Source organism: Sinorhizobium medicae (assembly GCF_007827695.1).
Lineage (GTDB): Bacteria > Pseudomonadota > Alphaproteobacteria > Rhizobiales > Rhizobiaceae > Sinorhizobium > Sinorhizobium medicae.
On record NZ_VITA01000027.1, the window covers coordinates 1 to 52068 of the forward strand.

Consider the following 52068-nt stretch of genomic DNA (forward strand, 5'->3'; position numbering starts at 1 on the left):
GTCCCATAGTCGCCCCTGTTCATACCCCTCGGTAGGGAGCAAATTATGTGAGGCAACGGTTGAATATTCGGGAACAGTTTCGGCGAGGCAATGCGCGTCTCATCTTGGTTGTCGCGCTGCACGCCCCTTCGTCTATTGTCTCTAGCTCACTTAACCCTGAACGTTAAACTACTTCCAGAAACGCGACGTGACCTGGTGCTTGCCGGAGCGATCCTCTCGATCCTCATCAATCCGTTTTTTTTTGCCCGATTGGATCGGCTGATGCCACGGCAGAACTCAGAGCAACTTCAAGTACCAAAAAAGAGCAACCTCATCCTGCTTCTCTGGGTCAATCTCGCGATACAGGAACCTATCATATCCGCCAAGCGCGAAACCATAACTCTGATAGAACCTGCAGGCTGCGACGTTGTTAGACTGTGTCTCTAACCTGACCGCTCCCAAGCCTACTGCTCGGGTCCACATAACAGCATGATCCAGCAGTTCACCTGCAATCCCGTGCCTCCGGTACGGTCGCGCCACGGCGATGTCATCAATGATGGCGCAACCATTCCAGTCACGGCTCACACTGACGTAGCCAACCAGCTCAGACTTCGCCAAACAGGCAAACAGCACCCATAACCATCGTGGGTATCGAATAGCGTTTCGTCGAGACCATACTCTTTGGTCCGCGGCAGGCCGACAGGTTCAGACTGCAATGGGACCGCCTCGAAAGGCGGTACAACGACGCCCTCTATCTCGAAGGAGAAATCCGCATTCCGCGCGGCGGAGGGTAGTTTTTCGAGTCTTGTGATCTGCATGATGCGCTTGCCGGATTTCTTTATGACAACCTGCACCCACAGTTAGCTCAGACAAATTCCGAACTGAAGTGCGCATCACCGACGGCCTATTATGGGCCGGGCCGAACGCGTCATGACGCGGAAGCGCCAACGCCGGACATTGACCTTGAGGCCTTTCGCTTAGGCTATGTCAGGTCACCCGGCTGGAGCTTGAGTTGCTCAATGAGTGGAGGCCCGATCTCCGAGTGTGGAACGGAAGAACGCGGTAAACAGGGACATTAAATTGCTTCGCCGCCTGCTGCGCGCAAGAGACCCGATTGACGCCGAACCGCACCGAGGCTGGACGGTCACGCAACTTGCAAAGGTCAGCGGCGTCTCTGAAGCTTACTTCGCTCGATCTTTCCGTGACGCGTTCGGCGTTCCTCCGCACCGCTCCTTGCTCTCCTGGCGGGTCGAACGTGCCGCCGCCCTGCTGAGCGATACGGAGCTGCCCATTATTGACATCGCAACGACGACGCGGCGAAACCGAGATCGTGAAGCAGACACAGGCCGTTCCTGGGGTGTTTGCCGCCTCCCGGCCTTTGCAGGTCGTTCAGGTGGACGATACGAAGGCGGACATCTTTGTCGTCGACGAGGAGACCCGGCAGCCGATGGCGACTGGTCCTTTAGCAAGCTCGACTGAATCCCGCCCGCTCCAGCGCGTCCTGCATGTCAGGCGACAGCAAGGCGGCAAGGAATGCCTGAACTGCCACCCTCTCCTTCCGGTCCGCAACCAGCGCGAAATCAAAGTGCTCTTGCGTCAGCGGTATGAATCCCAGTCCAGCCGCGCGCGCGACCGGCCCGATCGTGACGCCCCAATCGGCGCGTTTCTGTACGACAGCGGCGGCGACTGCATTGTGTGAACGAGGCTGGTTCCAGTAGCCATCAGGGCGCTTCTGGCCGAGCAATTGGTCGATCAGAATGCGCGTACCGGCACCCTGGTTTCGATTGACCATCATGCATTCGGGATCAGCCAGAGCCGCTTCCACCGCCTCCGGCGCAGTATGATCTTCGAAGCGCGCGTCGCCGCGGCGAAACACGATGCCTTGTATGCGCCGCCAGCCCGGCACAAGCTCCATACCCTCGCCCAGGAACGGCGTGTTGTAGACCTGTGTCTGAGGATCGAAAAGATGGATCGGTGCAAGGTCGCACTCACAGCGTTTGGCGGCGGCAAGACCGCCCAGGCTTCCGACGGCCAACGATCGCACCGAAATCCCTTGGCGCGCGATTTTGCCCACGACGAGATCAAGGCCCGTGCAGTGACTGCCGATCACAACGAGGTCGGGCACCTTGACCTGCGGCGTGAACAGCGTCACCGGCACTTGTGCGCCCGCTGGCAGATGGTCGGCGAAGGCGTCAATGCGAATAAAACCGTCAGCCTGGGCGAAGGCGGTAATCGCTCCCGAGCCCTTGCCGGTCGCATAGGCCATCAGTCCATCCCGCCCTTGCACCAGCGAGACCATGACAAACTCGGTGCGCCCCAGTTCGGACGGAACACGGAACGGAAGCTGCGCACTCGTTTGCGCATCGACGCGCGGCGGCAGCCCCGCCATGCGCCGCAGGATGGGCACCACCATATCGTGGAAGGTGAACATGGCCGAGGTCGGGAACCCTGGCAAGATGATAACCGGCTTGCCGTCACATACCGCCAGACAGAGCGGCTTTCCGGGCTTGAGCGCAACACCGTGAGCGATGATGCCCGGTTGTCCGAGACGGCCGATAATACGGTAGCTGACATCTCCCGCACCCTTGGAAGTGCCTCCGGACAGAATCAGGACGTCATGTGAGTCGAGCGCCTCGCGCATCGCGGTCTCGAGCCTGGCTTCGTCGTCTGGAAACGCACCCAAAAAATAGGCCTCGCCCCCGTTTTCGGTGACCGCCGCACTAACGATCGGCCCATTGGCGTCATAAATGCCGGCCGGCTGCAGCGGTTCGCCCGGTTGCACGAGCTCATCACCGGTGGACAGAACTGCAACGTGCAGTTTGCGTGCCACCGTTACCTGCGCGGTTCCGCAGGCTGCGAGTATCCCGATCTCACGCGCACCGATCACCGACCCAGCCCGCAACACGACTTCTCCTCGCGCCATGTCCGAGCCGGCGCTGGAGACGAACTGCCCCGGCGAGACAGCACGCCACACTTCTATGGCCGCACCTTCTGCTGGCTGAGTATATTCCACCATGACGATCGCGTCCGCACCGCGCGGCAGAGGGCCACCCGTGGCGATGGCTGTGGCGGTCCCGGGCAATACCGCGAGTTGCGGGAGGCTGCCGCAGGCAATCGTCTCCATGTTCAGCGTCAATCGAACAGGCTGTAGGTCAGAGGCGGCAACCAGATCTGCTGCTCGCACCGCAAACCCGTCGACATTGGAACGGTCGAAGGGTGGAACGTCGACCTGCGCCACGACGTCTTCGGCAAGAGCCAGCCCGAGCGCCTCGGCTAACCTCAATGTTTCGGTCGGTACCGGCCAGGGAAACAGCGCTGCTTCGAAACGCGCCAGGGCCTCCTCACGTGACAATATCGTCAGAAATTGCTTCTGGTCGGTGTTTCGCGGGATTGAAGAAGGATTTTTCACCATGGTGGCTGCTCAGTTCGAATTGCGAAGAGGCATGGCTGTGACGGGCGTGCCGACGTCATATCCCTCGCTGTCACCCGGCACTGCCAGCCAGGCATCGGCAAGGCGCATCGCCTCCAGTGAAAAATTGCCAACGGCAAGCGGCGTCCAAGTGGCCTGCTCTCTGCCGAGCAGCACGATCTCACTGAACCCGACCATTGACGCGATCTTTCGCGAGAGCGGCAAGGTCGTACCGATCCGCTTAGAGCGGCCTGATAAGCGGTCCAGGACAGGCTGGACGAACGCAAGAAAGCCGGCAAAGACATGGTCAGGCGCCCCGGCCAAAGCGACCAGCGGCGTGCTGCCAAGCCGCCCGATCGCCGTGGTATCGCCAGGCCGCACGGCGATACCATGAGCAATCGACGCGCCGGATAGCGTCAAGGCCTCGGCAGTCGCGTCAAGTCGGCCCGCACCAGTGCCTCCGATCAGGAGAAGCAAATCACAAGCCTCCCCGGCAAGAGCGGCTGCGATCGAAGCTGCATCACGGTTCGCGGTCTCTATCGCGGCGATCGTCCCATTCGAGGTCATCACACATTCGGCAACGAGGCGCGTCGAGAACGTCTCATGATTCACGGAAGCGACATCGATTACACGTATGCGCGGGCTGCGCACGGGAATCTGGCTCAGCCCTGCTTTGCGAGCGATCAGCAGGTCCGCGGCGCCGATTATCCCGCCTTCAAGAACCGGGGGGCGATGTGCGGTCATGTCCTCCCCCACCCGGCGCACGCCCTGACCGGGAGCAGCCTCGCCGACGGCAAAAGCGATCGGGCTGCTGCAATCGATCAGATCGGCTTGCAGCACACAGTCCGATCCAGTCGGCATGACATCACCCACTTCCACCGGGACCGGTGGCGTCGAAAGCGCCAGAGGTGAGTAGGGGGACGCTCCCACGAGATCGAGTGAACGACACGCCCACCCATCGATCGTGGAAATGTCTCGCAACGGGAGTGCCGGCAAGGAAGCCGGCATGGCCGCGGCGACACGACCAAGCGCCCGGTCAAGCGGCTCCGAGCGGGGCGGGACAGGCACCACACCACTGAGAAGCGTCGCAAGCGCCGCTTCCAGGCTGATCAGCGCGCCCGTCGGTTGATGCATTGTCATCATGTCCCGATAATGGGACAGATGCGGGCGTCTTGGCAACAACACTCAGATGCGCTGCCCGCTCGCATTCGGGAAGAAGAGTTGCTGGCCATCGATCTCGTACTCACCGATCGCCGTCTGGCCCTCAGGCCCAATCAACCAGTCGATGAATATCTGACCCAGCTCCGCCTTGACATCGGGGTGTTTTTCCGGGTTCACCAGCATGACGCCATACTGGTTGAACAGCCGCTTGTCGCCCTCGACGGAAATAGCAAGATCACCGCGGTTCCTGAACGACAGCCAGGTGCCGCGGTCGGAAAGAACGTAGGCATTCATGGCAGATGCCGTGTTGAGCGCGGCTCCCATGCCCTGTCCGATATCCTTGTACCACGGGCCCTTTGCAGCCTCGATATCGACGCCAGCTTCCTTCCACAACGTGAGTTCCGTAGAATGGGTGCCCGACCGGTCACCGCGTGAGACAAACGGCGCTTCCTTTGCTTTGATCGAAACGAGGGCGGCCGCGATATCCGTCATTCCACTGACGCCGGCGGGATCACTTTTTGGGCCAATTAACACAAAATCATTGTACATCACGTCGGAACGCTTCACTCCGAAGCCCTCCTGAATGAACTTCTCTTCCTGTGCCTTGGCGTGAACGAAGACCACGTCGGCATCGCCACGGCGTACGGTGTCGAGTGCCTGGCCGGTGCCCTGCGCTACGACCTTCACATCGATGCCAGTCTCTTTCTCGAACAGCGGAAGAATATAATCGAACAGGCCCGAGTCCTGGGTAGAGGTCGTCGATGCGACGACGATCGACTGGGCTAGGGCCGGCGTCACGCCGGCCAGGATCAGAAGCATTCCCACACAGAACAATCGGCGGGTCAGCATTTTCAATCTCCGTTCTGTTGATCAAAGGACGAGATCGCCGCGTATAAAGGCTGCAGCCTGCGGCGTGGCTGGACGATCGAAGAAATCACTGGCATCGGCATGTTCGAAGAGACGGCCATGAACCAGAAACACGACATCTCCGGCAAGTCTGCGCACCTGGCCCAGATCGTGTGAAGCCATGATGATCTTGGTGCCCGAATGGGCCGTCGCAAGGATGATTTCCTCCACGAAGCGCGTTGCCGCCGGATCAAGGCTTGCGGTCGGTTCATCGAGCAGGAGAATTTCCGGCTGGCGCGCCAGAGCACGCGCAAGCGCAAGTCTTTGCTGTTCACCGCCCGACAAGCGGCGCGCAGGCCTCGAAGCCAGCGCACTCAGGCCAACACTGTCGAGCAATTCCTCGGTGCGCTGGGCACGCAGGCCGCGCGGGCAACCGGCGTGGGCAAGTCCATAGGCAATATTCGCGGCAACCGAGCGCCGCAACATCACGGGCTTCTGAAACAGGATCGCTCGGCGTTCGGGACCGCCATCGATCCGGCCACCCCAGCTCACGACACCCCGCGTCGGGCTGAGCAAACCCATGCACAGCCGCAACAGCGAGGTCTTGCCCGCCCCGTTCGGGCCAAGAACGAGCGTTGGCGCTCCCAGGCCGATCGTCAGGCAAATTCGGTCGAGGATGGTCGTCGCACCGGCGCTCAGTGACACGTCATCGAAGACAAGGGGAAGATTGCTTGCAGGGGCGCGCATCCCTTAACCGGCCCTTTCCACGGCCCATACCCGCACGCCCCAGGCAGTGGCATTTACCAGCAAAATGAGGAGAATGAGGATGATTCCGAGCCCGATCGCAAGGGCAAGATTACCCCTGGAGGTTTCCAGAGCGATCGTGGTGGTCATGGTCCGGGTGAAGCCATCGATATTTCCGCCGACGATCATCACCGTGCCGACTTCGGCCGCGGCCCTGCCAAAGCCCGCAAGCAAGACGGTGACGAGGCTGAAGCGGCTGTCCCACAAAAGCGTCGCGACCCTGCTGGCCCAGCCAACCCCCATGGCGCTCAACTCCTCGCGATATTCGAGCCAAAGATCCTCGACCGTGTGGCGCGTCAGCGCGGCAATGATGGGCAGCACTAGAAGCGCCTGTGCGGTGACCATGGCGGTCGGGGTAAAGAGGAGACCGAGTTCTCCCAGCGGCCCTGACCGCGATAGCAGCAGATAGACGCTCAAACCGACGACAACAGGCGGCAATCCCATGAAACCGTTCAGCACCACGACCATTGCCGCGCGGCCGGGAAAGCGGGTCAGCGCGAGAATGGCACCAAGCGGCAGACCGACAATCCCGGCAACAACGACAGCCGTCAGGCTGACGGCCAGCGAAAGGCCGACGATCGCAAATAGGGTCGCATCTCCGGATGCGATAAGCTGCCATGCAGTGAGTGTCTCCGACATGAAGCCACCTTCCCTTCCCTCAGTTTCCCGCATATTTTCCCTGGATGTCAAGTTATTGAACAGACGCGCAAATATGCATACAAATGCAGGATGATCCTGCTGACTACATCCGAGGCTGCTGACTATCTTCGCTTGGGAGAGCGTAAACTTTACGAGCTGATTGCGAAGGAGTGCGTCCCGTGCAGCAAGGTGGCAGGCAAATGGCTGTTCCCACAGCACGAACTCGACCGCTGGGTCCTTTCGGGACTCGTGCAGCCGGCGGGAATGACATCGCTCGAACCGCCACCTATCGTCGGGGGGAGTCAGGATGACATGCTGGAATGGAGCCTGCGCCAGTCAGGCTCGGGGCTTGCCACATTAGCGGAAGGCACTGAAAGCGGTGTCGCGCGGCTGCTGCGCGGAGAGGTCGCGGCGGCTGCGATCCATTTCCATGGCACCGTAGCCGATGCAAATGTCGACGCGGTGGCCGCCATGCCACGGCTTAACGATGCGGTGCTGGTCGGCTTCGTCCGCCGCGAGCAAGGCCTGTTGCTGGAGCCGGGCAATCCCAAGTCGCTGAATAGTCTCGATGACGTACTGACGAGTAGTGCGAGGATGGCCGTTCGTCAACGCGGTGCCGGAGCGGACATGCTGCTTGCTCAGCTGCTGGCAGGTATCGGCGCCAAACACAGCGACCTCAACAGACTGGAGCCGCCCTGCCTGACTGGTCCCGATCTTGCATCCGCCGTGCGGAGCGGCCAGGCGGATTGCGGTATTGCCACACGCGCCGCCGCTCGCGCCGCTGGCCTGGAATTCCTGCCGCTGCTGTGGGAGAATTTCGACCTGCTCATGCGGCAGCGAACCTATTTTCAGCCCTCCTTCCAGGCGCTGCTAGCTTTCTTGCCACACCAGGTTTTTGCCGAACGCGCCGCCGCGCTTACCGGGTATGATACAAGCCCCGCCGGGCGGATCCGGTTCTTCAGGTAGAGCGCTTATGCGTTCTTGCGAATGGACAAAGGATGCTCGAACACTTTGATTGAGCATGGGAACCGTCAAAAAAGCGAGCAACTTTCGGTCGATGGGTCAAAGCAGCATCTGCTGGCTCATCCCAGATCGATCTCGCCTTCCACGACATGACTAAGGCCGGCGGCCTCCGACGTGATGACGGCCTTGACGATCAGCTTCCCTCGTCCTTTCAGACCTTTTTGCTCCACTGCCTTCTCTATCGCCTGTTGCGAGGTCACCCCGACCTGCTTGAGGAACTTGCGCATGGAGACATTGAAGGGGTCGGTTTCCATATTCGTGACCATATGATTGCCTCGAACAGATTGAACAGTAAGGTCGATCCGGCACTTTCCGTTCCTGAAACGGAGACCATTGCCAATCAAGCATGAATCCATTCGAGGCGCAATGAAGGCAATGCTCGCGATACGCTGCCTGGCGGCAGCTGCTTCCTTCCTCTTCGGCGCGACCGCGCATGGGGCAGAACTGCGCGGCCATGGAGGCCCGGTGCGTTCAATCGCCATAGCCCCTGACGGACAGACAGCGATCACCGGCAGTTTCGACGCCAAGGCGATTATCTGGTCGCTTGAAACGGGCGAGGCGCAGCAGGTGCTGCTGTTTCACGAAAGCCAGGTCGATGCCGTCGCCGCTCTGCCGCAGGGGCGTTACGCCACCGCCGGGGCCGACGGCCGTATCGCAATCTGGGAGGCCGGACGCAGCACGCCGGTATCCGTGTTGCATGGCCATGACGGACCGGTTGTCGCACTGGCAGTCGCGCCCGACGGCTCTACGCTCGCTTCCGCCTCCTGGGATGCGAGCGTGCGTCTGTGGCCGCTTTCCGGCGCTCCGTCGCGCATCCTGAAAGGCCACCATGGCAATGTTAACGCGGTCACCTTCCTGTCCGACGGAACACTTGCAAGTGCGGGCTACGACGCAGCCATCATACTATGGCCGCCGGGACATGACGCTGCGCCGATGCGGATATCCATGCCGGGGCCGCTCAACGCCCTCGTGACGGTGCCGGGCGACCGCCTGCTTGCAGCAGGCGCAGACGGGACATTGCGCCAGATCGACCGAAGGGGCGCGATTGTGGCCGAGGTCAGGGTGTCCACCGGTCCCCTGATCGCGCTAGCGGCTACGGCTGATAAGAGATACATCGCCGCCTCGGCCATAAGGGAGGGCATCGTGTTGCTCGACTCCCGCACCCTGAAGCCGGTAAACACCCTCGGCGGTGCCGGCGTTGCGACGGTGTGGGCCCTTGCCTTTGCACGCGGTGAGCGGACGCTGTTGACCGGCGGTGCGGACGCCATCATAAGCGAATGGGATGTCGAAACCGGCAGGCGGCTTGGAACCTCAGCCGCGATCCAGGCCGATCTCATGAGCGAATATGCCGGCAATCCGGACGCCGAAATCTTCCGTGCCTGCATCGCCTGCCATACGCTCGGCCCGGAGGACGGCAATCGCGCCGGTCCGACGCTGCACGGCATCTTCGGCCGTAAGATCGCGGCGCTTGCCGACTATCCCTACTCCCCCGCTTTCCGGCGAATGGATATCGTCTGGACGCCGGAAACGGTGTCGAAGCTCTTTGAACTGGGGCCAAGCATATATACGCCAGGGACCAAGATGCCGAACCAGACGATCAACGATCCCGAGGATCGTGCAGCGCTGATCCGCTTTTTGCAGTCCGAGACCCGCCGCGACTGAACTAAACCGACTTGTCTGTCGATGCGTCGCGCTCCCGCAAGTAATCCTCCGTCGTCCGTGGAGCGGGACGGCCGGACGCTTCGTAAGGATCGAATCCTTCATTTATGACGGATTCGACACGACAGTTGTCGCACATCCGCACGACATCGAGCCGTCGGGCATTCTCGCCGGAAAACATCCAGTGCTTGCCCTCCAGCTTGGCAACGATGCGTTCGACGGTACTTTTTGTTCCGAATGGCGTGTCGCATCGAATGCAGTGGAACGGCTCTTCCTGTTTAATCACCCGGCGCGGCGCATTCCAGGCCTGAAAATCTAGTTGCGGTACCAGCGCGATTGCCTTTTCCGGACAAGTCGCGGCGCAGAGCCCGCACTGCACGCAGGCGCTCTCGGCAAAATACAGGGCTGGCCGCTCTTCACTGTCGGAGAGCGCGCCCGTCGGACAGGCCGATACGCATGACAGGCACAGCGTACAGGCATCGACATTGACGTCGAGCCCGCCAAATGGCGCGGCCGCTGGCAGGGCCGTGCGCTCTACCGGTGTCGGAGCGGCCTCGTACAAGCCGATCACCGAGCTTTTCAGCAAGCTGCGCTTGTCTCCGACCGGCAGGAATGTCACCGGCGTTCGCGCATCCGCTTGCGGCACCATCCGCCCGAGAACCGTCTGCAGATCATCGGGGTCGTCCGCTTCGATCACGCCGCAGAGATCGGCTCCATAACCCAGCGATTGCCCAAGAAGATTGGCGATGGTGACGTTTCTGGCCAGGCCGGTCAGGTCATGTTTCCCCCTCGCCGAAGAAAGGGCCCTGATCGCCACCGCTCCCCAGGCGGCCGGTGCAGTCCACGTCTCAACCCCCAGCTGCGTTATCTCGTTCACACCGACCGGCAGCACATTCGCGGGCAGTCCCTGCCCGAAACGCGCCAGCGCATCGATAAGCGGCTCTCCATGATCTTCATCGTGAAACAGCACGATCGGATCGCTGCCACCTACCCTTTGATAGGTGAGCAGGAGCGTGCGCAGCCGCCGAAGCAGGGCCGCCGCATCTGGGAAAGCATAGGCGGCGGCACCGGTCGGACAGGCGGCCGCGCAACTGCCACAGCCGGCGCAGACATGCGCGTCGATCACGACATGGTCGCCAGCGGGTACAATCGCACCCGTCGGACAAAGGTTGATGCAGCGCGTACATCCGGTGATGCGCGAGCGCGAATGGGCGCACAGATCGGCGGAGAAATTGATGTAGCGAGGCTTTTCGAATTCCCCCACGAGGCCCGCCGCCTTGGCGATCGCGACAGCAAGGCCCGCCCGGTCGGCTGGATCCGCTCTCAGATAACCTGCGCGCAATTCGTGGGCAGGAAACAGGGGAGCGCCGCCGGAAAGGTCAAGGATTATATCGGCATCCGATAGTGCGCCATCGCGCGGCGCGCCAAAACGCAGACGCATGCGCGACGATGGCGATGGCATCGCGAAATCGTCGATCGTCAGTTCAAACGCGCCGAGATGACCGCGCGCATTGCGGATCGTGCCCTGCACAACGGGAAAATCCCAGATGCGGTTGGGCGTGACATCGTCCGGCCGCGTCAAAAGAACCGTGACATTCATCTCGTCGGCAAGCTGCCGTCCGGCCTCGATCGCCGCTTCGTTCCGGCCATAGACGAGCGCCACGCCGTTGCTCGCAAGCGTAATGCTGGGCGGCGACGTGACCGGTTCCGCCGCCATCGCCACGAGTGCCGCGGCTTTCGGCCCGGCGGATGCCCCTTGGGCCGACCAGCCTGCCGTCTCGCGGATGTTGGCAAAAGCGAGTTCGCCCGCAAAGCCAAGATCCTGCGCGACTTCACGGAAAAGCGGTTCCTGCTGAGTGCAGGCTATCGTTATGTCGCCGCCTCCATTCAATGCGTTGCGGACGCGGTCGAGTTCGGCGCCGCAGAGTTGATTTCCAGATTGGATTTGGTCGCTTGCGCATCCATGGGCGACACTCTGGCCAAAGCCCGGCATACTCCGTTCACAGGAACAAACAAAGACGGTGCGTGGTCTGTCTGGGATCATGCTCTATTTCCCCACATCACGGCACCGCCCAACAGCGGTGGCGCCTCCACTTCGGATGCATTATAAAGACATTAGGCTCGCCGTCATCAGAAATGGACCGGCATCATGTCTCAGCACGCTTCGGTGATGGACCACGCCATCGAACTGCCCCCGCCCTACAGCCTCGTCATGATGCGCGAGACCGGCGACGCTTTTGCACACGCTCGCGCCATTGCCGGCGAATGGGGAGCAGGGACGCTGGTCTGGGCACGACGTGAGGATCTGGCCGAGTTCGCCGTCGTGCTGGAACCGGAAATGCCGCTCGCGCGCGCACGCCTGGCCATCTATGCCGGCATGAACGCACTGGCCGATGCGCTTGCCACACATGCGCCACCGTCACGACCCATCACCTTCGACTGGCCGGGCGCGATCCGTGTAGACGGGGTCTTGGTCGGCGGCGGACAACTGAGCTGGCCGGCGGGGACGGGCGAGACCGAGACGCCGGCCTGGCTTGTCTTCTCGACGATGATCCGCACCACGATCGTGCGCGTCCACGAGCCGGGTCTGCGGCCGCTGTTCGGCGCGCTGGACGAAGTGGGTTTCGAAGCCGTCAATACCGGCGAAATCATCGCCAGCTTTTCACGTCACCTGATGGTCGGGTTGGACGAATGGCACGACATCGGCTTTGCGCCGTTGGCAAGGCGATGGCTGGACCGCGTGTCGCCCGGAGGCCACGATGGACGGATCGCCGACAACGGGGATCTGCTGGTTCTGGCCGAACCCGGCCAGACTCCGCTCACGAGGCGGAGCCTGGCGCAGGCGCTTGCGTCCTGCTCCTGGCTCGATCCTGCAACGGGAATGCCATGGCTTTGAAACTGCCGCGCACCATTCGGCTCGATCCGTCCGATACTTTCGTCTATTCGCGCGCGGCCGAGCCCGGCGAATGGGCGGTATCGGGCACATTCCTTTTCTTCGGCATCGACCCCGAAACCCTCGCCGGCAAGAAGCGCCAGGCTTTTCGAGCCGGCTTCCTTGGCATCGAGAGTTTTGGCTGGTCCACCCTCGTTGTCGTGACGGAGGTGAAGGCGGAAGAACGCGCAGCGGCCGTAGAGCGCCTGGCTGAACAGTTGGTCGAGCATTGCGGCGCTCCCGATCTTGAAACAGCGCGCCCGGCCGCCGAAGAAGAAATCGCGTTTGCGCAATCGCTCTGCGATCACCCGCCAAACACCCTGCTTGCCCTCCACCGCGCCAGCGAGCAGACTGGAATCCGGGAGGCGTTCCGTACACTTCGCCCGAAGGTGGGTCGGCTGGACATGGCAACGGCTTTCAACGTTGTCGAGATTGACGAGGAAAACGACCGGATGGAAGGGGTCGATATCCGGAGGTTGGCGGGAAGGCACACGTGAGGGATTTCTGGGTATCTTCGGGTCACCATCTCCTCGACCGGGACGAGGCAGACCGGCTTACGGTGACCGACGCGTTCCTCAAGGCTTATCTCGCTCGCCCCGAACTGCTTCCGCCGGAAGGGGCGTGTGAGGCAGAATTGCGTCTTCACCATGAGCTTCTGATGCATTATCCGCGCCGACCGGTCACTCAGGACGAGATCGCCGTGATGGGCGACCCGGATGCTCGCGAAAACTGGGCGTTCATGATCGCCTTCCGCGACCGGCTTCTTGCCACGCCCTCGCTTGAGGCCGCCTATCTGCAACTGGCGCTCGGTTCGGCAGCCGACACGCCTCCGCTGTTTGTCAACCAGCTCACGCAGGTCGTGCTGCGCAACGCGCTCCACGGTGAGACCGAGCCCGTGGTGTTGCGCGCCGCCGAGCTGTTCTATCGGCCACAGCGGGTAAGCTTCCATGAAGGAGCGCTGCTGCTTGCCGACGCGGAAACAATAGAAGTTCACGAGCAGAACCGCCACACTTCGCCGCTCTTGAGCATGCTCGGCGGGCCGGCCGTCACCGAACTCGAAATTCTGGACGAGAACAACGCTGACAGCTATTTTGACAGGAGCGATGCCTTTGACATGGTGCTCCGTCTGGGCGGCGCCAACAGCCCCGCGCGTCGCGGCCTTGCCGACGCAATTGAAGCCTGGATCCGCCATCTGGTTTCAGTGACGGTAACAGTCGAACCGGTCGAGCGGATCGAAGACGACAACTGGGCATGGTTCATCGGCCTTGACGCCGAGGCGACACGTATCGGTAATGCGCTGTGGCGAGGCGAGGACCTCGACCCCGAAACGGCGGAGCGTATCATTGCGTTGTTCCGGCTCCGCTTTTGCGACATTGGCGAGGTCAGTCCCCTAGTGGGTGCTCAACCGATCTGGCTGATCATGGCGATGACGACCGATCGAACGATCCGCATGAAGCCGCAAAATCTCATTGCCGGTCTGCCGTTGTGCGCTACGACGCCAGCGACCTAGGAGCACAGTCATGGTGCGGGAAACGGAAAAAGTAGGCGTCATCGTGGAGAGGCGAGATCTGGATAGCCCGTGGGCGGATCATTCCTGGGTGCCCGTCGCCGCGCTCGCGGGCACGCCGGCCGCGACACCATGGACGGTGCTCGAACAGACCACGAGGCTTACGCGGTATTACGCAGGGACATCCGAGATTGAATTCTTCGGAACGGATACCACGATGTACCGGGAGAACCTGCGTTCACAGCGGCCTAGCCTTTGGATCGCCCTCCGACTCACGGATGCAGCTCCGGGGATCGTGGTCCATCTGGTTACAGCAGATCCGGCTGAGGCCGAAGCTCTGACGGAAACCAACACCGACATCATCGAAGCCGTGGCGATGCCGATTGAAATACAGGAGCGCCTTGCCGCCTTCGTGGAAGCTCATCATGTCGAGCGTGCGTTCGTCAAACGCAAGCGTGATCGGACAGACCCCGAAGCCATGGCAAGTCGAGTTCATGGTGGCTCACGAAGCAGGACGACAAGGGATGAGTGACGGCAGCGAGAATAGTCTTGCCCGCTGGTCGCGCCGCAAGCTGGCGGCACGGCGGGAACAAGAACCGGCGGCCCCCGAATTGGAACAGGCATCAGGCGATGTCGCCGAGAATGACGATCCGGTGGCCTCCTGTCCTGAGCCTAACCTTCCAGAGACGAAAGCAGCGGAGCTTGAGGGTGCGGAGACGGTCGAGCCCCTCCCGCGCCTTGACGACCTGACTGCCGAAAGTGACGTTGCGGCTTTCCTGAAGAAAGGCGTTCCGATGGCGCTGAAGCATGCGGCGCTACGCAAGGTATGGTCACTCGACCCCGGAATCCGCGACTTCGTCGGCCCTTCGGAATATGCTTGGGACTTCAACAAGGCAGCCTCGATGGGGGGGTTTGGTCCGCTCGACGCAAACGAAATCGTCGTGGGCTTCCTGTCGAAAGCGGCGCGTGCCGTTGACACCCTTACGGAACCGGAGCCCGGTCCATTCCATGAACAACGTGCCGATGCCCTACCGGATGCGGTCCTTCCTGTCGAGAATCCAGAAAAATTAACGACGGAGAAATCAACCACCGACGAGCCGCCCGCGATAGAGCCATCAGCTCACGAGGCGGCAACCCATGTAAGCACAGCGGTTGAATTCAGATCTCGCACGGAGTCGCCGGACAAGGGCAGTCCTTCTGAGCTTCCCAAGGCTTCCTCCGGGCCTCGTCATGGCGGCGCGATGCCACGCTGATCCGGTATTTGCTGGGATCTCATTTGGCAACCTGTCAAGGTCGGGCTGTTGCATTCGTTCGGTATCGGGTTACTATGAGCGACCTATTCAGGCAGCACGGTCAAGGTATGATGAACCACGACTTGCTTTCAGATCAGGCCCGGGAACAGCCAGATGGAGCGGATGCTCCAATCTTCGGTGCAGGAACAGCTGTTCTCGATGATATAGATCAGGCCCGGGCGGACGAATACGCACTCCTCGCCTCATTATTGATCACCCCGCCGGACATCGGATCGCTCGCCAGGCTTTCATACTTGTCGGACAACAGCGACACACCTCTCGGCCGTGCCCACATCGTACTTGCTCAAGCGGCAGCGTCATATTCGCACGAGGCGATCCATCGCGAATATTCCGAGCTGTTCATTGGCGTGGGACGCGGAGAACTCCTTCCCTACGCATCCTATTATCTCACCGGCTTCCTCAACGAACGCCCGCTTGCGCGCCTGCGGGCGGACATGGCCCGTTTCGGTATCGAGCGCGCCGAGGGCCACCCCGAGCCCGAGGATCATCTCGCCAGCGTATGCGAAATGATGAGCGGCTTTGCCTGCAATCACTTTGCCGTCTCCCACGACGAGGAGCAGGATTTCTTCAAACGCCACGTCGAGCCGTGGGCCGGGCGTTTCTTCAGCGATCTGGAACACGCCAAGGGCGCCAAATTCTACCGATCGGTCGGCACGGTAGGTCGGCTTTTCATCGAGATCGAAAGCGAAGCCTTCGCCATGGAGGCGCGGCAAAACGCATAGATGCATGCCCGGGCTCCATGCCCGCCAAGGAGGAGGATGCCAAGATGCAAGACGAGCGACAAACGGCATTGGGCCGGCGCTACTTCCTTAAGGCATTCGGCGGCGCATCGACGACCGTCGTCGCGGCCGCGGCGCTCTGTCCCACCGACGCCCAGGCCTACGATCCGGGCGAGGAGGAGATGCGGGGCCGCTATCGCGAAACGGACCACGTCAAGGCCTACTATCGCGTCAATCGCTATCCCAAGCAGAAGTGAGGGTGCCATGCTCACGAAGCGCAAGGATCGGCAGGCAAGCCGCACGCATCTGCAAACCCTGACCGGCGGGATGGCAGCGGCCCCGTTGGACCGACGGACATTCCTCCGCCGCTCCGGGCTCGTCGCCGGCGGTCTGGCGGCACTCGGTTCCTTCCAACTCGGCACAGTCAAAAAGGCCGCCGCAATCAGCCCCCCGCAACCGGGCGTGCCAATCGAACTCAAGAAGAGCATCTGTACCCACTGTTCGGTCGGATGCACCGTAACGGCAGAGGTCCAGAACGGCGTGTGGACGGGCCAGGAACCTTCCTGGGACAGCCCCTTCAATCGCGGCTCGCATTGCGCCAAAGGCGCCAGCGTACGTGAACTGGTGCACAGCGACCGCCGTCTGAGATACCCGATGAAGCTCGTCGACGGCCGATGGGAGCGTACCAGCTGGGAGGAGGCGATCAACGGCATCGGCGACAAGCTTCTCGAGATCCGCGAGAAGTCCGGGCCGGAATCCACCTATTGGATGGGGTCGGCGAAATTCTCCAACGAAGGTACCTATCTCTTCCGCAAGCTCGCCGCTCTGTGGGGAACCAACAACCAGGATCACCAGGCACGAATCTGTCATTCGACGACGGTTGCCGGCGTAGCCAACACCTGGGGCTACGGTGCGATGACCAACTCGTACAACGACATCAGAAATTCAAAGACGATGCTCGTTCTTGGCGGAAATCCGGCCGAGGCGCATCCGGTCGCGATGCAGCATCTGCTCGAGGGCAAGGAACTCAACAACGCCAATTTCATCGTCATGGACCCGCGCTTCACGCGCACGGCCGCCCATGCGACCGAATACGTCCGCTTCAGGTCAGGCACCGACATCGCGCTGATCTGGGGCATGCTTTGGCATATTTTCGAGAATGGCTGGGAGGACAAGGAATTCATCACGCAACGCGTCTACGGGATGGATGAGGTTCGAAAGGAGGTCGCCAAGTACACTCCGGACGAGGTGGAAATGATCACCGGCGTGCCCGGCGAGCAGTTGAAGCGCGTCGCCGAGACGTTCGCGACCCAGAAGCCATCGACGATCATCTGGTGCATGGGACAGACGCACCACACTGTTGGAACCGCCAATACGAGGGCGAGCTGCATCCTCTGTCTCGCTACCGGCAACATCGGCAAGCCGGGCACCGGCGCCAATATCTTCCGCGGCCACGACAACGTTCAGGGCGCGACGGACATCGGGCTCGACGTAGTCACTCTGCCCTTCTACTACGGCCTGACGGAAGGGGCCTGGAAGCACTGGGGGCGGGTGTGGGAAATCCCCTATGAGGACCTGGTGGGCCAGTTCTCTTCCAAGGAACTGATGGAAACACCCGGCATTCCGCTGACCCGATGGTTCGATTCGGTTTCACTGCCAAAGGAAGACGTCGGGCAACCCGACGTCGTGCGGTCGATGTTCGTACAGGGCCACGCCAGCAACAGCATCACGCGCATACCCGAGTCGATCAAGGGGCTTGCCGGACTTGAACTGCTTGTCGTGGCCGATCCCCACCCCACGACCTGGGCCTCGCTCGCGGTGCAGGCGGGGCGCAAGGACAACACCTATCTCCTGCCGGTCTGCACGCAGTTCGAAACCTCGGGATCGCGGGTCGCCTCCAACCGCTCGATCCAGTGGGGCGAGCAAATCGTCCCTCCAAGCTTTGAGCAGAAGGACGATTATCAGGTCCTGTACCTGCTCTCGCAGAAGCTTGGCCTTGCCGAATGGATGTTCAAGAACATCGCAGTCGAAGGTGATCGGCCGGTACCCGAGGACGTACTGCGTGAAATGAACCGCGGCGGCTGGTCGACCGGCTATTGTGGCCAGTCGCCCGAGCGGCTCAAGGCGCATATGCGCAACCAGCACAAATTCGACCTGCTCACCCTGCGCGCGCCGAAGGACGACCCGGAGGTCGGCGGAGATTATTACGGTCTCCCTTGGCCATGCTGGGGGAAGCCGGAACTCCGTCACCCGGGAACTGCAAACCTCTACAGCACCGGCCTGAACGTCATGGACGGGGGCAGCCCATTCCGCGCCCGCTTCGGCGTGGAACGCAACGGCGAAACGCTTCTCGCCGAGGGTTCTTACACGGAAGGCTCCGAACTCACGGACGGTTATCCGGAGTTCACCATGGCCGTGCTCCAGAAACTCGGCTGGGATCGGGATCTCACCCCGGAGGAGCTAGGCATCATCCAGGCGATCGGCGATGATATGGGCGACATCGGCAAGGTGTCGTGGTCTACCGACCTGTCTGGCGGCATCCAGCGCGTGGCGCTCAGCCATGGCTGTCACCCCTACGGCAATGGCAAGGCCAGGGCACTTGCCTGGAATTTGCCGGATCCGGTGCCGATCCACCGCGAGCCGATCTACACGCCGAGGGTGGACCTTGTAGCCAAGTATCCGACCTATCCGGACGCCAAGCAGTTCCGCCTGCCCAATATCGGGTTCAGTGTGCAGAAGGCGGCTGTGGACAATGGCACCGCGAAATCGTTCCCGATTATTCTGACGACCGGACGCCTCGTCGAATACGAGGGTGGCGGCGAGGAAACCCGCTCGAACCGGTGGCTTGCCGAGTTGCAGCAGGACATGTTCGTCGAGATCAACGTCGACGATGCAGCCGAGCGCGGCATCAGTGACGGAGGTTGGGTCTGGGTCAACGGAGCGGAGAACGACGTCAAGGCAAAGGTAAAGGCCCTGGTCACCGAGCGTGTCGGCAAGGGTGTCGCCTTCATGCCATTTCACTTCGGCGGCTGGTTCCGGGGCGAGGACTTGCGAGCCAATTATCCCGAAGGGACCGACCCTTACGTTCTGGGCGAAAGCGCCAACAGTATCACCACCTACGGCTACGATCCTGTAACGGGGATGCAGGAACCGAAGGTTACGCTTTGCCAGATCGCGGCGGTGTAGCGGAGGAACGAAGATGGCACGGATGAAATTCCTTTGTGACGCCGAACGTTGTATCGAGTGCAATGCCTGCGTTACCGCCTGCAAGAACGAGCACGACGTACCGTGGGGTATCAATCGGCGGCGCGTCGTCACCATCAATGACGGCAAGCCGGGCGAACGCTCCGTCTCGATGGCCTGCATGCACTGTACGGACGCACCCTGCGCGGCAGTCTGTCCCGTTGACTGTTTTTACACCACTGCGGATGCAGTGGTGTTGCATTCCAAGGATCTGTGCATCGGCTGCGGCTACTGTTTCTACGCCTGTCCGTTCGGCGCGCCGCAGTATCCGCGCGTCGGCAATTTCGGCTCACGCGGCAAGATGGACAAATGCACTTTTTGTGCGGCAGGACCGGAGGGCGACTCGACGGAGGTCGAGTATGCGAAATATGGAGCCAACCGGCTGGCGGAAGGCAAGCTGCCACTCTGTGCGGAGATGTGCTCGACGAAATCGCTGCTCGCTGGCGACGGAGTGATCATTGCCGCGATCTACAAGGAGCGTGTGACTCAGCGAGGCTATGGCTCGGGCGCATGGGGCTGGCAGACCGCCTATCGGGAGACAGTGGACGTCTAGAGCATCCTGCAGCCGATAAAGTGATCCGATGCAGATAAGATGATCTGGAATCAAAAGATAGAGCGCCATGCATCTTTCACGCTCAGGAAGGACGCTTCAGCGCTTTGGTCGAACATCGGGATAGCCGGAAACAGGTTCCGTTTTCGGTACGATGGTCCGAAAAAATCGAGATGGCGAGTGCTGCTTGACCTGGCAGCGAAGCAAGTCGGGAGGATGGAGCAAATGCGGATCTGGAGCCTTTATCGACTGATTTCGGCGGCGGTTGCGGCATTCATACTGGCTTTCGTCCTGTCGATGGCCCCGGCCGGGGCGCAGGAGCGCCCAGCGGTCAACAACCCCGGTGCGCAAGGGGTGAGCGAACAGCAGCTTCTCGATGAGCTCGGCAAGATCCAGGGCCGGGTCTCGATACCCGACCGCAAGGCCACGACGCTGCAACAACCTCAGGGTCGGGACTATCAAACCTTCGAACGGACTGCTCTACCCTGGGTCGGTGCGTTCATCATTGTCGGCACGGTGCTCTCAATCGCGCTGTTTTATCTCATCCGGGGCCGTATTCGAACACAGGCCGGCGAATCAGGACAAAAAATTCTCCGGTTCAACGCGCTGGAACGCCTGCTCCATTGGACAACCGCAACGGCCTTCATCGTCCTTGCGATCACCGGTCTGAACTTGATCTTTGGAAAACGCCTGTTGATGCCGCTGATCGGGCCTGAGGCGTTTTCTAGCTGGTCAATTTGGGCCAAGTACGCGCATCATTTCGTATCCTGGGCCTTCATGCTCGGCGTCGTATTGATGCTGTTGACGTGGATCCGGCACAATCTCCCGGACCGCTACGACGCAAAATGGCTGAAGTCCGCCGGTGGGTTCTTCGACCGGTCGAACCGAACGCATGTACCGGCTGGACGTTTCAACACGGGGCAGAAACTCATCTTCTGGTCTGTCGTGGTGGGCGGGACTGCTTTGTCGGTCTCAGGCATCTTCATGCTGTTTCCGTTTTCCTTCACCGATGTCAACGGCATGCAGACGGCCCAATATGTTCATGCCATCGTAGGCCTCATCATGATCGCGGTGATCATTGGGCATATCTATATCGGCACGCTCGGCATGGAAGGTGCCTATCCGGCAATGGGCTCTGGCTCGGTGGACCTGAACTGGGCCAAGGAACATCACAGCGCCTGGGTGGAAGAGCAGCAAGGCAAGACCGGTGCTCGGCCACCGCCGCATACTGCCGCTGAGCCGGCGGAATAGACCTGCCGTCTTCGGGCACAAACAGCGTCTACGCATCGCGCGGCCGTCGCAGAGTTGCGGCACTGGTGCCGCAAAATACTCGGGCGGAGCGTCATGAAAAGCAGTCTCTGTATTGCTGAAAAGGCGCGGCATCCGAGGACGAAAAGCGCAACGTTCGGATGCTCGATCAGAGGGTTTGGGCGTCACCTGCGCATCTGAAAAAGCGCTCGGGGCTATCTTAGGAAGATGTCTCCTCGCCGTCCGTAGAAACACTGCCCGGTTCTCCCGACCAGTTCTTTCCGACGAGGTTGTGACCTGGATCCCCTACGCGGGCGCCGTCGGTACTGTAGACCTCCCAAGCAGGCTCTGCTGGCTGTAAGTTCAAGAAATAGTAGCCGGTACCAAAAGCGATCGCTCCCACTACGACTACTCCCGTCACGATGATCCCCATTCCGGACTCCTTCGCTTCCGTTGCCACTCGATGCAGCCTCGACCAGCGTGCCACGGCAATTCTTCTGGGCACAATTCCGGCATCTAATCGTTCTGCTCCGGGCCGACAGTCCCGGAGGGCTCCTGCACTGCGCCTGAATTCTGCTGATACCGGATGTCCAATGCTGCCAATGCAATCAAAGGTGGTGGCATGGCAACGCCGGCAACGCGCATCTCACGGGCCGTCTTCTGGCATTGCGCGATGTCGTTTGCGTCGGCGAGTTGCTGGGCCGCTTCCATGCTCAGCACGGATTCCTTGGGCGTGCTCGTCACATCCGCGGGCGGGAGCGGCGCTGCCCGGGACTCTTTCTGCGGTGCGTTCGCGACCGATCCGGCATCCGCCTTACCCTTGCCCGGCTCGGGTGCATCGGTTGCGACGCCGTCTTGTCCGGTAACCGCCTGCGCCGAATTGCTCCCGCCACCCCCCGAGGGGTCTTTGCCGGTGGCGGCCGTGCCGGCCAAACCGGCCGAGCCTTGCTGGCTCGAGGCGGGCTGCTGAGGCTTTGCCTGTTGATCAGCCGTCACGGCCGTTTTCTTCGCATCGGCAGCTTGAGGGGCCTCTGGAGGGGGAGCCTTCATGAAGCCAAGAAGTTCCTGACAGAGATTGGCCGGACCGCCTTGTGGCGGGGCAGCCGCCTCGATCGGCGAGGCAGATTGGGGAGACGCGGGCGCCGGTGGCGTCGCAGTCTGCGCCAGGCAAGTCGAAGTTGAGAGTGCGAACGCTCCCGCGAGAATGATTTCTCTCATCGCCAGCTCCTTGTCTTGTTGATCAGGCAGCGACTATGGAAATTCCTGCTTAGCATGCGGGATCATCGCTCAACTTGCAAGTTGAACGGTAACCGCCGGCGCCGACTTTATGTTCCTTCGCTGGCACTGCGAGCCCTTGCGGTAGCGTTGTCCTTGTCCGTTGCGACGGACTACAATTCAAAGGAGCCGTAGGGGAGGAAACGAACCGGATCGCCCGGTGCGATCCGGCAGGCGCCATCGGCAAGTTCGACCAGTCCGGTGGCCCAGGAAAGCCCGCTGATCCTGCCCGAACCTTCCGACCGGAAAACCTCGGCGTGGCCTTCCGGCGTCAACCGCGCCCGCAAATACTCGCGCCGGCCTGCGCGCTTGTTCTTTTCGAAGGCCGCCGGAACCGTGAAACCCACTGGCTCCTCCCATCCCTCGCCGGCCAACACGGAGAGGGCCGGGCGGCCGAATATAAGAGTGCAGACGAAGGCCGCGACCGGATTTCCCGGCAGGCCGAACACCGGAACACCCCTCCACAAACCAAGCGCCAACGGCCGGCCCGGCTTGACGGCGATACGCCAGCTTTGCATCACTCCGGCCTCCTGTAACAGCGCCGAGACGTGATCCTCGTCTCCCGCCGATGCCCCGCCGGAGGTGAAGATTACATCTGCCTCCGTTGCCCCCCGGTCAAGCCGGGCGGCCAGTGCTGCTCGGTCGTCGCCCACATGACCAAGGTCCACAGGCACATGGTTCCAGCGCCGCGCCATTGCCAGAAGCATCGGCCGATTGGCGTCATAGATGCGGCCGACCTCCAGAAGGGCTCCGCCAGAATCGGCGACGATCTCGTCACCGGTGGACAGCACACCCAAGCGCAGGGGACGGAAAACCGAGACCCTTGTTGCCCCAACAGCAGACAACAGCGCCAGATCTGGCGCGCGCAGGCGATGCCCGGCCGGCAATGCGACATCACCGGCGATCACGTCCTCGCCGGCCTTACGGGTATTCGATCGCATCTTGATCGGACCGTGGAAGGCTATGCGGTGGCCATCGCCGGCGGTATCCTCCTCCAGCACCACTGTGTCGACTCCTGCGGGCAGAATCGCCCCGGTCAGGATGCGGATCGCCATTCCCTCCGGCACGCGTCCTAAAAATGGCACACCCGCCGCCGCACGGCCTTCGATCAGCGGCAGCGTCTGGAGGCCCTCGCCGGTAGCCGCATGAGCAAAACCGTATCCATCGACGGCCGAGTTGGCGGCGGGCGGATTGGAGCGACGTGCAACTGCAGGGTGCGCCAGGACGTGGCCGAGCGCATCAGAAACATCCAGTCCCTTGATATCCACGACAGGAGAGAGGTTTGCCCGTAGCAGGTCGAGCGCAGTATCCACGGGAGTCCAATCAACGCCCGGTGGCAGGGCGAAACAATCGTTCTTCAAGCGTGGCGGCGTAAGCGGAGGAGGCGTCACGGACATCAGCAAGCCCAGTGCAAAACGACACCGACGGTGCCGGTATTTCGTGTGGTGGTACAGTCAGCCGCGTCGTAGAAGGTCATGCCGAAACTCCGTGCAAAATTGCATTGGCGCGCACCATGTCCTGCGGCGTGTTGACATTGAAGAACGGATCGAACGGCGCCGACGCAAACAGCGCAGTCGCGGTGCCATGCCGTTCGGCCCACAGCATGATCTTGCGAAGCCCACCGGAAAGTTCGGCGTGCAGGTCCTGGCGCAAACCGACAGGCCACAGACCGAAGGTGGGATGGTGGCGCAGCGATCCCGCGTCGTCCGGAGAGGCCGCCAGCGCTATTGGAACCTTCTTCCGTGCCGCCGCGTCACTGAGCCTGACCACCAGGTCGTGAGGGAGGAAAGGCGTATCGGCCGCCGCAGTCACGATCGCATCCCCGCCCTTTTCCGCCGCCCATTCGAGGCCCGCGAGAACACCCGCCAGGGGGCCAAGATAATCCGGCAGCGTATCGGCAAGAACAGGAAGCCCGTAATCTGAAAAGCGCGCTGGATCCCCATTGGCGTTGATCGCAAGCTCCGCGCATTGGGGAGCGAGCCGTGCACGTACATGACCGAGCAGCGTTACACCGCCGAGCCGCAGCAATCCCTTGTCGCCGCCACCCATACGAGTGGCACGGCCTCCAGCCAGTATGACACCCAGAATTCTAGTCAATCAGTGCGCCCTTGCGGCGGTGATGTTTCTCATCCTCAGGCACGGTTTCGAGATCAGCATCCCAGATCAGCCGCTCCTCCCCCGTTAGACAAACGAAGCGTTTACCACGCATGCGTCCAATCAATGTCAGCCCTACCTGGCGCGCAATCTCGACTCCCCAGGCCGTGAAGCCTGAGCGCGATGCGAGCACCGGAATCCCCATCATGGCAGTCTTGATAACCATTTCGGACGTAAGCCGGCCGGTGGTGTAGAGAATCTTGTCTTCAGCTCCCACTTTCTCGAAGAGCATCCAGCCGGCGATCTTGTCGACCGCGTTGTGACGACCGACATCTTCCATATAGACTAGTGGTCGGTCCTCTTTGCACAACACCGTTCCATGGATCGCGCCAGCTTTAAGATACAGGCTCGGCGTAGTGTTGATCGTGCGGGCCAGCGTGTAGAGCCACGACGTCCGCATTGGCGCAGCCGGCAAGGTCAATCCCACCAAGCCCTCCATCATGTCGCCAAACACCGTACCTACAGCACAGCCACTCGTGCGAGTCTTCTTCTTGACCTTTTCCTCGTACGTCGTGCGGCTCTCGGTGCGGACAATGACGACGTCCAGTTCCTCATCATATTCAACACCGGTAACTGTTTCTGCAGGATCTAGCATCCCCTGATTGCGCAGGAAGCCGAGCGCCAAGTATTCCGGGTAGTCACCGATCGTCATAGCTGTGACGATCTCCTGCGAGTTGAGGTAGATGGTAAGGGGCCGCTCCTCGATAACCGAAAGTTCGAGCTTTTCGCCAAGATGGTCCACGCCCGTGACAGATCGCGTCAGCCGGGGATTCTCGGTGTTCGGTCCTATGATGTAGTCAGCCGCCATTGGTCACCATCAGAAGAGGGTTGCCGTTACGGGTCTGTTAGTAAAGTGCAGTAGCAGGTCATGTCCGTCAAGATGGGTGTGATTTGGATGACATCTGTCGCTTGGCAATTCCTTGACCGTTGCTCCAAGGGAGTTCGATTGCATTCTTGACGGCATCAATACCCCGGCGCAAAACGCATGATCGCCGTGAGCTCAGTGTCAATGGCATCGTCGATCCATTCATCCAGTGGCTCCGAATTCCTGCTGCCCAAGATGCCGTTGAAGCGCATGGCCAAGCACGCATTATGGCGAACACTGTCGAGCCCTGCTTCAAAGCATTGACCTTTCTGGCCTGACGATCTGTCAGCAGGCCGCGCGGTTTCATGCACAAAGCTGCGGCCACCACAGACGAGATCATATGGCCGGTGTCAGGATCGCGGACGGGTTCTGAAACGTCCACATCTGGAGGCGAGCCGCCGGTTGAATGTTTTCGGCTTCACGCCAGTGACGTGCTTCCCGCAATTGGGATCGTTCTGAACTGGAATTTTCCAATTATGCTCCCGTTGTCGGGGCAAGAAGAGTTCCATTAGGACGTGAAGTTCACGGAGGCGCAGATCGCCTTCATTCTGCGTTAGGCGATGAGTTGCTGCCAATCACGGCTATTGCGGGCGAAACGCGAGACCTCGCGCGCGGCCACGGCGCCAACCCTTCCAAGGCAGACTTCCGCCACCATCCGGTCAAATCCAGAGCGGGTCACGCCGCCGAACGCGATTACGCGGGTGCCGCTCAGGGCGTGTAGACGACAAGAACGGTCGCGCCCGTTGTGCTCCCGGCAATGGGGTTCGTACCGGGTTCGCGCGACACATAGTCACCCGCCTGATAGGTGCGGGTCTGATCGTAGAAGGTGCCTACCACCACGAATATCTGCTCGGTCTGGTCGTGGGCGTGGCTTTCAGCATGTGCGCCTGCATCCCCCTTCATAAAAAATTTCTGTTCGCGCGCGTCCGGCCGCTAATGGAGACGCTTCAGCCAGAAACCTTCGCTGCCGCCATACTCCCAATCCTGTTGGCGGTCTCGACGGTGTGAAACGACGACACGTCGCCATCGTTCAGTGCCGCCATGAATATCTCCGTCATGAGCTTCTCCTGTCGTTACCACCAAATGAGGCCTTCGACAGGGGCTCGGGTCAACGACAGTAAAATTGCGGCCTGGCATAACACTTCGTTATGCGTCTAGGTCTTATGAATCAGGAGGCAGGCCGCAGTGAGCACATTCAGGCGCAATATTCCGTCGCTTTCCGCGCTCGTGACCCTCGAATCAGCGGCGCGACACATGAGCTTTACGGAGGCGGCAAAGGAGTTGAACGTCAAACAGCCCGCCGTGAGTCGCCAGGTCCGGACCTCGAGCGGAAGCCTCGGCTCTCCGCTCTTCGTCCGACGTCACCGCGCGCTGGACCTGACGCCGAAGGGGCAGCAGATGGCGACAGTGCTCACACAGTCGATCGAACACATCGTCGGCACATGGCAAGAGATCCAGGGCGCCATGGCAAGAAAACGGCTTCACGTTTCCGCCTACGACGCCTTTTCGACCCTCTGGCTTGCCCCGCGTCTGTCGCTTTTCCGCGCGGAGAACCCGGAGCTCAGCATCTTCGTCGATACGCAGGATCACGATCCGGACCTCAGACGTAACGACTTCGACCTCGCGCTGCGTTTCGGCGACGGACATTGGTCCGATGGTGAGGCAATCTTCCTGTTCCGCGACGAAATTGTTCCTGTCTGCAGTCCGGGATATCTCCGCGAGCTTCCGCCCATGACAACGCCCGACAGTATGAAGGCGCACAGCATCATCGACTACAGCCGGGGCGGCAGGGCGTGGCAAGGCTGGGAGGACTGGACCCAGTTTGCCTTCGGCAGGCCGATCGAAGCGCGCACCGACACCTATTACAGCTACTACATGGATGCAGTCACCGCCGCGGTGGAGGGACAAGGTGTCGTGCTAGGCTGGAAGGCGATCGTCGAAAAGTATCTCGATACCGGTGCGCTGGTCGCGATCTCGCCCGCTGTCATGACTAGCGCCTCTGCGCACTACATTGTTATAACCCAAAACCGCAGAAACATGGACGCCGTCGAGCGTTTCAAAGCTTGGATCGTTGAGGTCTGCAGGCGGTATCAACGTTAATTCGGTAGTCGAACGCCTTGAACGGAATCGAACCGAGATCGGCCATTTTCGGATTGCGTAAAAGAATCGCGATTGCGAATCTGTATCGTGCAATGATACATATTGGTTGACTTTCACCAGTATCACCATACGATACAAGCATGAAGAGCCAGACGTGATCAGGTCATTTAAGGACGCCAGAACCGAAGCCGTTGCGCGCGGCAAGGCACCAAAAAGCTTTCCTTCAAATATCGTGAGGTCGGCCGTTCGTAAATTGACGATCCTGAACAGTGCTGCCGCTCTCGACGACTTGCGTTCCCCCTCCGGGAAATCGACTTGAAGCGCTGAAGGGCGATAGAGAAGGCCAATACTCAATCCGGATCAATGATCAGTGGCGCATATGCTTCGTATGGACAGACGCCGGTATCGAAGACGTCGAAATAGTTGACTACCATTAAATGCCAATCGTGGCACAGGGAGCTTGAGATGACCCATATCCTTCCGCCGGTCCATCCGGGCGAAATCCTCCGCGAGGAGTACCTACGTCCCCTTAACATGAGCGCTGGCGCACTGGCGAAAAAGCTCAATGTTCCTCGCACCCGCATCGAACGTATAGCGGCGGAGCAAACACCGATCACGACGGATACCGCGTTGCGCCTCGCCAAATATCTCCGCACAACGCCGGAGTTTTGGATGAACATGCAGATCAGCTTCAACCTCAAGACAGAGGAAATAGCACTTCGTCGCGAACTGGAGTTGATCCCGGAAATCGATAGAGCGGCATAGCCCGCCCCTGTCTCCACGTACGGCACATTCCAGTCGATACAATATGCGATCTTCTGTAACGGGCTTTGCGCCAATCCCTTGTGCGCTTAATCCCTCGCCGAGTGCTTGCTTCTGTCCGCAGTCGGAGCTTTGCCGCTGCTCTATGGTGTCTGCTGAGGAGACCGGTTGGCCAATTTTAGAAGCGCAGTCACCCTTGTGCTGCTGATCGCATAGCGGCCTAACCCATCCATCGTCCCGGCGAAGGGACCTTGCTGCGGAGGGCTGATGGCTGTGCCCGTCCGAAAGCCTGTCTCGTCGTCTCCTCCGATCAAGCCGCCAGGGCTGGCGCTCCCTTATGAGCAATGAAGTTGGTTCTATCCCTGAGCATGCAATGCAACACCACCGCCAGCTTGCGGGCCAGCGCCACGCGGGCATTGCCGCGTGGCCGTTTTACTATGTCGAGGCCTCCCATAGGAAGACCGCCAAGGCGGTTCCAGGACGGTCATCGCGACCTGATCCTGCGCGCTCTTTTGCCGCTCCAGTCGTAATCCATCTGGTCACCTTGAAGGTGAGATTGGCCGCCTCAGCGGTGGCTTCCAGCCGCCCTCGTGTGAGCGCCAGCCCCAGGCGAGGCCAGCCGAGGCGCTGACTTCTAACCGACTCCTCCCCGCACGAGACGGCTGAAAGAACATAGCGCCTAACGCCTGCTCGGGGCCATTGGCCCATCCGCCGTAATCCCGCCACTCGGTCACGATCAGGAGAAATCGATGGCGTACGGCCGTCGAGCAGTCTCAGAGGGGTGGTCTTCCGCCGAACATGCAAGAGCGTGAAGGTTGCGCCGAAGTGCAATTCCGCAGCTTCGAAAATGAGGTCCGCAAGATCGACAATATAGGCGCCTACCGCATCATCGTTACCGAGCAGTCGTCCGACGAATACGGCGTCCTCGATTAAGGACCCGCAGACGCTTCTCAGCCAACAGGCCGGTGATCTAAAAGTTACGCGGGAAATCTTCCAGCTCATCGAAGGCGGCACATGCGGCGAAACGGTAAAGGAAGCGCCACCGGCCAGGGAGGGCGCTGCCTGCTCAGGTCGGCTCCAGCAGTTGGGGGGACGTTTTTAAGAAACCGACATGAGTTCGCGCTGAGCAACTCGCTTAGCGACCGCGCCTAACTCCTCAGTTTCCACATCGTTCCGAAGAATTCCGGTTCGGTCCACCACCTCGTGGGCGCGGGGCTGCTGCCGTCTGCGCCGGCTGGGTCTTCGTCATCGGGCAGCCAGCCCTGCCAGCCATTTCCCAGCGCATCCTGCGCCTGCTGCCCGTCGAGCCGGCTGGCCAACTGCTGGAGCAGCTGACGCTCCGAAATGCCGCTCTCCGGCGGCAGGTACGCGGCTATGTCCCTCTGGCAATCCTGAATCAGCTTTCTCATCTTTTCTGAACTCATTTCGGTGACCACTCCCTTTGAACAGCAATCCCCGCGCTCTGGCGGGGCTTGTTCTGTCCGGGACAGCCCGTTCAGGACAGAACATAATACTCCGGGCTGTCGTACTTCAATGCACAACTTGCTGGAGTAAAGTTTGGTTCCGCACCTAATTCTTAAGGATTACCGACGCTTCGAAGATGCCGGTGTCGGCTGCCGGACTGGCCCCTCAGACTACGAGCTAAGCCAGGACGAATAGCGCAACGATGGCTAGGAGGATCATGATACCAGCGACGTTGAGCGAGTGCATACGGCCTGCCTCTGTCTTTCGCAAGTGAACCTCGCCGGCGACCGTATGTTCCGCATAGAGTCCTCCACAGGGTCCGAAAATCACGGAGGGCACGGCCAAATATGCGAGTGCCCGGGTGCCGGTCGACACGGCCACTGCTAACAGGTTTGGGGACCTGATTGCCGATTGGCTCGGCATTATGAAACCCTGCTGGACGCCGAGGATGCGTTCGCGTGACGCGGGAACATTCTCGCGGCAATCTGCCGGTAAACTTGGCGCCCCACGCTGACGAGTTCTTGTCGTGGATCAGCCGGCATGCTCCGTTCTGCGCGGTCTCGTTGTGCTTTGGCATCGTCTTCCCCAGGTCGTCTTTGCACGCGGTCGATCGCAATCTGAAGGGCGATCAGACCATCCTTGCAACGACTGCAATCAATGATTAAATTGCAATCAATGATGAACGGAGGCTCCTATGGCCAGCATGACGATCCGCAATCTCGACGATAGCCTCAAGCAGCGGCTCAGGCTGCGCGCCGCCGCGCACGGGCGCTCGATGGAAGACGAGGCCCGCGACATCCTGCGCGTGGCGCTGTCGACCACTGGAAGGCAACCGGGCAATCTCGCCGCCGCCATTCGCGCCCGCATCGCGCCGACCGGCGGCGTCGCGCTTGAAACACCCCCACGCGAGGCGATCCGCGAAGCGCCGGACTTCTCCGCATGATCATCCTCGACACCAACGTGCTGTCGGAATTGCTGACGCCGGCGCCGTACGCTGCTGTCGAGGCGTGGCTCGCCGAGCAGCCGCCGACGTCGGTGTTCACCACGACCGTCACCGAAGCCGAGATCCTTTACGGATTGCGGCTTCTACCGGATGGGCGCCGCCGGCGCCACCTCGAGGGGGCCATCGTACCGATCTTTCGCGAAGATCTTGCCGGACGCATTTTGCCCTTCGACAGCGAGGCTGCAGACGTCTATGCCACGCTGGCTGTGGAGCGGCGCAAGGCCGGTCGCCCTATCAGCCAATTCGACGCACAGATTGCCGCGATCGCCCGTTCCCGCGGCGCGGCGTTGGCAACGCGCAATGTCGCGGACTTCGAAGGCACCGGCATTGCCATCATCAATCCTTGGAGCCATCAGCTCCCGTGATTTCGGGACGCCGTCCTATTTGGATTTTGGGAACACGCTCCGCGTCTCTTCGAGATTGCCCTCGGCGTCACCGTTTGGACGAACTTCCAATCAGAACACGGAATTCAAGACCGCCCTGAAACTCCGGCCATCCAGGTCGTCCGGATTGCTAGTTCACAAATTTGATCGGCAGCACGCACCTGCAGATTGTCGCCGAGCCAACAAGTACTAGCAATATGGCATTCACATGTTGCTGCTCGTCTAACGTCCAGCAGCGCGATTCCGCTTTGGCGCAACCGATCGGCCGCAAATTGAATGAATGCAAACAGAGGAAATCGCCATGTTCGATAGCCGCGAGAAAATCGCACTTTTCATAAACGGCGCCAATCTCTTTGCTGCATCCAAGGGTCTGGGCTCGATATCGATTACAGCAAACTGCTAGAGGCTTTTCGCAAACGCGGTTATGTGTTGCGTGCCTATTATTACATGCTTTCGTGCTGTTTTGGGGATTGGTGATCAGGGGTCGGGCTGAGGAGCATGGGGTGGTCTAGCGGTCGCCTTGACGAGAAATCCGGCGTCGGCGAGCACACTCGCGAAGCCCAACAGCAACATCGCTTCGGCGTCGGTATCGTAACCGCTTCCATATCCCCGCCTTGCCCGGCTCTGCGCAGCTGAATCGTATGAAACGCCGAAACCCTTATCCGCCGGTTCCTCGTTCTTCTGGGTTAGGCGCGCTCTAGGACTTCGGTCTGAGCCTCATAGGCGCAAAGGTCCTAGGCAGGTAGCAGACGGAAACCATCGACGCAAATTGGAGTTGTCACCCCCGAGCGGCCCCCTCGTCAGCCGCTCGTGTGAGTGAGTTCCTCAGCGCTGCCTTGCGTCGTCCCTTCTAGGCAGCGCTGCGGCTCCCTCGCCCGATGACAATCCCTTGCGAATGTGATGTACAGAAGGAGTTGGTTGATGCGCGACAGAGATGATTTTGGGCTGCCGGAGCAGAGAGCATCCACCGGCCTGCCCCTGAGCATCATGCTTCTATCGATGTTGACGATTGGCCTTTACCTGGTCGTCGGCGGCGCGCTCGTGCAGAACGAGAGCCGAAGTGTCGCGGTTTACATCCCTACTGTGCCGATCGCGCGGTAAGACCGCGAGAGAACCATTTTTCAAAGAGAAAGCGATATTCTCAGGTGCTTCAAACCGCGTTAGTATTGGAGTACTCAGCCGGGTGAGCCCCTGAACATGATATCGCCGAGCAAGCAAGCGCGATTCTTAGGAGCTTGCGGGCGCTTTGCGTCGGTCACCTCACCTACTGGGACGCTGTTGCTTTGCACGAGCCTGACGTCAGACGTCATTGCATGTTCCGTCAGAGGACGGCGGGGCCATAGGTGACAACCGTTGCCAGGTCCGGAATAAATCGGATCTCACAACAACAGAGCTGCAATGGGAAGCCCGCTGCAGCTCTGATCGCGACGCTTTCCATCATCCGCTCGGGCTCTCGCCCTGTTCCATTCAAGGGAACCGCTTCGAACGTCGCCTGCATATATTGTACTCTCACTCGAAGTGGAATCAAGGAACGCGCCTGATTCATCCGCGCCGGAGTTCAACTCTTCTTCCGCTCACAGATGAATCGCGCCCACGCCTTACAATCGTCGGCTCGTCGGGCCCGTCTACGCGTTGCAGCTACAATAGCCAATATCTGTATTCCTGTTGATACATTGTGTGATCTTCTGAGCACGGAACGCGAACACTCTAGCTGGTGCGTTACGCCAGATACTCGCAACGCGTTGCTGTGGGCCCACTCCTGTGGATCGCCCGTGCGACAACGACCTGGTGCTGGAGCCCTTCCGCTCGACATTCCGTTCCCGTCGAAGGACAACACACCGGCTGGCCAAAATCGATGTTCTGTGTGGCAACCAAGCAGTTGGCGGCGACGGTCGCAGCAACATCGAAGCTTGGTCGAGCGATTGATCCCGCTGCCGTCGTGCATGAGCTGGTTGTCGAGTAGCGATAGCGGATTTCCACATCCGCTCCGGAAAACGTCGAGAGGTAACCTCCAGGCGCTGCGGTGGATTGGCCGCCCATCGCCGCGCCGTAAATTGTTGCGGTCCCGGACCGGGTTCCAAGAGCCCCGAGAGTCAGCGCTTCGACGCTGCTACTCGAACCGTGCTACCATCAACTGCGGGCTCGGCGACCTGGTCAATTCGCGCGCTTTCATCGCTGCAGATCGAATCCTAAATATAAAGTCGTCTCAAAGAGTGAATTGATCCTCAGGCCACGCAGCGAACTCCTCAAGCCGCTCCAATGCCCTTTCCGCGTCCTTGCGAGTCTTTGCCCGAGCCGTATTGCACTTCCAGGAGGGTCGCAAGTTTGACTCCTGCTTTGCAGGCAATGCTTTCCCCAATGCCGCTTTTAGTAGCTTGATGGCGGCCTGATGATCGCCCTGATTAATCTCGCCGCGGACTTTGGCGGTGCATTAAAGCTTAGGGGTCACCGTACGAACTCCTCATCAGTGACGAGCTTGCCCCATTCGACGTTCTTGCCCTCCTTCATGTAGGAAATCGCGATGTGGCCCATGCCGGTCTTGTCGGTTGCCCCGTGCCAATGATTGACGCCGACCGGAATCCAGACGACATCGCCGGGGCTGATCTCCCGCTTTGCGCTGCCTTCGCTGCACCCATCCCTTGCCCGAGGTGACGATCAGCATCTGGCCAGCGGGATGCGTGTGCCAAGCGGTGCGAGCCCCCGGAGCGAAGGTTACATGACCGCCGGTGCCGTGCGTGAATTCGTTCGCCGGAAACAGCGAGTCGACCACGACATGGCCAGTGAACAACTTGGCGTCGCCTAGCGCGGATGGCGCTGATGCATTCGGTGTGATCTCGATGTTTTGCGCATGAGCTAATGCCGTCGACAGCGTGACAAGCGATGCGGCTGCGATCAGTTTCTTCATCTCGTTTCCTTTCCGAAGCTCGGCAGGCCAATGATGGTCAAACACTTCGGCAGTTCGCCGAAACCTCAAGGTTAAGCGGAGCGGTCCGTCAGTTCTGCGCTGATAGTCTGACCAGTCGGTCCTTCGAAGGTCCTTGCCCTCGTGGTGATCGATTGGTGGTGATGAGCAGGAGGTCGTCGTCGACTGGAAGCACATGCCGGACACGCTCACCTAAGCTGACGACGGGCTGGAGCGTTCGGTCTTGCCGATCGAGCACATAAAGTCCGCGCCCCTGGAGGGCCGTTACCAGGAGTTCGTTGCCGGCGAACGCTATTCCCGACGGCGCCCAGGTGTCGCCGCCCGAATGGACGAACGGCGGCTGCATACCCTCCTGGGTTTCATCGCCCGAGATGATCGGCCAGCCGTAGTTGGCGCCGGGCGCAATCAGATTGATCTCATCGAGAGCGGCCTGGCCGTGTTCGGCGACGAACAGCTCACCCTCACCGTTCCAGGCCAGTCCTTGCGGATTGCGGTGGCCATAGGAGTACACGAACGAGCCCTGAAACGGATTGTCTTCGGGAACGCCACCGGCAAGCGTCAGGCGGAGAACTTTTCCGGCGAGACTTTGGAGATCCTGCGGGCGCTCGTAATTTTCGGTCCACCCCGTCGTGACATAGAGATGGTCGTCAGGACCGATGGCGATGCGGCCACCATTGTATAGTCGATGGCCAGGAATGGCATCGACGAGCACAGCGGTTTCACGCCACGTGTTCCCGTCAAATCTGGCGGCAACGACCCTGTTGGCTGGTTCCGAGCCGGATGAATAGGAATAATAGACGAATGCCCGACCGCTATCGGCGAAGTCCGGCGCAAGCGCGATGCCGCCGCCGAAGACGCCGCAGGAACTCACCGCGTACCGCTGCATCAACCTGCGGCTACCCAGCTATGGAGGCTTTTATGCGTGGGAGTTCGAACGAGACGGAGGCGAAGTCCGGGTAAGGGTGGATGGTCAGGTGGCGTTCAACGGCGTGCCGCAGGTCGTGAGAGCTGCCCTGGACGGATACGGCCTCACCTATGTTCACGAAGACGTCGTTCGGGAGTATCTCGATGACGGACGGCTTGTGCAGGTCCTCGACGACTGGACGCCGCCGTTTCCCGGATATCATCTCTACTACCCCTCGCGCCGGCATCCGTCCCCCGCGTTCACCTTGCTGGTCGAGGCTTTGAAAGAGTGAACGCTCGGAAAAAGGACAGAAGTACTGACCCAAAGGCAACGTAGCGGCAAAAACGGCAAGGCGGTCGTCGCTGTCAACTGAGAACTCGCAGGGCCTCGAAAATGAACAGAAGGCGCGTCTGCGTGAAATCGGACTTCTTGACCAGAAGCCGTTGTTTAGACAAAGCGGCGCTTGCTGCGAAGATTTTGAATCAGGTATGGGAAGCGGCGTAGTTCCTGCAGATTTTTCCCCGGAAACTTGATAAGTGTAGCACGCAGTGCTATATGAAGAGATGTTAGAACGGACTTTCAAAACGGCGTGGTTTCCAAAGCAGCGAAGAAAGCGCGGATCTCCGACAAGGCCCTTTGCAAGGCGATTGAGCAAGTCGCACGCGGACAGGCTGATGACCTCGGTGGCGGCGTGTTCAAGAAGCGGCTCAACGACAACAGCTTCGTTCGATCGTTCTGGCGAAGGCCGGTGAGTACTGGGTGTTTGCCTATCTGTTCGCGAAGAAGGACCGCGCAAACATCGATGACGACGAGCTCCTGGTTTTCCGGAAGCTTGCCGAACTCTATCGGCGCAAGACACAGGCCGAGCTTGATGCGGAAATCGGGACCGGCGCCCTATTGGAGATTTGCAATGGCGACTAAGCGCAAGTTCAAGAGCGATGCCTTTGAGGCGATCCATAGCGCCGTCGAAGACATGTATTCGGCAGGTACCATCGACAAGGAAACCATGAAGACCTTCGATGAGACTTGCCTTTCCATCCCGCAGGAGCTGACGCCAAGCGAGATCAAGGCGCTGCGCGAGAACAATCATGTCAGCCAACCAGTCTTCGCGAGCTACCTGAACACCAGTGCATCAACAGTGCAAAAGTGGGAAACCGGCGCGAAGCGGCCGAGCGGCCCCGCATTGAAGCTGCTCTCGATCGTCCGGAAACACGGTCTCGAGATGCTGTCCTAGAAGGACATTGCCGCGAAACGATAAGCGCTCACAGTTCCAGCCGATACATTATGCGATCTTCTCAGCACAGTGTCTGGCTGAAGGGCATGTGGCTTATACTGCAGTCGGATAAAGGTTTGTCCTCGGTGCGCCTGGCCGAGGCTCTGGGGGTGAGCCAACCCACGGCCTGGCGGATGGGACACGCGTTGCGTCCGTCGCTGTTTTCGGTTGATAAAGGCCCGATACTCTATGCGATTTCTTGGGGCACAGAAGGTAAACATCTCGAACGGCTAGTCAGCTCAGGAGATCGACCGCGGTTCGCGCCAGAGCCAGCGTTCCGAAGGCGATGGATCGCTCGTCGGGCTGATAGTCCGGGTTGTGCACCTTGTCCGACCGGCCTGGCTGGGAGGAACCGACGAGCAGCCGGAACGCCGGGACCATTTGCGCGATCAGCGCAAAGTCCTCGCCTCCCATGCTTGGTTCATAATCGAAGGCCACGTCGCCAAGCTGCGCGCTGATCGCACCCATGGTGCGCTGCAGCATGCCCGCATCGTTGAAGATAGGGGGCGTGCCGCGTCTGTAAGTAAGCTCGCAGCCCGCCCGGAAGCTCAACCCCACGCCCTCGCAAAGCCGGCGCAGGCCGGCCTCTGCCGCATCCCGGGCCTCCGGCTGCCGGCTGCGCACGGTTCCCTTCAGTTCGCACCGTTCAGGGATGATGTTGCGGGCCTCGCCGGCATGGATCGAGCCGACTGTCACCACGCAGGCGTCGAGCGCCCGCACATCCCGCGACACGATGGTCTGCAACTGCCCGATCAGCTGGGCCGCGATGACGATCGGATCGACGGCGGCGTAAGGACGGGCCGCATGCCCGCCCTTGCCATGCACGGTGATGTCGAATGAATCGACCGCGGCGTTCGCATAGCCGTGCACGATGCCGAACTGGCCGACGGGTATTTCGGGCCGGTTATGCAGGCTCAGCGCCATGTCAACGCCTTCCATCACCCCGTCGGCAATCATTTCCTTCGCGCCGCCGACGGCTTCCTCCGCCGGCTGAAAGATGAGGCGGACGTTGCCGGCCAGCCGGTCCTCCAGGCGCTTCAACACGGCGCCGACGGCAAGGACCGTCGCGGTGTGGAGATCGTGGCCGCAGGCATGCATGCGGTTCGCGATCTTGCTCGCATAGGCCAGCCCCGTCTCCTCCTGCATCGGCAGGGCGTCCATGTCCGCACGGATCAGCAGGGTCGGACCGGGCCTCTTGCCGCGGATGTGCCCGACGACACCGGTGCGACCGACGCCGGTCTGGTGCTCAATCCCGAGGCTCGCCAGGGTCTCCGCGACGAGGGCAGCCGTCCGGACCTCCTCGAAGGCGATTTCGGGATATTCGTGGATGCGCCTGCGGATATCGATGAAGCGCGCCTCGTTTTCATCGACCATAGCCGCAAGCAGCGACGCTACGTCATTGACGCCGGAATGGGAAAGCTTCTCGGCCACGGCTGACCTCCTGCCTCTCGGGTTGAGTTTGTTGATGCGATCGCGTCCTAGTCGAGCGCCTCCGGCGCGTTCAGCCATTCAGATGACAGGCCGACAGGTGTTTCGGCGCGATTTCCTTGCGGACCGGGACTTCCACGCGACAGCGCTCCATGGCGAAGGGACAACGGGGATGGAAATGACAGCCTTTGGGCGGATCGAGCGGGCTAGGAAGTTCGCCTTCCACGGCTTTGAAACGCCGTTTGCCCGTTTCGATGCGGGGAACTTCCGCCAGGAGGGCCCTCGTGTAGGGGTGGTTTGGACGTCTGAAGACATCCTCGACGGGCGCTTGCTCGACGATCCGGCCGAGATACATAATCGCCACGCGGTCGGAAATGTGCTCCACCACGCCGAGATCATGGCTGACGAAGAGGTAGGTCAGGTCCAGCCGCTCCCGCAGGTCCATGAACAGGTTGATCACCTGAGCCTGGATGGAGACGTCGAGGGCGGCGACGCTTTCGTCGCAGACGAGGAACTTCGGCTGCACGGCCAGCGCCCGCGCGATGTTGACCCGCTGGCGCTGACCGCCCGAGAACTGGTGCGGATAGCGTGTCTTCATGGACGGATCGAAGCCGGCCAGTGTCAGGTAGTTGTCCACGTAGGAGGCGCGTTCCGTCGCGGTTGCCATGCCGTGCGTCTTCGGCGCCTCCCAGATGAGCTCCTCGATAGTCATGCGCGGATTGAGGGCGGCCATCGGGTTCTGGAAGATCATCTGCGTGGCAAGGCCGGCCTCCTTCTGCTCGGCGGCAGACATTGTGTTGCGGTCCACCCCCTTCCAGAAGACGCTGCCGCCGGTCGGCGTAGCGATCCCGGCGATGACGCGGCCGAGGGTCGATTTTCCGCAGCCGCTTTCCCCGACGAGGCCGACGACCTCGCCGTTGCGAATGCTTAGGCTGACGCCATCCAGCGCATGAACCACCGGAGCGGGCTTTGCCAGCTTCAGGCCGAGCGCGATCTTCGCGGCAAGGTCCGGCCTCGCGCCAAAACGCTGCGTTATCGTCCTGGCCTCGATCAGGGGGGGGTCGACAGCCTTCATGATGCTGATACTTTCGTCACGGGATGGATGCAGCGGAAGGATCGGTCGCCCGAAGGCGCGAGCTCCGGTATGACGAGACAGCCGTCGTCCGCCCGCTCGCAGCGCCTGCGGAAACTGCAGCCCTGCGGGAGGCGGTTGAGGGCTGGCGTCATGCCGTCGATCTGGCGCAAGCGCTCGCCGCGTTGGTTCTGCGAGGGAACGGAGGCGATCAGGCCTGCGGTGTAGGGATGGCGGGGATCGTTGAGAACCTCGGAGACGGGGCCGGTCTCCACCAGCCGGCCAGCATACATGACGGCAATATCGTCGGCCAACCGCGAAACGATGGCGAGGTCATGGGTGATCCAGATCACCGCAGTCTTTGTCTCCTCGGTGAGCTTCTGGAACTCCGCGATGATCTGGCTCTGGATCGTCACGTCGAGCGCCGTCGTCGGTTCGTCGGCGATGATGAGGTCCGGCTTGTGCAGGAACGCGATGGCAATGGCCACCCGCTGGCGCATACCACCGGAAAACTGGTGGGGATAGGCTGCGAGCCGCTCCTCGGGGCTGGGAATGCCGACAAGGCCCAAGGCGTCGCGGGCGCGCTGCCGGGCGATATCCTTCGACACGCTCTCATGGGCCAGCACGGCCTCGATCATCTGCGTGCCGACCGACAGAACGGGGTTGAGCGTCACCGTGGGATCCTGGAACACCATCGCGATCCGCTTGCCGCGGAGACGGCGCATCTCCTCTTCCGAATTCCGGCTGAGATCCACGCCGTCGAAGAGGATCTCGCCCGAGGCAATGCGGCCGGGCCGCTCCAGAAGCCGGATAATCGAGAAACCGGTGACGGATTTTCCGGAGCCGGACTCGCCCACGAGGCCGAGTACGCGGCCGCGTTCAACGGAAAAGGACACATCGTTGACAGCCCGGATGCCGGACCGCCCTTTGGCCCCGCCGAACTCGGTGACCAGATTGCGTACCTGCAAGAGTGCGGTCATGATGCGTTCCTCGGATTGAGCACGTCGCGAAGGCGATCGCCGACCAGATTGATGGCGACGATTGTGACCAGGAGCGCAATGCCGGGGAAGAAGCTGATCCAGTAGAGGCCCGTCAGCAGATACTGGTACCCGGTCGAGATCAGCATGCCGAGCGAGGGTTCGGTGACGGAGGCCCCGAGACCGAGGAAGGAAAGCGTCGCCTCAAGGCCGATGGCGCGCGCCACCTGCATCGTTGCGATAACGATCACGGGGGCAAGACAGTTCGGCAGCAGATGCCGAAAGAGAATGCGCCAGCCCGGCAAGCGGAGCATGCGCGCGGCCTCGATATATTCCTTCTCGCGCTCGACGAGGGCGGTGGCGCGGACGGTGCGCGCATAGGTCGCCCATTCGGCGATGATCAGCGCGATGACGACATTGAGCACGCCCTTGCCGAGGACCGCCAGCATCATCAGCGCCATCAGGATAGTCGGGAACGACAGCTGCAAGTCGACCAGGCGCATGATCACGATTTCCGTCCGCCGTCCCATATAGGCGGCAAACAGCCCCGCCGTCGTTCCGATGATGGCGGCCGCGAAGGCAGAGAGCACGCCGACCAGCAGCGACGTGCGGAGGCCATAGAGGATGCCGGACAGGATGTCGCGGCCCTGACTGTCGGTGCCGAGGTGGTAGACGAAGCCGGTCATGGATTCCGAACCCGGCGCCAGGCGCCCGTCCATGATGTCCAGCTGCATCAGGTCGTAGGGGTTCTGCGGCGATATCCAGGGCGCAAAGAGCGCCAGGCAACAGATGACGAGGAGGGTAATGAAGCCGATCGCCGCCGCCGGCGAGGCGAAGAAATCGGCGAGGTACTTGGAAAGGCGGCCGGGTTCCGGCAGCGCTTTGTCCGTCTCTTGCATATTGTGTTCGGCCATGCGTCTAAGCCTTTGAATCCAGCCGGACCCGCGGATCCAGGATGGTGTAACAGACGTCGATGATGAAGTTCAGGACGACGAAGAGGAGGACCATCATCATCAGGTAGGCGACGATGACGGGCCGATCGAGAAGGTTGATCGAGTCGATGATCAGCTTGCCCATGCCCGGCCAGGCGAAGATGCTTTCGGTTACAACCGAAAAGGCGATGAGCGAGCCGAATTCGAGGCCAATGATCGTCACGACGGGGATCATCAGGTTCTTGAGCACGTGTACGGCGATCACCCGGCGCTCGCGCAAACCCTTCGCCCGAGCGAACTTGACATAATCCTGGGGCAGGACCTCCTGCACCCCGGCGCGCGTCAGCCGCAGGATGAGGGACGTCTTGAACAGAGCGAGGTTGAAGGCGGGCAGGAGGAGGTGCCTGATCCCCTCGCCGGTCAGAAACGACCATTGCGCGCCGAACAGCTCCAGCGTCGGGCCGCGCCCGTTGGTCGGCAACCAGCCAAGCTCGACCGAGAAGACCATGATCAGCATCAGGCCGACCCAGAATGTCGGCAGCGAAAACCCGAGGATCGAGCCGCTCATGATCAGCTTCGACGAGACTCGGTTCGGATAGAGTCCGGCGTAAAGACCGAGCGGCAGGCCAAAGACGAGCGCGATCGTCAAAGCCGAGATCGCCAGTTCGAGCGTTGCCGGCAGCCGTTCCAGGATGAGCCCCATGGCCGGGCGGCCATAGACGAAGCTGTCGCCGAAATCACCGTGCAGCAGACCTTGCAGGAACAGGAGATATTGCCGCCAGAGCGGCTGGTCGAGACCATAATGGGCGATCACACGGGCGCGCTCAGCCTGATTGGCGTCGGGGTTGATCAAGATATCAACCGGATTGCCGATCACGTTCACGCCGATGAACACGATCACCGTCATCGCGACGACGACGAACACCGCCTGTATCAACCGCCTGATTATCGATGTGACCATTTTCTTCTCCAGGGCCCCTGTTTTCACCGCATTGTCCTACCCGAAGCGGTTTCGCTCCCGAGCGGTTTTCCGCCTGCACCCCGCTTTAGCCCAATAGAATCGATCCCCTTCATGATTTTAGATCGATCCGAGCCAAAATCGTCGTGATCTAGGCGACGGAGATCGCCATCCCGTCGCGTTGCGGATCGGCGGCTCCCCTGGAGATGCCGTTTTCTATCCTGATCGCGTGGACCGCCGCGAAGGCGTAGGTCTGGGGCGAGCGGGCCACTTGATACCCTTCCGCGCGCAGTTCGTCCTCGACCGAATGGCGGATGCGGTTGCAGATGTCGATGGTGTTCGACACCCCGACGATCCGCGGCGCGACCACCGCCTCGAGGACCGGCATGCCGAAGTCGATCATGTTCATCAGGCATTGTGCGACGGCCGGGGCGATATAGCTCCCACCCGGCGCACCGATCACGATGCTGGGTTCGTCGTCCTTGAAGACGATGGTCGGCGCAGCGGAACTCGGCCTGCGCTTTCCGGGAGCGATTGAACCGGGCTTCCCCGGAACCGGATTGAAGCGGCTCATAGTGCCGTTATACATGAAGCCGAGCCCGTCCGTGATAGCACCGGACGGGCTGCCCAGCGTGTGGGTCATGGCGACGGCGTTGCCGTCCTTGTCGATAACCGAGATATGGGTCGTCTCGCGTTGCGACCGGTCGAGGCGCGAGACATTGGCTCTCTCACCGGCCTTGATCGACGCGGCCAGGGCGGCTGCATGGTCGCGAGACAGCAGCTTCTCGTAGGGCACCTCGACATAGGCGGGATCGCCCATGTGCGCGTCCTTGTCGATCGTCATCCGCTTCATGGCCTCGAACAGGATGCGGATATGCTGGGCGCTGCCGTGCTGCATCGTGCCGACGTCGAACTGTTCCATGATGTGCAGGAGTTCGAGCATCGGGAAGCCGGAACCCGGCGGAGGCGATGTGGCAATGCGGTGCCCGCGATATTCGCCCCAGACGGGTTTCACGCGCGACAGCTCGTAGCGCGCGAGATCCTGCCGGTCGATCAGGCCGCCATTGGCCTTGAAATCCTCGGCGATCTGCTCGGCGATCTCGCCATGGTAGAAGATGTCGGATCCCCCACTGTGCGCGATGCGTTCGAGCGTCTGCGCCATGTCCGTGTTGACGAGCATTTCCCCGACATTGCGAATATCGCCGTCCTCATGGAAATACACGCGCCGGCCGGTGACGGAGTAGCGCAGCTTTTCGTACGTGTTCGCGAACCCGTCGTCCGACTGGTCCTTGGTCCAGTACCAGTGCATGTGGCTGCGGATCATGAAGCCGTCGCGGGCATAGCGGATCGCTGGTGCGATGAGATCGGCCCAGTCGAACGTGCCGTAGTCCCGGAGAGCCGTCTCGTAGCCCTTGAGGGATCCGGGCGTGCAGACCGCAAGGTAGCCGATATCAGAGACATTGCCTTCCAGGACGTAGCCGAAGCCGTCCCGGCTCTGATGCTTGATAGCGCCCAGCCACATGTCCGGCGTCGCCTTCAAGGGGGCGCGAGCGTAGAATTCGAGGACCTCGTGCACGCCCTTTTTCGGCATGTGCACATGCATGGAGCCGAACCCGCCGATGCCCGCCATCTGCGGATCGACGACGCCCTGCACGAAGGCGCAGGCGAGCGCGGCGTCGATAGCGTTGCCGCCGCGCTCGAGCACATGAGCACCTGCTTCCACCGCCTCAGGCTGCGGCGCGACAATGGTTGCATTTCTCATCTTGCGCGACGGTCCTTTGATACCTTTGCGAGGAAGCTCTTGACGTGGCCCAGCACCTTGATCCGGTCGTGGGAGACCCCCGGCACGCGCTCGAAGCTCACATTCACACCCGCATCGCTGAACGATTTCGCAAGCGCCGCCAGACGCTCGGGCCGCGTCGCGCCGGCATCGTTCGCGCCCTCCATGTAATACCGCCCGCCGGGCTGGTGGGTGATTTCCCAAGTCTCCAAATCGGCGTCGCCGACAACCATCTGAACAGGGACCTTCGCAAGTTCCTGCGGCTGGAACGGACGGCCGAAACGGGCCTCCAGGTCACGTATGCCGACCCACCAGTCGCGCGTCGCATCGAGAAGCGTAACCGAGCCGGGAGCGCCGATCGACGCGGCCCAGAGCTTTTCAGGGTGAAGGATGGCGAAGCGATGGGTGAAATGCCCGCCGCCGGAGAAGCCGAACATGGCGAAGGTCGACCAGTCCTGTTCATATTTGGCAGCGACTTCCTCGACCATGGCGAGAACGACGCGGTCATAGCGGATTTCGCCTTCCTCGATGAACTTGTAGCCGGAGCGCGCACCGTCGCCGAGCACGCCGACGGGGAAGATCGGACACAGGATGGCGCAATCGTTGTAGAGGCCGAATTCGGCGAAACCGTCCCGGAAATCGATGGCCGAGGTGCGGCCAGTGCCGTGCACGGCGACCAGTAGGTCGAGTTTGCGGCCATCGGCAGCCGTCGGCGGGACGTAGAGCAGCATATGAAGGCGCGGGTCGGCCCGCGATGCGAAAATCGCCGTCTGGCCGTAGTCATAGATTGCCTTCGCCCGGGCGTTGGCATCGCCCGTTCCGAGTTCCTGCATGATTGTCTCCTGGAAAGGTCAAGGTGGGGCCGCCTCGCACGGCCCCCAGGCCCGGCGTCAGTTTGCGGGTTTTACTTCATAGGCAAGGGTGTACTTGTCGCCGCGCGGCGTGTAGGCGACCGTCTTTCGGGCGCCGAGCACGACGTTTTCGTAGTGCATGGGCAGGATCCAGAGATTATCGAAGGTCTGCTTCGACAGCTCCTGCAGCAGCGGGACGCGCTTCACCTCATCAAGTGTCGAGCTCGCGCGGGCGAGCACCTCGTCTATCTCCGGGTCCGACACAGCGCCGCCATTATAGCGCCCGGTTCCCTTCTCCTCGTCGCGCGTGGCGACCAGGGCGACCGTCGGATTTGTCGTCTCGCCGGTGTTGACGCCCCACGAGCCGAGATAAGTGCTGTACTGGCCTTCCGCATAGGCTTCCGAATACATGGCCCAGGGCATCACCTCGACCTTGGATTGGATGCCGATGCGCGTGAACATCTGCCCGACGGCCTGGAGCACCTCGGCATCCTTGACGTAGCGGCCGGAGGGGCCGTGCAGCGTCATGCTGAAGCCGTCCGGATAACCCGCCTCTGCCAGGAGTGCCTTTGCGGCGGCCGGATCATAGGCGACGCTCTCGACCTTGTCGCTATGGCCGGCATAGCCTTCGGCGACGAACTGGTCGGCGACGGTGCCGTTCTTCTGCATGACGCGGTCGACGATGGCAGGGCGATTGATCGACATCAGCAGTGCACGGCGGACGCGGATGTCCTTGAGCGGGTTCTTGCCGAGGTCCGAACCATCCGCCGCCTTGATGAAGGGCGAGGCATCGCGGCCCACATCCATGCCGAGATAGACCAGGCGTGAGGACTGGCCGTTGATGATCTGGAGGTTTTCGCTCGCCTCGACTCGCGCCATGCCGTCTGCCGGAAGGGCTTCGATAATGTCGATCTCATCCGACAGAAGCGACGCCAGCCGGGCGCCGTCGTCGGGCAGGAAGCGCAGGGTGACGTTCGACCAGTGTGACGGGCCGGCGAAATAGTTCTCGTTCCGATTCATCGTCAGGTCGCCGCCCGGCGTATAGGAGACGAAGGAATAAGCCCCGGTCCCGATCGCGCACTTGCCGCTGTCGAAATCCTGGACCGCCGCGTCCTTGCAGTCGGCGCTGATGATGCGGATGCGGCTGACCGAATTGAGAATCAGCGGATCGGGAACCTTGGTCTCGACGATGACGGTGAGCGGGTCCTTGACGCTGACATTCGCGATGTTGCGGGTGTAGGACGCAAAACCCTGGCTAGGCTTGTCGCGGGCCCGCAGCAGCGAGGCGACTACGTCGTCGGCGTCGAACTCACTTCCGTCATGAAACTTCACGCCTTCACGCAGCTTGAATTCCCAGTGCGTGTCATCGAGAGCCTTCCATTCGGTGGCAAGTTCCGGGGCGTTGGCCGACGTCCCTGTGAGATTAATGAGACTGTCCCAGATGTGCCGGGACGTCGCGTTGTTTGGCGCCGAACTGTCCTCATGCGGATCGAGGGTGGTGGGCGTCGTCGACATGCCGATCGTCAGGGGGGTCTCCTGCGCGGCGGCGAGTGCAGGAATGGCGATCGTGCCGAGCAGAGCGACGGCTGCTCGCGTCAATATATTTGCGGTCATGTTGTTAAATCCCAGTTGGAGTTCCCTGCCGGTCTGATGCCAGCCTTACGAGTGGTTCTGACCCTCTCTTGGAAAAAAGAGTAGGTTCCGAGGACGTTCGTTGTCAAACGGAAAACGATCATGTTACGGTCATCGTTACATTCCATCCCGAGCCATAATCCAGTTATTTCTCTTAAGGAAACTCCCCAGTGAACGATGAGCGAAAACAGGAGAAAATCTCCACAGTTCAATCCGTTGATGTCTGCATTGATGTGCTTCTCGACGTTGCGAAGAATCCGGACTGCAGGTTGGCCGATATCGCCAGAAACATCGGTGAAACCAAGCCAAGAATCTTACGAATGTTACGCACAATGGAACGCCGAGGATTGGTCAGGAAGAGTAGTAGCGGGACGTATCGCCTCGGAAACACCGCGATCGTGCTCGGCACGGCCGCGTCAACGCAGGTTGACCTGGTCAGAATCGCAAACCCGATCCTGGAAGAGCTAGGGCAGAAGGTAAATGAAACGACCCAGCTGAGGATCATCGACAATGGCGAGTCCCTCTGCATCGCCAAGTTCGAGCCGACTCGGGATCTTCGGGTGCATTCTATGATCGGAAGGCGCCGACCGCTTCATGCCGGCTCTTATAAGGTTCTACTCGCCTACCTGCCGCCGCAAGTTCAAGCGCAGATGATTCCCGACAAGCTCGAGCGCTTCACCGCCCGGACCATCACGACCCGCGCCAGGCTGGAGGCGGAGCTGAAACGCGTTCGCGAGGCCGGGCATTGCGTCAGCCGCGGCGAGGTCAGTGATCAGCTTGTGTCGGTATCCGTCCCGGTGCTCGCCTTCGACGGCTCGGTCATTGCTGCCGTGAACATCGCCGCTCCAGCGTTTCGGACACAGGACAGCGACATTCAGCGTTACATCGCCCTATTAAAGAACGCCGCGAGGAAAATATCCGAGGGGCTCGGTTGGTGAAATTGCGACGGCGATAATCCGTTGACGATCTTACCTTGCGATGCGACGGTCCCTTGGCATTGAGTCCTGGCGGTGCACACATGAGAATTGCGAACGACAAACTTTCACCGATCGACCCCCGACGATTGCTTCTCCTTATGCGCACCGGATAAGGAGTATCTCGGAGATTGTTAGTCTGCTCGGCCATAGTGCCGGCGGAAGTCCTGGCTAGCGCTTGGATGCGACGGCTGGGCATGCCAGTCAGCGGCGACACGATCCTGCGGCAGCTGAAGCGGGATGCTTCGCTCGCTTAGTGCGCTGCATTCCACACGATACATTATGCGATCTTCTGAGCACAGAACGGCAACATGCGCCCGTACGCTGCGCCGGAGGCTCCAGCCTCTCACAAAAACGCGCCTCCCGCGCGCATCAGATACTGATACAGAGATACTTGAGTTCCAAATAGTCCTCGATGCCGTACTTGGAACCTTCGCGACCCTGCCCAGACTGCTTGATACCGCCAAAGGGCGCCACCTCAGTGGAGATCAGGCCGGTGTTGATACCAACCATACCGTATTCCAACGCTTCGGCCACGCGGAAGATCTTGCTCAGATCCTTCGCGTAGAAGTAGGACGCCAGTCCAAATTCGGTATTGTTGGCCATCTCAACGACGTCTTCCTCCGTCTCGAACCTGAAAAGCGGCGCAACAGGCCCGAACGTTTCTTCGTGGGCGATCTTCATATCGACCGTGACCCCCGTCAGGACGGTCGGTTCAAAAAACAGGCCGCCTCGGCGATTACCGCCGAGAGCCACCTCCGCCCCCCTTGCTACAGCGTCGCTAATGTGCTCTTCGACCTTCGCGAGAGCCTTTTCCGATATCAGCGGTCCCGCATCGACCTCGGGTTCGAATCCGTCGCCCACCTTGATCTGCCGAACCTTGGCGGCGAGCTTCTCTGCAAAGGCGTCATATATTCCGGCCTGCACGAAAAGCCGATTGGCGCAGACGCAGGTCTGGCCATTGTTGCGGTACTTGGCCACCATTGCGCCTTCCACCGCCGCATCGAGATCGGCGTCATTGAAGACGATAAACGGCGCGTTGCCTCCGAGTTCCAGACCCAGCTTCATGATCTGGTCGGCGCCTTGGCGCATCAGAATTTTCCCGACGTTCGTAGAGCCCGTGAAGGTTAGCTTACGGACCTTGTCGCTTTCGCACATTTGCTTGCCGACCGCGGCGGAATCGGTCGACAGGATCACGCTGAAAACCCCTGCTGGCAGGCCGGCGCGTTCCGCGAGCGTGGCAAGCGCCAGCGCCGATAGGGGCGTCTCCGCAGCCGGCTTCGAAACGACTGCGCAGCCCGCCGCAATGGCAGGCGCCAACTTGCGCGCAAGCATCGCATTCGGAAAATTCCAGGGCGTGATCGCGGCCACGACGCCGATCGGCTGCTTGAGGATGATAATGCGCTTGTTCTGCTGATGACCCGGAATGGTGTCGCCGTAGACGCGCTTGGCCTCTTCGCCAAACCATTCGACATAAGAGGCGCCGTAAAGAATTTCGCCTCTCGCTTCCGCAAGGGGTTTGCCCATCTCCATGGTAAGGATGGTGGCTAGGTCATCAACGTTTGCAACGAGGAGGTCGTAGAGGGCGCGCAGCACCGCGGCCCGTTCCTTGCCAGTCTTTTTTCCCCATGCCTTTTGCGCTGCATGGGCCATATCGATGGCGCGCGCTGTTTCGGCGCGGCTCATGTCGGGTAATGTGGCGATGATCTCGTCGGTCGCCGGGTTCCTGACCTCGAACGTCTTGCCGCTGTCGCTCCTGCCGAGCCATTCGCTTCCGACCAGGGCTCTGTTGAGCGCGAGGCTCGAATCCTTCAGCTTAGCGAGAAGTTTTTCCGAAATGGTCATTTACAAGTGTCCTTGCGATAGAGCGCCGGCTTTTAGCCGTTTGCCGGCCTTCTCGGCATGCCGGCTGCAACTATTGGCCGAAGACGTGCGCCGACTCTGCGTCGAATTTCAGCCAGACAGCGTCGCCGCGATTGAGGCCGGAGATTGCCTCGTGGCCGAATGGGAGGCGGACCGACAGATTGTTGCCTTTGCTGGTCTTCGTCGCCACATGGACGTTGTTGCCGAGGAAGGTGATATCGCTGACCGTGACAGGCAAGCCAGACTCCGACTGCCTTTTCGACAAGAGCAGGCGCTCCGGCCTCAGCATAAGTGCTGCCTTGCTGCCGGAGGATGCGGTCCCATGAAGGGGGATGTCCGCGACGGTCATGGTCTCGCAAATCGCGATCTCGGCTCGGCCATTCCCTGCGGAGACTACGTTGCAGGGCAGGAAATCGCTGTCGCCGATAAACTCCGCAACGAAGCGGGTGGCGGGATTGGCGTAGAGTTCCGGTCCGGTGCCGATCTGATCGATCACGCCCTTCGAAAAGACGGCAATCCTGTCGGACAGCCTGAGCGCCTCCTCCTGGTCGTGCGTAACGTAGAGGATCGTTACCTCCGTCTGCTGATGAATCCGACGAATCTCGTGCTGGATCTCCTCGCGCAGCTTCTTGTCCAGCGCGGAGAGCGGCTCGTCCATCAGCAGCACAGGTGGGTCATAGGCAAGAGCGCGCGCCAAGGCGACCCGCTGCTGCTGGCCACCTGACATTTGCGCTGGCTTGCGATCCTCGAAGCCCTCGAGCCGCACGAGCTTCAGCATCTGGCGCACCTTGGCGTCGATCTCCGCCTTCGGCAGGCGGCGGACCTTCAGCGGAAACGCAATGTTCTCGCCAACCGACAAGTGCGGGAAGAGTGTGTAGCGCTGGAACACCATTCCGATATTGCGCTTATGAGAGGGCGTTGACAGCAGAGATTCCCCGTTGAGCAGGATGTCGCCGCCGGTCGGGTCCTCGAAGCCAGCGAGAATATAGAGCGTTGTGCTCTTGCCCGATCCCGACGGGCCGAGAAAGGTCAGGAATTCGCCCTGCGCCACGTCGAGATTGACGTCTTGCACAGCCGTCACGGGTCCGTATTCCTTGCGGATGCCCCGGATTTGCAGAAAGGGCTTGCTCATGATTTCAATCCTTTGCGAACGACGGCAACGAGCACCATCAAAAGCACTGTGAGGAGGATGAGGAGCGTCGAGGCGGCAGCAACGACCGGGGTCAGATCCTGTCGCAGCGTAGCCCAGACCTTGACAGGAAGCGTCTGAAGCGTCGGACTCGACATGAAGATGGCCACGACCACCTCATCCCAGGAGGTGAGAAACGAGAAGATCGCCGCCGAGAAGATGCCGTGGCTGATCGCCGGCAGCGTCACACGGACCTTGGCTTCGAGCGGCGAGGCGCCGCAAAGAACGGCGGCATCCTCGATCGATTTGTCGAAACCCTCAAGCGCATTGCCGATCGAGAGGATCGAGAACGGCAGCGCCAGCACCAGGTGGGAGATGACGAAACCGGTCAGGGTCCCGTTGAGGCCGATCTTGAGGAAGAAGGCGTAAAGCGCCACCGCGAGAACGACCACCGGCAGGATCATCGGCGTCAGGAAGAGCGCCTTCAGCCCTTCGCGAAAGGCGAACCGGCCGCGCGTCAGCCCGAAGGAGGTGGCGAGACCGAGAAGCACCGAAAGTACGGTGACGATGATCGCGATCTGGAAGCTGGTCCACGCCGATGCCAGCCAGCGCGGATCGGCGAACAGCTCCTGATACCACCGGAGCGTCCAACTCGGCGGCGGGAAGATCAGCCATTGCGACGAGCCGAAGGACAGCGCGGCGATGAAGAGGATCGGCAGCAGCAGGAAAGCGGTGGTGAGCACGGTGATACCGAAAAGGACCAGCTTCCACCAGCCGAGGCGATTTAGGTTCAGGAGCATCTTAGCGTCCTCCCATCCTATCGGTGCCGAAGAAGCGCAACTGCACCGCATAGAGGGCAAGCGTCACGACCAGGAGCACCAGGGCCGCGGCACCGCCCATGCCCCAGTTGACGAGCGACTGCACGAATTGGGCGATGAGTTCGGCGAGCATCATATTGGCCGTTCCGCCAAGCAGTGCCGGGGTGACGAAGTAGCCGAGCGACATGACGAAGACCATGAGCGCGCCGGCCGCCATACCAGGCACTGCCAAGGGCAGAAGAACCCGGACTAGTGATTGCCATCGGTTGGCGCCGCAGAGTGCTGCCGCCTGCAGGATCGCCGGATCGATTTTTTTGATGACGCCGTAGAGCGGCAGGATGATGAAGGGCAGCATAATGTAGGTCATGCCGATTGTTACGCCCGTGAGATTGTTGACGAGCGGCAGAGGCTTATCGATCAGCCCGAGCCCGATCAGCACCTTGTTGATGACGCCTGTTCGCTGCAGCAGCACCATCCATGCATAGGTGCGTGCAAGCAGGTTCGTCCACATTGACAGCAGCAGGATAGCGAAGACGATCGAGGCGGCGCGACCCGGCATCACCGCCAGTGCCCAGGCGACGGGAAAGCCGATGAGCAGCGAAACGACGGTGACGAGGCCGGAGACCAGGAAGGTGTTCGTGAAGATCCTGAGATAGGTCGAAGAGCCCAGCAGTTCGACATAGTTGCCGAGGCCAGGCACGGGTTCGGTGACACTGCGCATCAGCAGGATGACAACTGGCACGACGAAGAACAGGACCAGCAACACGAGCGCCGGCAAGGTCAGTTCAAAGTCGGTCAGCCGCCTGACGCGCGTAGGCGCATACGCTCTGCCGCTGTCGGTTTCGGTGTGCGACACCATCGTCGTCTCTCCTCCCATAAAGGCTCCGTCTGAAACGGACCGCGCGCGCCCACCCTCAAACCGCCGGAGCAGCCGGAAGAACGCCGCAACGTCCTTCCGGTGATTTCGGGGTTACTTCGCCTGCCAGGCGTACCAGCGCTCACCGATCGCATCGCGGTTCTCGGCCCAGTAGTTCATGTCGGCGTTGACTTGGCTCGCGGTCTGCGCGTCCGGCAAGGTCTTTGCCAGGTCCGCGTCCATCAGCTCCGGCGAGTCGAGATTGATCGGCGCGTAGCCGGTCAGGTTGGCAAGCTCGGCCTGTGCTTCTGCCGATGTTGCGAGAGCGATGAACTGCATCGCCGCTTCCTTGTTTTTCGCGCCCTTGGGCACGACGAGCGAATCGGCGGCGGTGATGTTCTGCTCCCAGGAGGTCTCGATACCGACGCCGGTCTGGGCAAGAGCCGTCATGCGGCCGTTCCACAGGCTGCCGAAGGGTGCTTCGGCCGAGGCAAGAAGCTGCTGGGACTGCGCGCCGCCCGACCACCAGATGATGTCGCCCTTGATCGTGTCGAGTTTCTTGAAGGCGCGGTCGAGATCGAGGGGATAGAGCTTGTCGGCCGGCACGCCGTCGGCAAGCAGCGCCGCCTCAATCACACCCGGCGCGGACCACTTGTAGAA

General features: G+C 60.9%; 47 protein-coding genes and 10 pseudogenes. 27 read left to right on the forward strand and 30 right to left on the reverse strand.

Annotated features, from left to right (window positions below):
• Window positions 1–276: 276 nt before the first annotated feature.
• A pseudogene (locus tag FB009_RS33995) lies at window positions 277–797 on the reverse strand (GNAT family N-acetyltransferase).
• A gap of 226 nt (window positions 798–1023) precedes the next feature.
• Between FB009_RS33995 and FB009_RS33825 the strand changes: the two are divergent.
• The gene (locus FB009_RS33825) at window positions 1024–1458 is read left to right on the forward strand and encodes a helix-turn-helix transcriptional regulator (RefSeq protein ID WP_318899521.1); all 435 of its coding nucleotides are present in this window, start codon (window positions 1024–1026) and stop codon (window positions 1456–1458) included.
• Here the strand turns inward: FB009_RS33825 and FB009_RS29025 are convergent.
• Genes FB009_RS29025 through FB009_RS29045 form a run of 5 tightly spaced genes read right to left on the reverse strand, consistent with a single transcriptional unit; the run spans window position 1442 to window position 6838 of the window.
• Window positions 1442–3391, reverse strand: coding sequence for a molybdopterin biosynthesis protein (locus tag FB009_RS29025; protein ID WP_127658461.1), 1950 nt, complete (start codon window positions 3389–3391; stop codon window positions 1442–1444). The two genes, FB009_RS33825 and FB009_RS29025, sit on opposite strands and share 17 nt — an antisense overlap.
• A gap of 9 nt (window positions 3392–3400) precedes the next feature.
• Window positions 3401–4522, reverse strand: a complete 1122-nt coding sequence (locus FB009_RS29030; protein ID WP_234837588.1) for a molybdopterin-binding protein — start codon at window positions 4520–4522, stop codon at window positions 3401–3403.
• A gap of 51 nt (window positions 4523–4573) precedes the next feature.
• Window positions 4574–5398, reverse strand: coding sequence for an extracellular solute-binding protein (locus FB009_RS29035; RefSeq protein ID WP_145162646.1), 825 nt, complete (start codon window positions 5396–5398; stop codon window positions 4574–4576).
• 21 nt (window positions 5399–5419) lie between these two features.
• The gene (locus FB009_RS29040) at window positions 5420–6142 is read right to left on the reverse strand and encodes an ATP-binding cassette domain-containing protein (protein WP_011970366.1); all 723 of its coding nucleotides are present in this window, start codon (window positions 6140–6142) and stop codon (window positions 5420–5422) included.
• A 3-nt stretch (window positions 6143–6145) separates the two neighbouring features.
• Entirely contained in the window at window positions 6146–6838 is a 693-nt protein-coding gene (locus FB009_RS29045; RefSeq protein ID WP_162304053.1) for an ABC transporter permease, read from the reverse strand.
• Window positions 6839–6928: 90 nt separating this feature from the next.
• On the opposite strand from FB009_RS29045, the gene FB009_RS29050 reads away from it, so the two are divergent.
• A complete protein-coding gene (locus FB009_RS29050) occupies window positions 6929–7804 on the forward strand; it encodes a helix-turn-helix transcriptional regulator (protein WP_102045429.1) in 876 nt (291 codons plus the stop codon).
• 116 nt (window positions 7805–7920) lie between these two features.
• Here FB009_RS29050 and FB009_RS29055 read toward each other — a convergent pair whose 3' ends face one another.
• The gene (locus tag FB009_RS29055) at window positions 7921–8127 is read right to left on the reverse strand and encodes a DUF6494 family protein (RefSeq protein WP_127581905.1); all 207 of its coding nucleotides are present in this window, start codon (window positions 8125–8127) and stop codon (window positions 7921–7923) included.
• Window positions 8128–8227: 100 nt separating this feature from the next.
• On the opposite strand from FB009_RS29055, the gene FB009_RS29060 reads away from it, so the two are divergent.
• On the forward strand, window positions 8228–9523 hold the full coding sequence (locus FB009_RS29060) for a c-type cytochrome (protein ID WP_102045430.1): 1296 nt from the start codon (window positions 8228–8230) through the stop codon (window positions 9521–9523).
• 1 nt (window position 9524) lies between these two features.
• On the opposite strand, the gene FB009_RS29065 is transcribed toward FB009_RS29060, so the two are convergent.
• Entirely contained in the window at window positions 9525–11513 is a 1989-nt protein-coding gene (locus tag FB009_RS29065; protein WP_408021744.1) for a 4Fe-4S binding protein, read from the reverse strand.
• A gap of 156 nt (window positions 11514–11669) precedes the next feature.
• Here FB009_RS29065 and FB009_RS29070 point away from each other — a divergent pair, with 156 nt between their 5' ends.
• From FB009_RS29070 to FB009_RS29115, 10 genes are all read left to right on the forward strand, one after another.
• Window positions 11670–12416 carry a biotin/lipoate--protein ligase family protein gene (locus FB009_RS29070; RefSeq protein WP_102045431.1) on the forward strand — a complete coding sequence of 249 codons (747 nt, stop codon included), beginning with the start codon at window positions 11670–11672 and terminating at the stop codon, window positions 12414–12416.
• A complete protein-coding gene (locus tag FB009_RS29075; RefSeq protein ID WP_102045432.1) occupies window positions 12407–12949 on the forward strand; it encodes a DUF6505 family protein in 543 nt (180 codons plus the stop codon). The genes FB009_RS29070 and FB009_RS29075 overlap by 10 nt, the downstream gene beginning before the upstream one ends.
• Window positions 12946–13962: a DUF6352 family protein gene (locus tag FB009_RS29080; RefSeq protein WP_127581902.1), complete on the forward strand. Its 1017-nt coding sequence runs from the start codon at window positions 12946–12948 to the stop codon at window positions 13960–13962. Before FB009_RS29075 ends, FB009_RS29080 begins: the two co-directional genes overlap by 4 nt.
• 10 nt (window positions 13963–13972) lie before the next feature.
• Complete coding sequence (locus FB009_RS29085) at window positions 13973–14491, forward strand: DUF3305 domain-containing protein (RefSeq protein WP_102045434.1); 519 nt, start codon at window positions 13973–13975, stop codon at window positions 14489–14491.
• Complete coding sequence (locus FB009_RS29090) at window positions 14484–15212, forward strand: DUF3306 domain-containing protein (protein WP_127581899.1); 729 nt, start codon at window positions 14484–14486, stop codon at window positions 15210–15212. Before FB009_RS29085 ends, FB009_RS29090 begins: the two co-directional genes overlap by 8 nt.
• A 293-nt stretch (window positions 15213–15505) precedes the next feature.
• On the forward strand, window positions 15506–15994 hold the full coding sequence (locus FB009_RS29095; RefSeq protein ID WP_234837589.1) for a TorD/DmsD family molecular chaperone: 489 nt from the start codon (window positions 15506–15508) through the stop codon (window positions 15992–15994).
• A gap of 44 nt (window positions 15995–16038) precedes the next feature.
• Window positions 16039–16248, forward strand: coding sequence for a formate dehydrogenase (locus tag FB009_RS29100; RefSeq protein WP_011970354.1), 210 nt, complete (start codon window positions 16039–16041; stop codon window positions 16246–16248).
• A 7-nt stretch (window positions 16249–16255) separates the two neighbouring features.
• A complete protein-coding gene (locus FB009_RS29105; RefSeq protein WP_102045437.1) occupies window positions 16256–19177 on the forward strand; it encodes a formate dehydrogenase subunit alpha in 2922 nt (973 codons plus the stop codon).
• Window positions 19178–19190: 13 nt separating this feature from the next.
• Complete coding sequence (fdh3B, locus tag FB009_RS29110; RefSeq protein ID WP_011970352.1) at window positions 19191–19787, forward strand: formate dehydrogenase FDH3 subunit beta; 597 nt, start codon at window positions 19191–19193, stop codon at window positions 19785–19787.
• A 222-nt stretch (window positions 19788–20009) separates the two neighbouring features.
• Complete coding sequence (locus tag FB009_RS29115; RefSeq protein WP_026183675.1) at window positions 20010–21035, forward strand: formate dehydrogenase subunit gamma; 1026 nt, start codon at window positions 20010–20012, stop codon at window positions 21033–21035.
• Window positions 21036–21548: 513 nt separating this feature from the next.
• Here the strand turns inward: FB009_RS29115 and FB009_RS29125 are convergent.
• From FB009_RS29125 to FB009_RS29155, 6 genes and pseudogenes are all read right to left on the reverse strand, one after another.
• Window positions 21549–22250: a hypothetical protein gene (locus tag FB009_RS29125; RefSeq protein ID WP_018210439.1), complete on the reverse strand. Its 702-nt coding sequence runs from the start codon at window positions 22248–22250 to the stop codon at window positions 21549–21551.
• A 170-nt stretch (window positions 22251–22420) separates the two neighbouring features.
• Entirely contained in the window at window positions 22421–23704 is a 1284-nt protein-coding gene (locus FB009_RS29130; protein ID WP_127658463.1) for a molybdopterin-binding protein, read from the reverse strand.
• Window positions 23705–23780: 76 nt separating this feature from the next.
• Window positions 23781–24404, reverse strand: coding sequence for a molybdenum cofactor guanylyltransferase MobA (gene mobA, locus FB009_RS29135; protein ID WP_127581893.1), 624 nt, complete (start codon window positions 24402–24404; stop codon window positions 23781–23783).
• Window positions 24397–25269, reverse strand: coding sequence for a formate dehydrogenase accessory sulfurtransferase FdhD (locus FB009_RS29140; RefSeq protein ID WP_011970347.1), 873 nt, complete (start codon window positions 25267–25269; stop codon window positions 24397–24399). Before FB009_RS29140 ends, mobA begins: the two co-directional genes overlap by 8 nt.
• Window positions 25270–25381: 112 nt before the next feature.
• Window positions 25382–25717: pseudogene (locus tag FB009_RS29145) on the reverse strand (ISL3 family transposase); the annotation flags it as partial.
• 317 nt (window positions 25718–26034) lie between these two features.
• Entirely contained in the window at window positions 26035–26229 is a 195-nt protein-coding gene (locus FB009_RS29155; protein ID WP_127577850.1) for a cupin domain-containing protein, read from the reverse strand.
• A gap of 282 nt (window positions 26230–26511) precedes the next feature.
• Here FB009_RS29155 and FB009_RS29160 point away from each other — a divergent pair, with 282 nt between their 5' ends.
• The 4 genes and pseudogenes from FB009_RS29160 (at window position 26512) to FB009_RS33715 (ending at window position 29121) form a co-directional block, all read left to right on the forward strand.
• Window positions 26512–27426: a LysR substrate-binding domain-containing protein gene (locus FB009_RS29160; protein WP_102045440.1), complete on the forward strand. Its 915-nt coding sequence runs from the start codon at window positions 26512–26514 to the stop codon at window positions 27424–27426.
• Window positions 27427–27580: 154 nt separating this feature from the next.
• Window positions 27581–27863, forward strand: a pseudogene (locus FB009_RS29165) (type II toxin-antitoxin system RelE/ParE family toxin).
• Window positions 27864–27891: 28 nt separating this feature from the next.
• Entirely contained in the window at window positions 27892–28191 is a 300-nt protein-coding gene (locus FB009_RS29170) for a HigA family addiction module antitoxin (RefSeq protein WP_018210431.1), read from the forward strand.
• Between the two features lie 795 nt (window positions 28192–28986).
• Window positions 28987–29121, forward strand: a complete 135-nt coding sequence (locus FB009_RS33715) for a hypothetical protein (RefSeq protein WP_018210430.1) — start codon at window positions 28987–28989, stop codon at window positions 29119–29121.
• A gap of 215 nt (window positions 29122–29336) precedes the next feature.
• Here FB009_RS33715 and FB009_RS29175 read toward each other — a convergent pair whose 3' ends face one another.
• Window positions 29337–29612 carry a hypothetical protein gene (locus FB009_RS29175; protein ID WP_018210429.1) on the reverse strand — a complete coding sequence of 92 codons (276 nt, stop codon included), beginning with the start codon at window positions 29610–29612 and terminating at the stop codon, window positions 29337–29339.
• Window positions 29613–30346: 734 nt separating this feature from the next.
• Here FB009_RS29175 and FB009_RS29185 point away from each other — a divergent pair.
• The 4 genes and pseudogenes from FB009_RS29185 (at window position 30347) to FB009_RS29200 (ending at window position 32139) form a co-directional block, all read left to right on the forward strand.
• Window positions 30347–30595: a FitA-like ribbon-helix-helix domain-containing protein gene (locus tag FB009_RS29185; protein WP_018210426.1), complete on the forward strand. Its 249-nt coding sequence runs from the start codon at window positions 30347–30349 to the stop codon at window positions 30593–30595.
• Window positions 30592–31020, forward strand: a complete 429-nt coding sequence (locus tag FB009_RS29190) for a type II toxin-antitoxin system VapC family toxin (protein ID WP_018009980.1) — start codon at window positions 30592–30594, stop codon at window positions 31018–31020. The genes FB009_RS29185 and FB009_RS29190 overlap by 4 nt, the downstream gene beginning before the upstream one ends.
• A gap of 319 nt (window positions 31021–31339) precedes the next feature.
• Window positions 31340–31485 (forward strand): annotated as a pseudogene (locus FB009_RS29195) (NYN domain-containing protein); the annotation flags it as partial.
• A gap of 474 nt (window positions 31486–31959) precedes the next feature.
• Window positions 31960–32139, forward strand: a complete 180-nt coding sequence (locus FB009_RS29200; RefSeq protein ID WP_018210425.1) for a hypothetical protein — start codon at window positions 31960–31962, stop codon at window positions 32137–32139.
• Window positions 32140–33483: 1344 nt separating this feature from the next.
• On the opposite strand, the pseudogene FB009_RS29210 reads toward FB009_RS29200, so the two are convergent.
• Window positions 33484–33943 (reverse strand): annotated as a pseudogene (locus FB009_RS29210) ((R)-mandelonitrile lyase).
• Between the two features lie 88 nt (window positions 33944–34031).
• Window positions 34032–34805, reverse strand: a pseudogene (locus FB009_RS29215) (PQQ-dependent sugar dehydrogenase); the annotation flags it as partial.
• Between FB009_RS29215 and FB009_RS29220 the strand changes: the two are divergent.
• The 4 genes and pseudogenes from FB009_RS29220 to FB009_RS29235 form a co-directional block, all read left to right on the forward strand.
• Window positions 34804–35157 (forward strand): annotated as a pseudogene (locus tag FB009_RS29220) (LysR substrate-binding domain-containing protein); the annotation flags it as partial. The pseudogenes FB009_RS29215 and FB009_RS29220 overlap by 2 nt on opposite strands.
• 297 nt (window positions 35158–35454) lie before the next feature.
• Window positions 35455–35786, forward strand: a pseudogene (locus FB009_RS29225) (type II toxin-antitoxin system RelE/ParE family toxin).
• The gene (locus FB009_RS29230) at window positions 35776–36099 is read left to right on the forward strand and encodes a helix-turn-helix domain-containing protein (protein WP_018210417.1); all 324 of its coding nucleotides are present in this window, start codon (window positions 35776–35778) and stop codon (window positions 36097–36099) included. The pseudogene FB009_RS29225 and the gene FB009_RS29230 overlap by 11 nt, the downstream one beginning before the upstream one ends.
• Before the next feature lie 65 nt (window positions 36100–36164).
• Window positions 36165–36290: pseudogene (locus tag FB009_RS29235) on the forward strand (winged helix-turn-helix transcriptional regulator); the annotation flags it as partial.
• 82 nt (window positions 36291–36372) lie between these two features.
• Here the strand turns inward: FB009_RS29235 and FB009_RS29240 are convergent.
• The 8 genes from FB009_RS29240 to FB009_RS29280 form a co-directional block, all read right to left on the reverse strand.
• Complete coding sequence (locus tag FB009_RS29240; protein WP_102045377.1) at window positions 36373–37569, reverse strand: M20 metallopeptidase family protein; 1197 nt, start codon at window positions 37567–37569, stop codon at window positions 36373–36375.
• 70 nt (window positions 37570–37639) lie between these two features.
• Window positions 37640–38641: an ABC transporter ATP-binding protein gene (locus tag FB009_RS29245; protein WP_102045378.1), complete on the reverse strand. Its 1002-nt coding sequence runs from the start codon at window positions 38639–38641 to the stop codon at window positions 37640–37642.
• Window positions 38638–39618, reverse strand: coding sequence for an ABC transporter ATP-binding protein (locus tag FB009_RS29250; protein WP_101779379.1), 981 nt, complete (start codon window positions 39616–39618; stop codon window positions 38638–38640). Before FB009_RS29250 ends, FB009_RS29245 begins: the two co-directional genes overlap by 4 nt.
• Window positions 39615–40529 carry an ABC transporter permease gene (locus tag FB009_RS29255; protein ID WP_017277190.1) on the reverse strand — a complete coding sequence of 305 codons (915 nt, stop codon included), beginning with the start codon at window positions 40527–40529 and terminating at the stop codon, window positions 39615–39617. Before FB009_RS29255 ends, FB009_RS29250 begins: the two co-directional genes overlap by 4 nt.
• 4 nt (window positions 40530–40533) lie before the next feature.
• Entirely contained in the window at window positions 40534–41508 is a 975-nt protein-coding gene (locus FB009_RS29260; RefSeq protein WP_028055280.1) for an ABC transporter permease, read from the reverse strand.
• A gap of 148 nt (window positions 41509–41656) precedes the next feature.
• On the reverse strand, window positions 41657–43267 hold the full coding sequence (gene ggt / locus FB009_RS29270) for a gamma-glutamyltransferase (RefSeq protein WP_127582232.1): 1611 nt from the start codon (window positions 43265–43267) through the stop codon (window positions 41657–41659).
• A complete protein-coding gene (locus FB009_RS29275) occupies window positions 43264–44118 on the reverse strand; it encodes a hydrolase (RefSeq protein ID WP_102045380.1) in 855 nt (284 codons plus the stop codon). The genes ggt and FB009_RS29275 overlap by 4 nt, the downstream gene beginning before the upstream one ends.
• A 57-nt stretch (window positions 44119–44175) precedes the next feature.
• Window positions 44176–45750 (reverse strand): ABC transporter substrate-binding protein, encoded by a 1575-nt coding sequence (locus FB009_RS29280; RefSeq protein ID WP_102045381.1) that lies wholly within the window; start codon window positions 45748–45750, stop codon window positions 44176–44178.
• 188 nt (window positions 45751–45938) lie between these two features.
• Between FB009_RS29280 and FB009_RS29285 the strand changes: the two genes are divergently transcribed.
• The gene (locus tag FB009_RS29285; RefSeq protein WP_028055278.1) at window positions 45939–46706 is read left to right on the forward strand and encodes an IclR family transcriptional regulator; all 768 of its coding nucleotides are present in this window, start codon (window positions 45939–45941) and stop codon (window positions 46704–46706) included.
• Between the two features lie 58 nt (window positions 46707–46764).
• Window positions 46765–46996, forward strand: a pseudogene (locus FB009_RS33445) (ISL3 family transposase); the annotation flags it as partial.
• A gap of 118 nt (window positions 46997–47114) precedes the next feature.
• On the opposite strand, the gene FB009_RS29295 reads toward FB009_RS33445, so the two are convergent.
• The 5 genes from FB009_RS29295 to FB009_RS29315 form a co-directional block, all read right to left on the reverse strand.
• Window positions 47115–48587 (reverse strand): NAD-dependent succinate-semialdehyde dehydrogenase, encoded by a 1473-nt coding sequence (locus tag FB009_RS29295; protein ID WP_127582229.1) that lies wholly within the window; start codon window positions 48585–48587, stop codon window positions 47115–47117.
• Between the two features lie 70 nt (window positions 48588–48657).
• On the reverse strand, window positions 48658–49737 hold the full coding sequence (locus FB009_RS29300; protein ID WP_101778471.1) for an ABC transporter ATP-binding protein: 1080 nt from the start codon (window positions 49735–49737) through the stop codon (window positions 48658–48660).
• A complete protein-coding gene (locus FB009_RS29305; protein ID WP_028055214.1) occupies window positions 49734–50534 on the reverse strand; it encodes an ABC transporter permease in 801 nt (266 codons plus the stop codon). Before FB009_RS29305 ends, FB009_RS29300 begins: the two co-directional genes overlap by 4 nt.
• A gap of 1 nt (window position 50535) precedes the next feature.
• The gene (locus FB009_RS29310) at window positions 50536–51411 is read right to left on the reverse strand and encodes an ABC transporter permease (protein ID WP_127582227.1); all 876 of its coding nucleotides are present in this window, start codon (window positions 51409–51411) and stop codon (window positions 50536–50538) included.
• 111 nt (window positions 51412–51522) lie between these two features.
• On the reverse strand, window positions 51523–52068 hold a 546-nt coding region (locus FB009_RS29315), incomplete at its 5' end, for an extracellular solute-binding protein (RefSeq protein ID WP_145162649.1).

Excerpts from the sequence above, each read along its gene's own strand:
- FB009_RS29025 (WP_127658461.1), bottom strand. The coding sequence starts at position 3,391 with ATGGTGAAAAATCCTTCTTCAATCCCGCGAAACACCGACCAGAAGCAA.
- FB009_RS29030 (WP_234837588.1), bottom strand. The coding sequence starts at position 4,522 with ATGCATCAACCGACGGGCGCGCTGATCAGCCTGGAAGCGGCGCTTGCG.
- FB009_RS29035 (WP_145162646.1), bottom strand. The coding sequence starts at position 5,398 with ATGCTGACCCGCCGATTGTTCTGTGTGGGAATGCTTCTGATCCTGGCC.
- FB009_RS29040 (WP_011970366.1), bottom strand. The coding sequence starts at position 6,142 with ATGCGCGCCCCTGCAAGCAATCTTCCCCTTGTCTTCGATGACGTGTCA.
- FB009_RS29045 (WP_162304053.1), bottom strand. The coding sequence starts at position 6,838 with ATGTCGGAGACACTCACTGCATGGCAGCTTATCGCATCCGGAGATGCG.
- FB009_RS29050 (WP_102045429.1), top strand. The coding sequence starts at position 6,929 with ATGATCCTGCTGACTACATCCGAGGCTGCTGACTATCTTCGCTTGGGA.
- FB009_RS29055 (WP_127581905.1), bottom strand. The coding sequence starts at position 8,127 with ATGGTCACGAATATGGAAACCGACCCCTTCAATGTCTCCATGCGCAAG.
- FB009_RS29060 (WP_102045430.1), top strand. The coding sequence starts at position 8,228 with ATGAAGGCAATGCTCGCGATACGCTGCCTGGCGGCAGCTGCTTCCTTC.
- FB009_RS29065 (WP_408021744.1), bottom strand. The coding sequence starts at position 11,513 with ATGCCGGGCTTTGGCCAGAGTGTCGCCCATGGATGCGCAAGCGACCAA.
- FB009_RS29070 (WP_102045431.1), top strand. The coding sequence starts at position 11,670 with ATGTCTCAGCACGCTTCGGTGATGGACCACGCCATCGAACTGCCCCCG.
- FB009_RS29075 (WP_102045432.1), top strand. The coding sequence starts at position 12,407 with ATGGCTTTGAAACTGCCGCGCACCATTCGGCTCGATCCGTCCGATACT.
- FB009_RS29085 (WP_102045434.1), top strand. The coding sequence starts at position 13,973 with ATGGTGCGGGAAACGGAAAAAGTAGGCGTCATCGTGGAGAGGCGAGAT.
- FB009_RS29090 (WP_127581899.1), top strand. The coding sequence starts at position 14,484 with ATGAGTGACGGCAGCGAGAATAGTCTTGCCCGCTGGTCGCGCCGCAAG.
- FB009_RS29100 (WP_011970354.1), top strand. The coding sequence starts at position 16,039 with ATGCAAGACGAGCGACAAACGGCATTGGGCCGGCGCTACTTCCTTAAG.
- FB009_RS29105 (WP_102045437.1), top strand. The coding sequence starts at position 16,256 with ATGCTCACGAAGCGCAAGGATCGGCAGGCAAGCCGCACGCATCTGCAA.
- fdh3B (WP_011970352.1), top strand. The coding sequence starts at position 19,191 with ATGGCACGGATGAAATTCCTTTGTGACGCCGAACGTTGTATCGAGTGC.
- FB009_RS29115 (WP_026183675.1), top strand. The coding sequence starts at position 20,010 with ATGCGGATCTGGAGCCTTTATCGACTGATTTCGGCGGCGGTTGCGGCA.
- FB009_RS29125 (WP_018210439.1), bottom strand. The coding sequence starts at position 22,250 with ATGAGAGAAATCATTCTCGCGGGAGCGTTCGCACTCTCAACTTCGACT.
- FB009_RS29130 (WP_127658463.1), bottom strand. The coding sequence starts at position 23,704 with ATGTCCGTGACGCCTCCTCCGCTTACGCCGCCACGCTTGAAGAACGAT.
- FB009_RS29140 (WP_011970347.1), bottom strand. The coding sequence starts at position 25,269 with ATGGCGGCTGACTACATCATAGGACCGAACACCGAGAATCCCCGGCTG.
- FB009_RS29155 (WP_127577850.1), bottom strand. The coding sequence starts at position 26,229 with ATGAAGGGGGATGCAGGCGCACATGCTGAAAGCCACGCCCACGACCAG.
- FB009_RS29170 (WP_018210431.1), top strand. The coding sequence starts at position 27,892 with ATGACCCATATCCTTCCGCCGGTCCATCCGGGCGAAATCCTCCGCGAG.
- FB009_RS33715 (WP_018210430.1), top strand. The coding sequence starts at position 28,987 with ATGCAAGAGCGTGAAGGTTGCGCCGAAGTGCAATTCCGCAGCTTCGAA.
- FB009_RS29175 (WP_018210429.1), bottom strand. The coding sequence starts at position 29,612 with ATGAGTTCAGAAAAGATGAGAAAGCTGATTCAGGATTGCCAGAGGGAC.
- FB009_RS29185 (WP_018210426.1), top strand. The coding sequence starts at position 30,347 with ATGGCCAGCATGACGATCCGCAATCTCGACGATAGCCTCAAGCAGCGG.
- FB009_RS29190 (WP_018009980.1), top strand. The coding sequence starts at position 30,592 with ATGATCATCCTCGACACCAACGTGCTGTCGGAATTGCTGACGCCGGCG.
- FB009_RS29200 (WP_018210425.1), top strand. The coding sequence starts at position 31,960 with ATGCGCGACAGAGATGATTTTGGGCTGCCGGAGCAGAGAGCATCCACC.
- FB009_RS29230 (WP_018210417.1), top strand. The coding sequence starts at position 35,776 with ATGGCGACTAAGCGCAAGTTCAAGAGCGATGCCTTTGAGGCGATCCAT.
- FB009_RS29245 (WP_102045378.1), bottom strand. The coding sequence starts at position 38,641 with ATGAAGGCTGTCGACCCCCCCCTGATCGAGGCCAGGACGATAACGCAG.
- FB009_RS29250 (WP_101779379.1), bottom strand. The coding sequence starts at position 39,618 with ATGACCGCACTCTTGCAGGTACGCAATCTGGTCACCGAGTTCGGCGGG.
- FB009_RS29255 (WP_017277190.1), bottom strand. The coding sequence starts at position 40,529 with ATGGCCGAACACAATATGCAAGAGACGGACAAAGCGCTGCCGGAACCC.
- FB009_RS29260 (WP_028055280.1), bottom strand. The coding sequence starts at position 41,508 with ATGGTCACATCGATAATCAGGCGGTTGATACAGGCGGTGTTCGTCGTC.
- ggt (WP_127582232.1), bottom strand. The coding sequence starts at position 43,267 with ATGAGAAATGCAACCATTGTCGCGCCGCAGCCTGAGGCGGTGGAAGCA.
- FB009_RS29275 (WP_102045380.1), bottom strand. The coding sequence starts at position 44,118 with ATGCAGGAACTCGGAACGGGCGATGCCAACGCCCGGGCGAAGGCAATC.
- FB009_RS29280 (WP_102045381.1), bottom strand. The coding sequence starts at position 45,750 with ATGACCGCAAATATATTGACGCGAGCAGCCGTCGCTCTGCTCGGCACG.
- FB009_RS29295 (WP_127582229.1), bottom strand. The coding sequence starts at position 48,587 with ATGACCATTTCGGAAAAACTTCTCGCTAAGCTGAAGGATTCGAGCCTC.
- FB009_RS29300 (WP_101778471.1), bottom strand. The coding sequence starts at position 49,737 with ATGAGCAAGCCCTTTCTGCAAATCCGGGGCATCCGCAAGGAATACGGA.
- FB009_RS29305 (WP_028055214.1), bottom strand. The coding sequence starts at position 50,534 with ATGCTCCTGAACCTAAATCGCCTCGGCTGGTGGAAGCTGGTCCTTTTC.
- FB009_RS29310 (WP_127582227.1), bottom strand. The coding sequence starts at position 51,411 with ATGGTGTCGCACACCGAAACCGACAGCGGCAGAGCGTATGCGCCTACG.